The sequence below is a fragment of the Serratia sp. CY43202 genome (genome assembly GCF_052168755.1).
Taxonomy (GTDB): domain Bacteria; phylum Pseudomonadota; class Gammaproteobacteria; order Enterobacterales; family Enterobacteriaceae; genus Serratia; species Serratia bockelmannii.
Window position 1 is genome coordinate 225866 of sequence record NZ_JBJNMB010000005.1, and the last position, 56351, is coordinate 282216.

Annotated in this window: 54 protein-coding genes (1 of these 54 cut by a window edge); 34 read left to right on the forward strand and 20 right to left on the reverse strand. The window is 61.0% G+C overall.

Annotated features, from left to right (window positions below):
• Positions 1 to 569 carry the 3' portion of a fructosamine kinase family protein gene (locus tag ACJ8J5_RS12465; protein ID WP_033642864.1) on the forward strand. It extends 301 nt beyond the left edge of the window, so 569 of the gene's 870 nt are visible here — the last part of the coding sequence; its start codon lies off the left edge, out of view; it ends in the stop codon at positions 567 to 569.
• A gap of 35 nt (positions 570 to 604) precedes the next feature.
• On the opposite strand, the gene ACJ8J5_RS12470 is transcribed toward ACJ8J5_RS12465, so the two are convergent.
• The gene (locus ACJ8J5_RS12470) at positions 605 to 1165 is read right to left on the reverse strand and encodes a YniB family protein (RefSeq protein WP_025302601.1); all 561 of its coding nucleotides are present in this window, start codon (positions 1163 to 1165) and stop codon (positions 605 to 607) included.
• 185 nt (positions 1166 to 1350) lie between these two features.
• Here ACJ8J5_RS12470 and ACJ8J5_RS12475 point away from each other — a divergent pair, with 185 nt between their 5' ends.
• The 4 genes from ACJ8J5_RS12475 to ACJ8J5_RS12490 all read left to right on the forward strand — a co-directional run bounded on the left by ACJ8J5_RS12475 (position 1351) and on the right by ACJ8J5_RS12490 (position 5906).
• Complete coding sequence (locus tag ACJ8J5_RS12475; RefSeq protein WP_025302600.1) at positions 1351 to 2631, forward strand: HdeD family acid-resistance protein; 1281 nt, start codon at positions 1351 to 1353, stop codon at positions 2629 to 2631.
• 64 nt (positions 2632 to 2695) lie between these two features.
• Positions 2696 to 3361 carry a hexitol phosphatase HxpB gene (hxpB, locus tag ACJ8J5_RS12480; protein WP_147823418.1) on the forward strand — a complete coding sequence of 222 codons (666 nt, stop codon included), beginning with the start codon at positions 2696 to 2698 and terminating at the stop codon, positions 3359 to 3361.
• A 423-nt stretch (positions 3362 to 3784) separates the two neighbouring features.
• On the forward strand, positions 3785 to 4333 hold the full coding sequence (locus ACJ8J5_RS12485; RefSeq protein WP_004931456.1) for a metal-dependent hydrolase: 549 nt from the start codon (positions 3785 to 3787) through the stop codon (positions 4331 to 4333).
• 181 nt (positions 4334 to 4514) lie between these two features.
• Positions 4515 to 5906 (forward strand): L-cystine transporter, encoded by a 1392-nt coding sequence (locus ACJ8J5_RS12490; protein ID WP_025302598.1) that lies wholly within the window; start codon positions 4515 to 4517, stop codon positions 5904 to 5906.
• A 63-nt stretch (positions 5907 to 5969) separates the two neighbouring features.
• On the opposite strand, the gene phnX is transcribed toward ACJ8J5_RS12490, so the two are convergent.
• On the reverse strand, positions 5970 to 6779 hold the full coding sequence (gene phnX / locus ACJ8J5_RS12495) for a phosphonoacetaldehyde hydrolase (protein WP_414104673.1): 810 nt from the start codon (positions 6777 to 6779) through the stop codon (positions 5970 to 5972).
• A 9-nt stretch (positions 6780 to 6788) separates the two neighbouring features.
• A complete protein-coding gene (gene phnW, locus ACJ8J5_RS12500; RefSeq protein WP_414104674.1) occupies positions 6789 to 7892 on the reverse strand; it encodes a 2-aminoethylphosphonate--pyruvate transaminase in 1104 nt (367 codons plus the stop codon).
• Between the two features lie 155 nt (positions 7893 to 8047).
• Here phnW and phnR point away from each other — a divergent pair, with 155 nt between their 5' ends.
• The 5 genes from phnR (at position 8048) to ACJ8J5_RS12525 (ending at position 12756) form a co-directional block, all read left to right on the forward strand.
• Positions 8048 to 8767: a phosphonate utilization transcriptional regulator PhnR gene (gene phnR / locus ACJ8J5_RS12505; RefSeq protein WP_033633223.1), complete on the forward strand. Its 720-nt coding sequence runs from the start codon at positions 8048 to 8050 to the stop codon at positions 8765 to 8767.
• Between the two features lie 174 nt (positions 8768 to 8941).
• Positions 8942 to 9952, forward strand: a complete 1011-nt coding sequence (locus ACJ8J5_RS12510) for a 2-aminoethylphosphonate ABC transporter substrate-binding protein (RefSeq protein ID WP_049205185.1) — start codon at positions 8942 to 8944, stop codon at positions 9950 to 9952.
• A gap of 2 nt (positions 9953 to 9954) precedes the next feature.
• Positions 9955 to 11085: a 2-aminoethylphosphonate ABC transport system ATP-binding subunit PhnT gene (gene phnT, locus ACJ8J5_RS12515; RefSeq protein ID WP_376788308.1), complete on the forward strand. Its 1131-nt coding sequence runs from the start codon at positions 9955 to 9957 to the stop codon at positions 11083 to 11085.
• A gap of 1 nt (position 11086) precedes the next feature.
• Positions 11087 to 11950: a 2-aminoethylphosphonate ABC transporter permease subunit gene (gene phnU / locus ACJ8J5_RS12520; RefSeq protein WP_197780571.1), complete on the forward strand. Its 864-nt coding sequence runs from the start codon at positions 11087 to 11089 to the stop codon at positions 11948 to 11950.
• 2 nt (positions 11951 to 11952) lie between these two features.
• Positions 11953 to 12756: an ABC transporter permease gene (locus ACJ8J5_RS12525; protein ID WP_025302592.1), complete on the forward strand. Its 804-nt coding sequence runs from the start codon at positions 11953 to 11955 to the stop codon at positions 12754 to 12756.
• Positions 12757 to 12802: 46 nt separating this feature from the next.
• Here the strand turns inward: ACJ8J5_RS12525 and kdgR are convergent, their stop codons facing one another.
• Positions 12803 to 13594: a DNA-binding transcriptional regulator KdgR gene (kdgR, locus tag ACJ8J5_RS12530; protein WP_414104675.1), complete on the reverse strand. Its 792-nt coding sequence runs from the start codon at positions 13592 to 13594 to the stop codon at positions 12803 to 12805.
• A 230-nt stretch (positions 13595 to 13824) separates the two neighbouring features.
• Between kdgR and ACJ8J5_RS12535 the strand changes: the two genes are divergently transcribed.
• Positions 13825 to 15219 (forward strand): MFS transporter, encoded by a 1395-nt coding sequence (locus ACJ8J5_RS12535; protein WP_414104676.1) that lies wholly within the window; start codon positions 13825 to 13827, stop codon positions 15217 to 15219.
• A 114-nt stretch (positions 15220 to 15333) separates the two neighbouring features.
• Here ACJ8J5_RS12535 and ACJ8J5_RS12540 read toward each other — a convergent pair whose 3' ends face one another.
• From ACJ8J5_RS12540 to ACJ8J5_RS12560, 5 genes are all read right to left on the reverse strand, one after another.
• Positions 15334 to 16041, reverse strand: coding sequence for a hypothetical protein (locus ACJ8J5_RS12540; protein WP_060432938.1), 708 nt, complete (start codon positions 16039 to 16041; stop codon positions 15334 to 15336).
• 336 nt (positions 16042 to 16377) lie between these two features.
• The gene (gene htpX / locus ACJ8J5_RS12545) at positions 16378 to 17262 is read right to left on the reverse strand and encodes a protease HtpX (RefSeq protein WP_016927998.1); all 885 of its coding nucleotides are present in this window, start codon (positions 17260 to 17262) and stop codon (positions 16378 to 16380) included.
• Positions 17263 to 17571: 309 nt separating this feature from the next.
• Complete coding sequence (prc, locus tag ACJ8J5_RS12550; RefSeq protein WP_414104677.1) at positions 17572 to 19620, reverse strand: carboxy terminal-processing peptidase; 2049 nt, start codon at positions 19618 to 19620, stop codon at positions 17572 to 17574.
• A 19-nt stretch (positions 19621 to 19639) separates the two neighbouring features.
• Positions 19640 to 20350, reverse strand: coding sequence for an RNA chaperone ProQ (gene proQ, locus ACJ8J5_RS12555; protein ID WP_033638287.1), 711 nt, complete (start codon positions 20348 to 20350; stop codon positions 19640 to 19642).
• Positions 20351 to 20446: 96 nt separating this feature from the next.
• On the reverse strand, positions 20447 to 20944 hold the full coding sequence (locus ACJ8J5_RS12560; protein ID WP_025302587.1) for a GAF domain-containing protein: 498 nt from the start codon (positions 20942 to 20944) through the stop codon (positions 20447 to 20449).
• A 255-nt stretch (positions 20945 to 21199) separates the two neighbouring features.
• Here ACJ8J5_RS12560 and yebS point away from each other — a divergent pair, with 255 nt between their 5' ends.
• The 10 genes from yebS (at position 21200) to ACJ8J5_RS12610 (ending at position 33062) form a co-directional block, all read left to right on the forward strand.
• Positions 21200 to 22447, forward strand: a complete 1248-nt coding sequence (gene yebS / locus ACJ8J5_RS12565; protein WP_025302586.1) for a membrane integrity lipid transport subunit YebS — start codon at positions 21200 to 21202, stop codon at positions 22445 to 22447.
• On the forward strand, positions 22416 to 25046 hold the full coding sequence (locus tag ACJ8J5_RS12570; RefSeq protein ID WP_025302585.1) for a PqiB family protein: 2631 nt from the start codon (positions 22416 to 22418) through the stop codon (positions 25044 to 25046). Before yebS ends, ACJ8J5_RS12570 begins: the two co-directional genes overlap by 32 nt.
• A gap of 102 nt (positions 25047 to 25148) precedes the next feature.
• On the forward strand, positions 25149 to 26585 hold the full coding sequence (rsmF, locus tag ACJ8J5_RS12575) for a 16S rRNA (cytosine(1407)-C(5))-methyltransferase RsmF (RefSeq protein ID WP_414104678.1): 1437 nt from the start codon (positions 25149 to 25151) through the stop codon (positions 26583 to 26585).
• A 272-nt stretch (positions 26586 to 26857) separates the two neighbouring features.
• On the forward strand, positions 26858 to 27397 hold the full coding sequence (locus tag ACJ8J5_RS12580) for a Csu type fimbrial protein (RefSeq protein WP_060432935.1): 540 nt from the start codon (positions 26858 to 26860) through the stop codon (positions 27395 to 27397).
• Between the two features lie 2 nt (positions 27398 to 27399).
• Positions 27400 to 27903: a Csu type fimbrial protein gene (locus tag ACJ8J5_RS12585; protein WP_060432934.1), complete on the forward strand. Its 504-nt coding sequence runs from the start codon at positions 27400 to 27402 to the stop codon at positions 27901 to 27903.
• Positions 27904 to 27908: 5 nt separating this feature from the next.
• On the forward strand, positions 27909 to 28457 hold the full coding sequence (locus ACJ8J5_RS12590; protein WP_230201380.1) for a Csu type fimbrial protein: 549 nt from the start codon (positions 27909 to 27911) through the stop codon (positions 28455 to 28457).
• Positions 28458 to 28481: 24 nt separating this feature from the next.
• Positions 28482 to 29246, forward strand: a complete 765-nt coding sequence (locus ACJ8J5_RS12595; RefSeq protein WP_060432932.1) for a fimbrial biogenesis chaperone — start codon at positions 28482 to 28484, stop codon at positions 29244 to 29246.
• A 67-nt stretch (positions 29247 to 29313) separates the two neighbouring features.
• Positions 29314 to 31734, forward strand: a complete 2421-nt coding sequence (locus tag ACJ8J5_RS12600) for a fimbria/pilus outer membrane usher protein (protein ID WP_227255594.1) — start codon at positions 29314 to 29316, stop codon at positions 31732 to 31734.
• A 20-nt stretch (positions 31735 to 31754) separates the two neighbouring features.
• Complete coding sequence (locus ACJ8J5_RS12605; RefSeq protein WP_025302579.1) at positions 31755 to 32687, forward strand: Csu type fimbrial protein; 933 nt, start codon at positions 31755 to 31757, stop codon at positions 32685 to 32687.
• A gap of 135 nt (positions 32688 to 32822) precedes the next feature.
• Positions 32823 to 33062, forward strand: a complete 240-nt coding sequence (locus tag ACJ8J5_RS12610) for a DUF1480 family protein (RefSeq protein ID WP_025302578.1) — start codon at positions 32823 to 32825, stop codon at positions 33060 to 33062.
• A 55-nt stretch (positions 33063 to 33117) separates the two neighbouring features.
• On the opposite strand, the gene ACJ8J5_RS12615 is transcribed toward ACJ8J5_RS12610, so the two are convergent.
• Both ACJ8J5_RS12615 and ACJ8J5_RS12620 read right to left on the reverse strand, forming a co-directional pair.
• Positions 33118 to 33717, reverse strand: a complete 600-nt coding sequence (locus tag ACJ8J5_RS12615; RefSeq protein ID WP_025302577.1) for a C39 family peptidase — start codon at positions 33715 to 33717, stop codon at positions 33118 to 33120.
• Positions 33718 to 33721: 4 nt separating this feature from the next.
• Positions 33722 to 34114 (reverse strand): ASCH domain-containing protein, encoded by a 393-nt coding sequence (locus ACJ8J5_RS12620; protein WP_004931522.1) that lies wholly within the window; start codon positions 34112 to 34114, stop codon positions 33722 to 33724.
• 338 nt (positions 34115 to 34452) lie between these two features.
• On the opposite strand from ACJ8J5_RS12620, the gene yniD reads away from it, so the two are divergent.
• Entirely contained in the window at positions 34453 to 34545 is a 93-nt protein-coding gene (gene yniD / locus ACJ8J5_RS12625; protein ID WP_016928013.1) for a small membrane protein YniD, read from the forward strand.
• A 38-nt stretch (positions 34546 to 34583) separates the two neighbouring features.
• Here yniD and ACJ8J5_RS12630 read toward each other — a convergent pair whose 3' ends face one another.
• Positions 34584 to 34736, reverse strand: a complete 153-nt coding sequence (locus ACJ8J5_RS12630) for a hypothetical protein (RefSeq protein ID WP_173888701.1) — start codon at positions 34734 to 34736, stop codon at positions 34584 to 34586.
• Positions 34737 to 34895: 159 nt separating this feature from the next.
• Between ACJ8J5_RS12630 and ACJ8J5_RS12635 the strand changes: the two genes are divergently transcribed.
• Positions 34896 to 35105 (forward strand): hypothetical protein, encoded by a 210-nt coding sequence (locus tag ACJ8J5_RS12635; protein WP_004931526.1) that lies wholly within the window; start codon positions 34896 to 34898, stop codon positions 35103 to 35105.
• Positions 35106 to 35251: 146 nt separating this feature from the next.
• Here the strand turns inward: ACJ8J5_RS12635 and ACJ8J5_RS12640 are convergent, their stop codons facing one another.
• Positions 35252 to 36670 carry a serralysin family metalloprotease gene (locus ACJ8J5_RS12640; protein WP_193402487.1) on the reverse strand — a complete coding sequence of 473 codons (1419 nt, stop codon included), beginning with the start codon at positions 36668 to 36670 and terminating at the stop codon, positions 35252 to 35254.
• A 331-nt stretch (positions 36671 to 37001) separates the two neighbouring features.
• Positions 37002 to 38345, reverse strand: a complete 1344-nt coding sequence (locus ACJ8J5_RS12645; protein WP_049204063.1) for a 2-hydroxycarboxylate transporter family protein — start codon at positions 38343 to 38345, stop codon at positions 37002 to 37004.
• A 431-nt stretch (positions 38346 to 38776) separates the two neighbouring features.
• On the opposite strand from ACJ8J5_RS12645, the gene pckA reads away from it, so the two are divergent.
• Positions 38777 to 40396 carry a phosphoenolpyruvate carboxykinase (ATP) gene (pckA, locus tag ACJ8J5_RS12650; protein ID WP_350428410.1) on the forward strand — a complete coding sequence of 540 codons (1620 nt, stop codon included), beginning with the start codon at positions 38777 to 38779 and terminating at the stop codon, positions 40394 to 40396.
• Between the two features lie 56 nt (positions 40397 to 40452).
• Here the strand turns inward: pckA and ACJ8J5_RS12655 are convergent, their stop codons facing one another.
• Positions 40453 to 41097 (reverse strand): TetR/AcrR family transcriptional regulator, encoded by a 645-nt coding sequence (locus ACJ8J5_RS12655; protein ID WP_049204082.1) that lies wholly within the window; start codon positions 41095 to 41097, stop codon positions 40453 to 40455.
• A 93-nt stretch (positions 41098 to 41190) separates the two neighbouring features.
• On the opposite strand from ACJ8J5_RS12655, the gene ACJ8J5_RS12660 reads away from it, so the two are divergent.
• The 5 genes from ACJ8J5_RS12660 to ACJ8J5_RS12680 all read left to right on the forward strand — a co-directional run bounded on the left by ACJ8J5_RS12660 (position 41191) and on the right by ACJ8J5_RS12680 (position 46620).
• Entirely contained in the window at positions 41191 to 41889 is a 699-nt protein-coding gene (locus tag ACJ8J5_RS12660; protein ID WP_025302572.1) for a DAPG hydrolase family protein, read from the forward strand.
• An 82-nt stretch (positions 41890 to 41971) separates the two neighbouring features.
• Entirely contained in the window at positions 41972 to 42358 is a 387-nt protein-coding gene (locus tag ACJ8J5_RS12665; protein WP_049209154.1) for a GFA family protein, read from the forward strand.
• Positions 42359 to 42448: 90 nt separating this feature from the next.
• Positions 42449 to 43753, forward strand: coding sequence for an MFS transporter (locus ACJ8J5_RS12670; protein WP_414104679.1), 1305 nt, complete (start codon positions 42449 to 42451; stop codon positions 43751 to 43753).
• 168 nt (positions 43754 to 43921) lie between these two features.
• Complete coding sequence (locus ACJ8J5_RS12675) at positions 43922 to 45181, forward strand: MFS transporter (RefSeq protein WP_414104680.1); 1260 nt, start codon at positions 43922 to 43924, stop codon at positions 45179 to 45181.
• Positions 45178 to 46620 (forward strand): glycoside hydrolase family 32 protein, encoded by a 1443-nt coding sequence (locus ACJ8J5_RS12680; RefSeq protein ID WP_414104681.1) that lies wholly within the window; start codon positions 45178 to 45180, stop codon positions 46618 to 46620. Before ACJ8J5_RS12675 ends, ACJ8J5_RS12680 begins: the two co-directional genes overlap by 4 nt.
• A 41-nt stretch (positions 46621 to 46661) precedes the next feature.
• Here ACJ8J5_RS12680 and ACJ8J5_RS12685 read toward each other — a convergent pair whose 3' ends face one another.
• From ACJ8J5_RS12685 to ACJ8J5_RS12695, 3 genes are all read right to left on the reverse strand, one after another.
• On the reverse strand, positions 46662 to 47663 hold the full coding sequence (locus tag ACJ8J5_RS12685) for a LacI family DNA-binding transcriptional regulator (RefSeq protein WP_414104682.1): 1002 nt from the start codon (positions 47661 to 47663) through the stop codon (positions 46662 to 46664).
• Between the two features lie 69 nt (positions 47664 to 47732).
• A complete protein-coding gene (locus ACJ8J5_RS12690) occupies positions 47733 to 48290 on the reverse strand; it encodes a HutD/Ves family protein (RefSeq protein ID WP_025302566.1) in 558 nt (185 codons plus the stop codon).
• Positions 48290 to 49660 (reverse strand): formimidoylglutamate deiminase, encoded by a 1371-nt coding sequence (locus ACJ8J5_RS12695; RefSeq protein WP_173888683.1) that lies wholly within the window; start codon positions 49658 to 49660, stop codon positions 48290 to 48292. Before ACJ8J5_RS12695 ends, ACJ8J5_RS12690 begins: the two co-directional genes overlap by 1 nt.
• Before the next feature lie 180 nt (positions 49661 to 49840).
• On the opposite strand from ACJ8J5_RS12695, the gene hutC reads away from it, so the two are divergent.
• The 4 genes from hutC to ACJ8J5_RS12715 all read left to right on the forward strand — a co-directional run bounded on the left by hutC (position 49841) and on the right by ACJ8J5_RS12715 (position 54558).
• Complete coding sequence (gene hutC / locus ACJ8J5_RS12700; protein ID WP_025302564.1) at positions 49841 to 50596, forward strand: histidine utilization repressor; 756 nt, start codon at positions 49841 to 49843, stop codon at positions 50594 to 50596.
• 157 nt (positions 50597 to 50753) lie between these two features.
• Positions 50754 to 51977: an imidazolonepropionase gene (gene hutI / locus ACJ8J5_RS12705; RefSeq protein WP_038877714.1), complete on the forward strand. Its 1224-nt coding sequence runs from the start codon at positions 50754 to 50756 to the stop codon at positions 51975 to 51977.
• A complete protein-coding gene (gene hutG / locus ACJ8J5_RS12710) occupies positions 51974 to 52777 on the forward strand; it encodes an N-formylglutamate deformylase (protein ID WP_043141413.1) in 804 nt (267 codons plus the stop codon). Before hutI ends, hutG begins: the two co-directional genes overlap by 4 nt.
• Before the next feature lie 245 nt (positions 52778 to 53022).
• The gene (locus ACJ8J5_RS12715) at positions 53023 to 54558 is read left to right on the forward strand and encodes a serine hydrolase domain-containing protein (protein WP_414104683.1); all 1536 of its coding nucleotides are present in this window, start codon (positions 53023 to 53025) and stop codon (positions 54556 to 54558) included.
• Between the two features lie 3 nt (positions 54559 to 54561).
• Here the strand turns inward: ACJ8J5_RS12715 and ACJ8J5_RS12720 are convergent, their stop codons facing one another.
• Positions 54562 to 55092, reverse strand: coding sequence for a chorismate mutase (locus ACJ8J5_RS12720; protein ID WP_049204074.1), 531 nt, complete (start codon positions 55090 to 55092; stop codon positions 54562 to 54564).
• A 115-nt stretch (positions 55093 to 55207) separates the two neighbouring features.
• Complete coding sequence (locus ACJ8J5_RS12725; protein ID WP_025302560.1) at positions 55208 to 55693, reverse strand: anti-virulence regulator CigR family protein; 486 nt, start codon at positions 55691 to 55693, stop codon at positions 55208 to 55210.
• Between the two features lie 442 nt (positions 55694 to 56135).
• Between ACJ8J5_RS12725 and ACJ8J5_RS12730 the strand changes: the two genes are divergently transcribed.
• Positions 56136 to 56315 carry a hypothetical protein gene (locus tag ACJ8J5_RS12730; protein WP_025302559.1) on the forward strand — a complete coding sequence of 60 codons (180 nt, stop codon included), beginning with the start codon at positions 56136 to 56138 and terminating at the stop codon, positions 56313 to 56315.
• Positions 56316 to 56351: the final 36 nt, after the last annotated feature.

A 56351-nucleotide genomic window follows, 5' to 3' on the forward strand; every position in this document is an offset into this window, starting at 1 on the left:
ACGGCGCCTACTGCCTGGGGCAACAACTGGCGCATCTGCACCAGTGGAGCGAGCAACCGCAGTTCGGTCTCGACTTCGACAGCGATCTGACCACCACCCCGCAACCCAACGCCTGGCAACGCCGCTGGTCGGAATTCTTCGCCGAGCAGCGCATCGGCTGGCAGCTGCAGCTGGCGGCGGAAAAAGGCATGACCTTCGGCGACATCGACGACATCGTCGATCGGGTGTATCTGCGCTTGCAGCATCACCAGCCGCAGCCTTCCCTGCTGCACGGCAACCTGTGGCCGGGCAACTGCGCGATGACCGCCAACGGGCCGATCCTGTTCGATCCGGCCAGCTACTGGGGCGACAGAGAGTGCGATTTGGCGATGCTGCCGCTGTATCCGGAGCTGCCGCCGCAGATCTACGACGGCTATCAGAGCGTGTGGCCGCTGGGGGCCGGATTTATCGAACGCCAGCCGCTGTATCAGCTGTACTACCTGCTCAACCGCAGCAATCTGTTCGGCGGCCAGCATTTGGTGGCTGCCCAACGCGCGGTGGAGGCGCTGCTGCAGCCCGAGGCGTCGTAACGTACCGGGGCGCCGTGCGGCGCCCCGATCATGGTTCAGGCCGCGCCGGCCAACTGCCCCAACAGGCGGATCACGAACCAGGCGATCACCGCAATCACGATAGGCAGGATGTACAGCGGGAAGTATTGCAGGAAGATGGTGTGGTGCGGCAGCGTAATGCGCTCCTCAAGCTGTTGGCGCGTGTGCCCTTCGCTGCCCTTGGCCTGCTCCAGGATCATCTGGTCTTCTAACCCTTCGCGGATGAACTTGACCTGACGCGACATGCGCGCGCCGGAGGCCTGCAGCGCCAGCCCGACGAAAATCAGAATATAGATGATGATGAACATCAGATTGGCGCCGCTGAACAGGCTTTTATCCACGTCAGGCACCGGTGAGTTGTACCAGAAAAGGTTCAGGAACGGCGTGTTGAAACGCACCATGTCCACCATCACGTGGACAAAATCCAGCATCACTGCGTTGATGCCCTTGGTTTTTTCACTGTGCTGATAGATAAAACCCAGCACGGAAATCAGCGTCGACAGCAACGCCGGGATAAAAACCACCCATCCGAGAATGCGTTTCAAAATGGCGAGACGCCCGGCCTGTTGATACGTCATGTGTTCCCCTTGTTAGCGACGTAACCGAATCGGCTAAGTCTACCTGCTGTTGGCGAAACTCGCCCACCGTTTTCTTCACTCCCTCTGTGCTACAAGCTTAGCCGAATTCGTCGAAATCAAAAACTTAACGGCGCCGGCACACTATCATTGAAGGGGTAACGTTATCCATTCGGACAGAGGCCGCCATGATTCGACTGATTATCTTATTGCTGGGCGCGCAGGCGCTGCACGGCCAGCGCCGCCTGCTGGTGCTGTTCGGTTGGCTGTGGATAGCCGCAGGGGCGCTGATGTTGTTCGACATACTGCAGGATGGCCGGTCGGTGCTGGCGCTGGATGCGCTGGCGGTCATCCTGGCGCTGGAGGGGCTGGTGGCGATATCCGCTGCGCTGGTGATCGGCTCTTCGGCCAGCAGGCCGGTGTTGCTGAAGGGATTGGGTTTCGTGTTTATGGCCTTTTTAATGCTGGACGTGCCCGCAGACGATAACATCGTCGCCACCGTGGTGTTTGGCAGCGCGCTGCTGCTTGACGGCGCCGTGCGCATCGCCTCCTCCACGGTGATTCAACACAGTCGATGGAAAGGCGTGGCGCTAGCGGGCGGCGGCGAGATCCTGCTTTCGTTGATGATTTTTGTCGGCTGGCCGGCGCCGCATCGGATGACGGTGCCCTTTTGCCTCGGCGTGATGATGGTGCTTTCCGGCTGGGCCTTATTGCGTATCGCCCGGAGACTGACAAGCTTCTCTCTGAATCAGCACCCCGCGCGGCAGCCACCGCACCCGGAGGATGAGACTGCGCCACTCACGGTGTACGTCTGGACACCGATTGGTGCGGCTAAAGATCCGCGCCGGCGTTACATCGTCGACCGATACATCGCGGCGGTCGACGGCGGCGGCAATATATCCACCGGTCATGCCGCCCTGGCGCTCGCGCCGGATGTGTATATCAGTCACTACCCGCTCAACGACATCAGCCATTCCGTTCAGGATTTCCGCCAGTTGTTGCATGCCGGCGAGCAGAACAACGTCGACGGGCGTTTCCTGCCCGACCTGCCGGGTGAGATCGCCGCCTGGTGCCCACCGGACAAGAAAATTCAATTCTACCGCTATAACCCGGCGGCGCTGCGCGCATTCTGGCTGCGTTATCGGCAAGACGCCACCTACAATCTGACCCGACGCAACTGTTCCACCACGGTCATCGGCGCGCTCGACAGCGCGTTGGAAGGCGTACTGGGCGATAAACACCTGTGGCGCCGCTTTCTGTTGCTGGTGCTGGATCCCAATCTGTGGATGCTGGCGGTACTGCGCAGCCGCGGCGAAAGCATGACCTGGACGCCGGGTTTGGTGCTGGACTACGCACGCATGTTGCAACAGGTCACCGAGCGTCAACATCAGCGCTGGTGGCTAAAATTGCGCGAGGCGTGGAATATCCTGCGTTTTGGCAAAAGCCAAACGCGCAGGCAAAGGTTTTAGTCTCGTCACCGGCGATGATAAAGTGTCGGGCACATTCACCCGCGCCGGCAGGAGTTAACCGTTAATGGCTTATTCGCAACGCATTGAAACCGCAATTTTTGATATGGACGGCTTGTTGATCGACTCGGAACCGCTGTGGCTGCAGGCAGAGCTGGATATCTTCGGCGCGCTGGGTTTGGATCTGTCTGACCGTCACAAGCTGCCGGACACGCTGGGGTTGCGCATCGATCTGGTGGTGAAGATGTGGTACCAGGCGATGCCGTGGCAAGGGGTTTCGCTCGATGAGGTGTCGGCGCGGATTATCGAGCGCGCCATCGAGCTGGTGCACGAGACGCGCCCGCTGCTGCCGGGCGTTCAGCAGGCGCTGGAGCTGTGCCGCAGCCAGGGGCTGAACATTGGCCTCGCCTCCGCCTCGCCGCTGCACATGCAACAGCAGGTGCTGAAGATGTTCGATCTTGAAGGTTACTTCGATCAGCTGGTTTCCGCCGAATACCTGCCGTACAGCAAACCACACCCTGAGGTCTACCTGATCGCCGCCGAGCGCCTGGGCAGCGATCCGCTGCGCTGCATCACGCTGGAAGACTCCTTTAACGGCATGATCGCCACCAAGGCCGCACGCATGCGTTCCATCGTGATCCCGGCGGCCGAATACCGTCACGATCCGCGCTGGGCGCTGGCGGACCACAAGCTGGAGACCCTGGAACAGCTCACTCTCGCCCACTTTGCCTGACCTGCGGCGCCGGTCATCGGCGCCCTGGCTTTCCGCTCTGCGCCATAAAAGGGATCCGTGCCGCAAAACAAACGAAACATCGTTTCATTATTATTGAATCGGCATGCTGTTGTTATTATGCTGGGTGGCAGGGAAAGCGACGGCCCGCGGCGCGTTGTCACTGCCACGCAGCGTTCTTCGCGGCCGCCGCTTCCTCCCGCCGCCGCACGCTGAAACCGCCTTCGTTTCTCTCCGTTCCGCACCGCCCATTGCCCGTTTTTCGTTCCCCCCCGTCAAAATCGATGATTTGTTAGGCGCTGCCGTAACAAGCCGTTGTAAAACAGGGAAAAATAAACAATTGGTTACAGGGTAACTGCTTCCACTACTGGGAATTTTCCCATATACTGGATAAATTAACAGTTTACCAGCCGGAATCGCAACAGCATGACCGCGGAAGGACATCTCATTTTCTCTGTCGCTTGCGCGATCTTCGCCAAGAAGGCGGAAGTGACGCCAGAGCTGGCTACCGGCGACTGGTGGCACATCATACCCGCCGCGCTGCTCACCTCGCTGCTGCCGGACATCGATCACCCCAAGTCGGTACTGGGCCAGCGCCTGCGCTGGATCGCCCTGCCCATCGCCCGCGCCTTCGGCCACCGCGGTTTCACCCACAGCCTGCTGGCGATCGCCGGCGGCATGGCGCTGTTTCAGCTGGACGTGCCGCGTAGCTGGCCGATCCCGGCCGACGCGCTGCACGCCATGATCATCGGTTACTTCAGCCATCTGCTGGCCGACATGCTCACGCCCGCCGGCGTGCCGCTGCTGTGGCCGTGCCGCTGGCGTTTTCGCCTGCCCCTGCTCAACTCGCAAAAAGGCAACCAGCTGGAGCGCGTACTGTGTCTGTGCCTGGTGGCGTTTGCCATCTGCTGGCAAGGCGATTTCACCCTGCCGGTGCAATCCTATGTCGAGCAAATCAGAAATATCAGACTCTGATCACAAAAACCCACTCAACCCATCACCTTCATGTATATAAAACAAACAAAAACACACAAAAAGCTATATCAAATTCCATTTGGATATAAGTAGGCCACTCAGCAAACTGTTACGATATTTACATCGCGACATACGTGATGCGTAGTCGTTTTTATAAGAAAGATTATTGGAGACATTGGGGATGAATCTTCCGCTCGTGATTAACGTGCTGGTGTTTGTCGCGCTTCTTTTGCTGCTGGCGCAAACCCGCCACAAGCAATGGAGCCTGGCGAAAAAAGTGCTGGTCGGCCTGGTGGTCGGCGTAGTATTCGGTCTGGGCCTGCAGCTGGTGTACGGCGCCGACAACCCGGTACTGAAAGAATCCATCAGCTGGTTCAACATCGTCGGCAACGGCTATGTGCAACTGCTGCAAATGATCGTCATGCCGCTGGTGTTCGCCTCAATCCTGAGCGCGGTCGCCAAACTGCATAACGCCTCTTCTCTGGGCAAAATCAGCGTCCTGACTATCGGCACGCTGCTGTTCACTACGCTGATCTCGGCGCTGGTGGGCGTGCTGGTCACCAACCTGTTCGGCCTGACCGCCGAAGGCCTGGTGCAGGGCGCGCAGGAAAGCGCGCGCCTGACGGCGATCCAGACCAACTACGTGGGTAAACTGGCCGATCTGACCGTGCCGCAGATGGTGCTGTCGTTCATCCCGAAAAACCCGTTCGCCGATCTGACCGGCGCCAGCCCGACGTCGATCATTAGCGTGGTGATTTTCGCCACCTTCCTCGGCGTGGCGTCGCTGCAGCTGCTGAAAGACGACAAGCCGAAAGGCGAGCGCGTGCTGGTGGCTATCGACACCCTGCAGGCCTGGGTGATGAAGCTGGTGCGTCTGGTCATGAAGCTGACGCCGTACGGCGTGCTGGCGCTGATGACCAAAGTGGTCGCCGGTTCCAACATTCACGACATCGTCAAGCTCGGCAGCTTCGTGGTGGCCTCGTACATCGGCCTGGCCATCATGTTCGTGGTGCACGCTGTGCTGCTGGCCTTCACCGGCGTTAACCCGATGAAGTTCTTCCGCAAGGTGTGGCCGGTGATCACCTTCGCCTTCACCAGCCGCTCCAGCGCCGCCAGCATTCCATTGAACGTGGAAGCGCAGACCCGTCGTCTGGGCGTGCCGGAATCCATCGCCAGCTTCTCGGCGTCGTTCGGCGCCACCATCGGCCAGAACGGCTGTGCGGGCCTCTACCCGGCGATGCTGGCGGTGATGGTTGCGCCGACCGTCGGCATCAACCCGCTGGATCCGGTGTGGATCGCCACCCTGGTTGGCATCGTCACCCTCAGCTCCGCCGGTGTGGCGGGCGTGGGCGGTGGCGCCACCTTCGCCGCGCTGATCGTACTGCCGGCGATGGGCCTGCCGGTGACGCTGGTCGCGCTGCTGATCTCGGTCGAACCACTGATCGACATGGGCCGTACCGCGCTAAACGTCAACGGCTCCATGGCGGCAGGCACCATCACCAGCCAGCTGATGAAGCAAACCGACAAAGCCGTGATGGACAGCGAAGACGAAGTCGAATTGGCTCACAGCTAACGCCCTCTCAGATCGAAAAAACCGGGGATTATCCCCGGTTTTTTTATGCCCCGCGTTCGGTCGTTACGGCCGCTCGCCGTTCGCCAGCCGCCGGTTGATATCGGCGATCACATCCGGTAATTGCGCCAGCGTGTCTATCACATAATGCGCGCCCGCCGCGTACAGCTTATCGGCGGCCGCCGTGCGGCGCTGCTCTATTTCCCCTGCCGCCATTTGACGGTACTCCGACCAGGTAGCGCCGAACTCGTTGCCGGACAGCGCCAGCCCGACGCTCCACATCCCGGCGTTCAGCCCTTCGGCAATGCCCGGCACCGCGTCATCGACCTTCACGCAGTGCGTCACCGCATCGATGCCCAGCGCGATGGCGTTCTGCAACGCCATCCACGGCCCCGGTCGGCCGCCGGCCGCAAGATCGTCAGTGGCGACCCAGTAATCCGGCGCATAGCCGCGCTGCGCGGCGGCAGGCACCAGCACCTCCATCACCGCACGCGGATAGCCGGAGCAGGAACCGATTTTAATGCCCTGTTCACGCAGAGCGGCGATCGCCTGTGGCACGCCCTCGATGGGATCGGCGAAATCGATCACTTTGGCGATTTGCAGCGGCATAAACGCCTGATACAGCGCGTCGATATCCTGGTGGCTCATCGAGCGGCCCAGCTTCTGCCGCCAGCGCGCGTCGACCGCCGGCAGTTTGCCCAGCGCCTCGATGTGCTGCCATTTGCCGAGCCCCATTGGAATGCGCGCCTCCGCCAGGCTGATGTCGATATCGAAGGTTTGCTTGAACGCCTCGACGAAAATCTGCGTTGGCGCAAAGGAGCCGAAGTCCACCGTGGTGCCGGCCCAATCGAGGATCACTGCGTTGATCTGTTTCATGGTCAATCCTTATTGATTCCAGTACATCGCCTGCCCAATGGCCACCAGCAAACGTTCGATATCCTGCGGATAAATTTCCCCGATGTTGCCGATGCGGAAGCAGTCGCTTTGCGACACTTTGCCGGGATAGATCACGAAACCTTGCTGCTTCAGGCGCTGATAAAACTCGGCGAAGCGGTAAGTGTCGGCCTCAGGCGAATAGAACGCGGTGATGATCGGCGAGTGCAGCGCATCGTCCAGCAGGGTCTCAAAGCCCAGTTCACGCATGCCCGCCACCAGCCGACGCTGATTGGTCTGATAGCGGTGGTGGCGCGCGGCAATACCGCCCTCTTGTTCCAGCTCTTTCAGCGCCTGCGCGAAGGCCAGCACGGTGTGGGTCGGCGACGTAAAGCGCCATTTGCCGGCCTGGTCTTCCATACAGCGCCACTGGGCATACAGATCCAGCGACAGCGAGCGCGAACGGCCGGCGCATTTCTCCAGCTCGCTGCGGCGGGCGATGACGAAAGCGAAGCCCGGCACGCCCTGAATGCATTTGTTGGCGGAGCTGATCAGAAAATCGATGCCCAGCGCGTCCACATCCAACGGAATGCCGCCGAAGCTGCTCATGGCGTCAACGATAAAGGTTTTACCGTTGCGCGCCGCCAGACCGGCGACCTTCTGCAGCGGGTTGAGCATGCCGGTGGTGGTTTCACAGTGCACCATGGCGATATGGCTGATGCGCGCATCGCTTTTCAGCACCGCCTCCATCGCCGCCACGTCCGGCTCATTGACCTCGCCGCAGTCGAAAGCGTGGTGGTCAATATCCATTAGCCGCGCCATTTCGATCATTCGCGCCCCATAGGCGCCGTTGTTGACGATCAGCAGCTTGTCCTGCGGGCCGATGACCGTGCCCAACACGCCTTCCACCGCAAAACTGCCGCTGCCCTGCAGCAGCACCGCGGTGTAACCGGCGGACGGCGTCGCCAGCGCCACCAACCGTTGGCGGATGCGCTGCACCACGCCCAGGTTGTAATCTTCATCCCAGGTGCAGCTGTCATACAGCATCGCCTCTTTCACCGTTTTCGATGTGGTCAGCGGACCGGGGGTCAACAGCAGGTAGTTACGATCGGACATGTCATTCACCTATTTGGTCTATACCAGATTGCGGGCATTGTGGCGGCAAATTCCTTCCCCGGTCAAACGACAAAGCGCGGTGAAACAAAAAATTCATCTGGCTATGTATAATAAGCGCGTGCCGGAATGTCGGGCCGATGCCATAGCGAGATGAAATGAAAGAACATCAGGGCGATATGCCCCATTACCTGCAGATCAAGGATCAGCTTCAGGCGCGCATCACCCGCGGCGCGCTGCAGGCGGGCGACAAGCTGCCTTCGGAGCGCGAGCTGTGCGCCATCTTCTCTACCACCCGCGTTACCATTCGCGAGAGCCTGGCGCAGCTGGAAGCCACCGGCGCCATCTACCGCGCCGATCGCCGCGGCTGGTTCGTCACGCCGGAACGGCTGTGGCTGGATCCGACGCAGAACACCAACTTCCACCGCCTCTGCCAGGAGCAAGGGCGCACGCCGCGTACCGCGCTGCTGTCCGGCGAAAAAACCACGGTGCCGCTCGACGTGATGCAGCCGCTGGCGCTCGAGCCGTTCGATCAGGTGTATCTGCTGCGCCGCGTGCGCTATGCCGACGGCCGCGCCATCTGCTATTGCGAGAACCACTGCCTGCCGCAGCGGGTGCCGGAACTGCTCCGCCACGATCTCAACGGCAGCTTGACCGAGGTTTATCAGCAGCATTACGATTTGATTTACAGCAACATGCACCTGTCGTTCTACCCGACCGCCCTGCCTTACCGCGCCGCCAACGCGCTCGGCGCCATGGTCGGCCTGCCCGCCTTATTGCTGCGCCGCTTGAATTACGATCAGCACGGCCGCATTCTCGATTTCGATATCGAATACTGGCGCCACGACAGCCTGCGCATCGAGGTCGATACGCTTTAATCTCCTGAATATCGGGGCTGCGCCTGCCGCCCCCTTTTCTCTCCCACGCCCAATCCCCGTTGCCGGTAAATATATTTTTCCGCTTTCATTTGTTTGTCATATTCGCCGATTAGCTTGGCCGCACATCTGGTGTATACCAGTTTCGCATTAACCCGCAACAGTGAGGCTGAAGCTATGAAACTTTCTCGTCTGGTCGTGATGACCGCCATCGCACTCGGCTCCGCGCCGGCCTGGGCCGCCGATGCGGTGGTGACCGTCTACTCCGCCGATGGCCTGCACGACGGCGATCACAGCTGGTATCAAACCCAGTTTGACGCCTTCACTCAGGCAACCGGGGTCAAGGTGCAGTACGTCGAAGGCGGTTCCGGCGCCATCGTCGAGCGGCTGTCGAAAGAGCGCAGCAACCCGCAGGCCGACGTGCTGGTGACGCTGCCACCGTTCATCCAGCGCGCCGCCGCGGAAAAACTGCTGCAGGACTTCACCCCGCAGGATGCGGCGCAGATCGCCAACGCCCAGCCGCAGTTCGTGCCGCTGGTGAACAACTACCTGAGCTTCATCTATAACGCCAAACTGCTGCCGCAGGCGCCCGCCAGCTACCAACAGCTGCTGGACGCGCAGTTCCGCAACAAGCTGCAGTACTCCACGCCGGGCCAGGCGGGTGACGGTACCGCGGTGATGCTGCAGGCGTTCCACAGCTTCGGCAGCAAAGACGCCGGTTTCGACTACCTCGGCAAGCTGCAAAGCAACAACGTCGGCCCTTCGGCCTCCACCGGCAAGCTGACCGCGCTGGTCAATAAAGGGGAGCTGCTGGTGGCCAACGGCGATCTGCAGATGAACCTGGCGCAGATGCGCAGCAACCCGAACGTGAAGGTGTTCTGGCCGGCCGGGCCGGACGGCAAGCGCAGCACGCTGGTGCTGCCTTACTATGTCGGCCTGGTGCAAGGCGCGCCGCAAAGCGCCAACGGCAAAAAACTGATCGACTTCCTACTGAGCAAAGAAGCGCAGAGCAGCGTCAGCGCCATTTCCTACGGTATGCCGGTGCGTAAGGACGTCACCCCGACCGACGATAACTTCAAGCAGTCGCAGGCGGCGCTGAAAGGCGTGGACATCTGGGCGCCGGACTGGAATCAGGTGGTGAGCAGCCTGTCCGCCGATATCTCCCGCTGGCACCAGGTGACCGAATGACGCTGACGATGCCTTCTACCCTCTCTTCCCGCGCCGAGGCGCGGGATCGCAGCCAGGACATCGCCGGGCCGTCGGGCATTCAGCTCGACCGCGTCAGCGTGTCGTATCGCGGCACCGAGGTGCTGAAACCCCTGACGCTCACCATCGCCCCCGGCGAAGTGCTGGCGCTGATCGGCCCCTCAGGCTCGGGCAAAACCACCGTGCTGCGGGCCATTGCCGGATTCGTGCAGCCGTCCGCCGGGCGTATTGCCATCGGTGACGTCGATGTCACCGACGTGCCGCCTTATGAGCGCGGCCTGGGCATGGTGGTACAGAACTACGCGCTGTTTCCGCATATGCGCGTCGAAGACAATGTGGCGTTCGGCCTGCGCGCGCAAGGCAAGCCGCGCGGCCTCACCGCCGAGCGCGTCGAAGAAGCGCTGGCCATCGTCGGCATGTCCGCCTACGCCAAGCGCTATCCCAGCCAGCTTTCCGGCGGCCAGCAGCAGCGGGTGGCAATCGCTCGCGCCATCGCGGTGCGCCCCAAAGTGCTGTTACTGGATGAGCCGCTGTCGGCGTTGGACGCGCAAATTCGCCACAGCATGGTGGAAGAGATCGCCCGCCTGCACCGCGAGCTCCCAGAGCTGACCATCCTGTACGTCACCCACGATCAGGGCGAAGCGCTGACGCTGGCGGACAAGATCGGCATCATGCGCGACGGCCACCTGATCGCCCACGGCGAGACCCGCGCGCTTTACCATCATCCCACGAACCGCTTCGCCGCCGAGTTCCTCGGCCGCGCCAACCTGCTGCCGGCCACCGCGCTGGAGACCACTACCGGGCAAGGCATGACCACCGTCAGCTGCGCCGGCAAAGTGATCGGCTGCTTCACCTACGGCGCACAACGCGGCTTCGACAAACTGCTGTGTATTCGGCCGCAGCATATTGCGCTCGATGCCGACGCCCAGCGCAGCAACTGCCTCATCGGTACGCTGCGCGATATTCACTGGCAGGGGGAATTGACGCACCTGCAGTTCGACGCGCAAGGCCATCCGCTGCGCGTGGTCACCACCCACCGCAGCCGGATGCCGCAGATCGGCGAGCGCGTGCCGCTCTATTTCGCCCCCGACGACGCGGTACTGATCGAGGACTGACATGACCGACTCTACGCTTATTCGCCCGGCCCTGCGGCTGCGCTTGCCGCGCCGCCTGTGGATCCTGCTGCCGCTGCTGGTGCTGGCGACGCTGTTTTTCTATCCGCTGGCGCTGATCGTCAAACAGGCGTTTACCGACGAGCAGGGGCTGTTCAGCGCCGCCGCGCTGCAGCAGGTGTTCGAATCCCGACGCTTTGTCGGCGCCCTGCTCAACACGCTGCAGATTGCGCTACTGGCGACGCTGGGCTGCCTGGTGCTCGGCACCCTGCTGTCGCTGCTGCTGGTGTTCACGCCGTTCCCCGGCAGCCGACCGATCGCCCGGGTGATCGATACCTTTATCGCCATGCCGACCTTCCTGATCACGCTGGCCTTCACCTTTATCTACGGCTCCGCCGGCCTGCTGAACGGCACGCTGATGGCGACCTTCGGTTTTACCCTGCCGCCGGTGGACTTTCTTTACTCCATTTGGGGCGTGATCCTGGCGGAAATCACCGTGTTTACGCCGCTGGTGATGCGCCCGCTGATGGCGGCGCTGTCGCAGATCGATCGCAGCCAGCTCGAGGCCGCCAGCATCCTCGGCGCCCGGCCGGGGCGCGTGGTGCGCCAGGTGATTTTGCCCGCCGCGCTGCCGGCCTTGCTGGCCGGCGGCAGCCTGTGTTTGCTGTTGACCACCAATGAGTTCGGCATCGTGCTGTTTATCGGCGCCAAGGGCGTCACCACGCTGCCGATGATGGTCTACTCCAAAGCGATTCTGGAGTCGGATTACGCCGTCGCCTGCACGATCGCCGTCGTGAATATCGCGCTATCGCTCGGGCTGTTCTCCCTTTACCGCTACGCCGCGGCGCGCGCCGGGCTGAGGAACTGACAATGTTGATTTGGTCCCGCACCGGACGCACCCTGACCTGCACGTTGACGATCACGCTGTTCGCCCTGTTCTTCTGCCTGCCGCTGGCGGTGATCCTGATGTCCAGCCTCAGTGAGCAGTGGAACGGCGTGCTGCCGAGCGGTTTCACCCTCAACCACTTCCGCCAAGCGTTCAGCGGCGCCTCCTGGGACGCGCTGGTCGCCAGCCTGGCTATCGGTTTCAGCGCCAGCCTGTTCGCGCTGCTGTGCGGTACCTGGGCGGCGTTGGCGCTGCGCCACGTGCCTGAACGCGGCCGACAGCTGCTGGGCACGCTGTTTTTCATTCCCAGCGCGGTGCCTTCGGTCTCTATCGGTTTGGGGATGCTGGTGGCGTTCAGCCAGGGGCCGCTGCAGATGAACGGCACCTTCCTGATCGTGCCCGCCGCTCACTTCGTGCTGATTTCCGCCTTTACCTTCGGCAACGTGATGGCCGGGCTGACCCGGCTACCTGGCGACTACGAGAACGTCGCCGCCAGCCTGGGCGCGTCGCCGCTGTTTCGCCTGCGCCACGTCACCCTGCCGATGATCGCCCCCTATATGATCTCCGCCTTCGCGCTCAGCCTGTCGCTGTCGATGGGGGAGCTGGGCGCGACCATGATGATCTACCCGCCGAGTTGGGCGACGCTGCCGGTCACCATTTTTAGCCTGACCGATCGCGGCAGCATCGCCAACGGCGCGACGCTGACCATGATCCTGGTGGCGGCCACGCTGTTGCTGATGTTAGTACTGGAGCGGATTGCTCAGCGGCTGACGCCGGGCGCAAAATAGCAACAAGGCGCTGCCATGGCGGCGCCTTGTTCTTCGAAGCGAAGGGTCAGAACGGGTAGTCGTGATAGCCCTGCTGTTCGGAAATGCGTCGGGCGGCGACGTGCAGCAACGCCACATACTCCTCCCGCGCCGCTTCGGAAAAGCGCAGCGTCGGGAAAGAGATGCTCAGCCCGGCGATCGCTACCCCGAACCTGTCAAAGACCGGTACCGCGATGCAGCGGATCCCCGCTTCTTGCTCTTCGGCATCTTCGCCGTATCCCTGCGCTCGAACCCGATCCAGCACCGGCAACAGTTCGGCGGCGCTGGCCAACGTATGTTCGGTGCTGCGGGTAAACTCAATCTGCGACAGGATCTGCGCCACCTCATCCCGCTCGCGCCAGGCCAGCAGCACTTTACCGATGGCGGTGCTGTGCAGCGGGTTGCGGCGACCGATGCGCGAATACATACGCAGGTTATACATCGCGTCGATCTTGTGGATGTAGACGATGCCATCTTCGTCCAGAGCGCCGAGGTGGATGGTCTCGTGGGTAAGATTCGACAATTCGCGCATCTGCACGTCGGCGCTGCGGATCAGATCGACGTTCTGCAACGATTTGGCGCCCAGCTCGAACAGCTTGAGCGTCAGCGCATACTTTTCCGTCTCGCTCTCCTGTGAAACGTAGCCCAGCGCTTTCATGGTCTGCAGAAAACGGTAGACAGTGCTTTTAGACATCATCACCCGCTGGGACAGTTCGGTAATGCCAATCTCGCGCTCATCGCCGAGCGCCTGCAAAATGCCGAACACTTTCATCACGGATGAGACGGCATCCGGTTGCTTGTCTGAATCTGCGTTAGCCATGGTGCATACCCTACTTAACGGTTTTGTTTCAGGAAATTTAAACAAGGGTTTCAGTATAATCGGAACAGATCGCAGCGCGCAACGCAGCTGAGCGCTAAGCAATTGAAGCCAAATGAATAACCGCCTGCCGCTCAACGCCGTTTACAATTAAGCGGACAAGGGGCATGCAATCACAGGCGAATATGATTAGCATGATAATACTCCCCTGAATAAATACCGCTGAGACCAACATGCGTCCTTGTTCCGACGGCCTCCCCGTCCCGCAACGCTATGGGGCGATCCTCGCCATCGCCCTCGGCATTACCGTATCCGTGCTCGACGGCGCGATAGCCAACGTGGCGCTGCCCACCATCGCTCGCGATCTCAACGCCAGCCCGGCCAGTTCCATCTGGGTGGTCAACGCCTATCAGTTGGCGATCACCGTCTCTCTGCTGTCGCTGGCGTCGCTCGGCGATCTGGTCGGCTATCGCCGTATCTACCAGGCCGGGTTGCTGGTGTTCAGCATCACCTCACTGTTCTGCGCCCTGTCCGACTCGCTGCTCACGCTGACCATCGCCCGCGTGCTGCAAGGCTTTGGCGCCGCCGCTATCATGAGCGTCAACACCGCGCTGATCCGCATCATCTACCCGCAGCGTTTTCTCGGCCGCGGCATGGGCATCAACTCGCTGATCGTCGCCTGCTCCTCGGCGGCCGGGCCGACGGTGGCGGCGGCGATCCTGTCGGTCGCATCCTGGCAATGGCTATTCGCCATCAACCTGCCGATCGGCATCGTCGCGCTGCTGCTGGGGATGAAATTCCTGCCGGCCAACGGCCAAAAAAGCGATAACCGCCGTTTCGATCCCACCAGCGCCGTGCTGAACGCGCTGACCTTCGGCCTGCTGATCACCGCCATCAGCGGCTTCGCCCAGGGCCAGAGCCTGACGCTGATCTTCAGCGAGATCGCCGCGCTGCTGGCGATTGGCGCGGTGTTCGTGCGCCGTCAGTTACGCCAGGAATTCCCTCTGCTGCCCGTCGACCTGCTGCGCATCCCGATCTTCGCCCTGTCGATGGGCACCTCAATCTGTTCGTTCGCCGCGCAAATGCTGGCGATGGTGTCGTTGCCGTTCTTCCTGCAAAGTGCATTGGGCCGCGACGAGGTGGCGACCGGGCTACTGCTGACGCCGTGGCCGCTGGCGATCGTGGTGATGGCGCCGATCGCCGGCCGGCTGGTGGAGCGCGTGCACGCCGGCCTGCTGGGCTGCATTGGGCTGGCGGTGTTCGCGCTCGGGCTGTTCTCTCTGGCGCTGCTGCCGGCGGCGCCGTCGAATATGGACATCATCTGGCGCATGATACTGTGCGGCGCCGGTTTCGGCCTGTTCCAGTCGCCCAACAACCACACCATCATCTCCGCCGCGCCGCGCAACCGCAGCGGCGGCGCCAGCGGCATGCTTGGCACCGCGCGCCTGCTGGGGCAAACCTCGGGGGCTGCGCTGGTGGCGCTGATGTTCAACCTGTTCCCCACATCCGGCACCCACGCTTCACTGATCCTGGCGGGGGTGTTCGCCACCCTGGCGGCGGTCGTCAGCAGCCTGCGCATCACCCAATCGACGGCGCAAGCGGCGCAGCCGAGCCGCGAGGTGAAATAGCGGGCATAAACGAGCCGGGCTCCCATCGATTGTAAAACCGACGGGGCCAGCACTGACGGCCGGCCTGAGCCGGGCCGCGTCGGATGCAATGCCGTGAGCATTGCAGGCCAGGCGTCAGTCTCCGTGCCTCAAGGGGCTTCGGCCTTGTCGTAAACAGGCTAAATAGGCGTCGTCATCCGGATACCAGCCAACAATGTGTTGGCCGTCGTGATCCATCCCCTCGAAGGCTTTCAGTAGGCCGGGGGTGAACATGCGCTTTATCAGATCTTCGGACTGCGCGCTGTCGATTCGACAGTCACAGCGCGTCTCTCCGTCAACCTGAACGAAGTTCTGCAACGAAGCGAGACATCGCGCGTCGAGGTCGCCATGGACATGGATAAACTCCCCCGTTTCTACCAGGGTGAGCGCGGTCAGGTCTCCCCCTACCACGAACGCGCCGTCGTTTCCTGAGCTGCAATAGGCATGGCGTATGCGGACATCGTCACGCACGACCAGTCCGCCCCAGCAAATCAGCGTATCCGCCTGCAGCCGCCCCAGCACGACAATGCCGCCGTCCTCTCGCTGCGGTGACACCGCCAGGCATCCCTCCACGAGCACATCGCCGTCCACGATCAGGTAATCGTAATCGTGGCCGTCGTGCTCGTCGGGGAAAAACGCCGGCTGGCGCAGATCGCCTGAATGCCAGCGAATAGCCGGCGGTTCATCATCGTCATCATGCCGGTTCAACAATTCCGCAACCGCATCGGCGACACCGCCAGCCAATGCGGCCAGGCGCGCCGACACCTCATCACCGTTGAGTAAGGGAAGGTGGTTGATTTTCATAGGGCCTCAGGGACAAATGTCATTGTGCCAAAGCATATAACATGCGCTTCCAAAGCCAAACAGGCGGTCGTGACCGGGCCCGATGCGGCTTGCCCTCTCACCGGGTGATCTGGCACCGCGCCAGCCCAGGCTGAGAGGCCGAAAGACGCTGTTTGCAGGTGGGATTCAGGGACTTCGGGCGCTGCTGCAGGGCATTTACGCCCGCAAACTTTGGTAAAGCGCTTTACCCCATTCATCGCCGAATTTCATTGCTGAATCCGCCGCCGCTGAAAAAGCGGTTCAGGCATGCCATAAAAAAACCCCGGCAAGCCGGGGTTTTTCCTTTCATTCAGCCGATTACTTCAGGTACTGGCCGGAACGCAGCGCTTCGATACGCTTGTCGAGCGGCGGGTGCGACATGAACAGCTCGCTGAACGACTTGGATTTGCCGTTGATGCAGAACGCCATCATGCTGCCCGCTTCCTGCGGTTCGTAGCTGGTTTTCAGGCGCTGCAAGGCGGCGATCATCTTCTCGCGGCCTACCAGTTTGGCAGAGCCTGCGTCGGCATAGAACTCGCGGTGACGCGAGAACCACATGGTGATGATGCTCGCCAGGATGCCGAACACCAGTTCCAGCACCATCGACACGGCGAAGTAAATCATCGGGTTGCCGTTGCCTTCCCCTTCGCCATCACCGTCGCGGTTGCCGAGGAAACCGGCGGCGACCTGCGCGATCAGGCGTGAAATGAAGATGACAAAGGTGTTCACGATGCCCTGAATCAGGGTCATGGTCACCATATCGCCGTTGGCGACGTGGCTGATTTCGTGCGCGATGACCGCTTCCGCTTCGTCGCGGCTCATGCTCTGCAGCAGGCCGGTGCTGACGGCGACCAGCGAGGCGTCGCGGCGTGCGCCGGTAGCGAAGGCGTTGATGTCCGGCGCGTGGTAGATAGCGACCTGCGGCATGGCGATGCCCGCCTGCTGCGACTGACGGCGTACCGTTTCCAGCAGCCAGTTTTCTGTTTCGTTACGCGGTTGTTCAATCACTTCCCCGCCGACGGAGCGCAGCGCCATCCACTTGGACATCAGCAACGACACGAAAGCGCCGCCGAAGCCGAACAGACCGGCCATGATCATCAGGCCCTGAACGCTACTGGATTGGATTCCTGTCAGGCTGAGCACCAGCCCGAAAACCAACATCACCGCCAGGTTGGTGAGCAGGAACAGAGCTATACGCATCATAAATTGTTTACTTCCTCATAAATGTTAACAAAACGCTGTCTAAGATACCCTAGATCGTATGGGCATTCGTCACAGTTTCAAGAGTCGCGCGTCATTAACCTACTAAAAATACGAAACTTTACAAAAACGGCACGCGACCGGGATTTGGCAAATTGTAAACGATTGTTGCGTAAGGCGTAGGGTTTTTTACCCTAAATTTGTCAGGCGATGCATCAGCCCACCTCCCTTCACCCTGCTGGGAAGCCGGCTTTCGCGTCGCCATAAAAAAACGCACCCGAGGGTGCGTTTTTCATCCTGCCGTACGCGGCCTTATTTGGCCGGCGTTGGCTGCTGAGCGGGCTGATCTTTTTCCAGATGAGCCAGGTCCAGCGCGATATGCACGGATTCATCCAGGTACGGATCCGGCTCCTGGTAATCCTTAGGCAGATCGTCGAGCGATTTCAGCGGCTTCTTGCCCGCGCGTTCCAGACGCTCGTTGATGCGTTTCAGACGGGTCGCGTCGTCATCGTGGTTCTCTTTCTCGCGCACCGCCAGATTGAGGGACACGATGTTGCGTTTATCCTTCAGCGCCTTGTAATGCGCGATATCCTGCGCGATGTACTGGAACTCTGGATTTTGCGCAATGCGCTGCTGGTGATCTTTCAGCAGCTCCGGCTCGAACGGCGCCATATCGCCTGTCTTGCTGTAGGTCGCCGCGTTGATGCTGTCCCACGGCATAGCGTTGTCTTCAAACGCTTCGCCGGTTTCCGCCGGATCGACGCCGGTCGGCATCAGAATGTCCGGCGTCACGCCCTTGCGCTGGGTACTGCCGCCATTGACGCGGTAGAACTTCTGAATGGTGTACTGCACCGAGCCAAGCGCTGGCCACTCAGGGCGCAGCATCTGGTCGTAGATGCGGTTCAGCGAACGGTACTGCTGCACGGTGCCTTTACCGAAGGTCGGTTCGCCGACGATCAGCGCACGGCCGTAATCCTGCATTGCCGCCGCGAAGATCTCGGAGGCGGAGGCGCTGAAGCGATCGACCAGCACCACCAGCGGGCCTTTGTAGTAGGTCACGCCGTCGGTGTCGGCGTCTTCACGCACTTTGCCGTTGTTGTCGCGCACCTGCACCACCGGGCCGCTCGGAATGAACAGGCCGGACAGCGACACCGCTTCAGTCAGCGCGCCGCCGCCGTTGGTGCGCAGATCGATGATCACGCTCTTGACGTTCTGCTTGGCCATCTTCTGCAGCTGCACTTTCACGTCATCGGTCAGACCGACGTAGAAGCCAGGGATGTCGAACACCGCCACCTTCTCTTTGCCGACGGTCTTGATGGTCATTTTCACCGCGCGGTCTTCCAGGCGGATACGCTCGCGGGTCAAGGTGACCACGCGGGTTTTGGTGCCCTTGCCGGCCGGCAGGATCTCAAGGCGCACCTTGCTGCCCTTCGGCCCTTTGATCAACGACACCACGTCGTCCAGGCGCCAGCCGATCACGTCCACCATCGGTTTGCCGGCCTGGCCGACGCCGACGATGCGATCGCCTACGGTGATCGCCTTGCTCTTCGCCGCCGGTCCGCCCGGCACCATCGAGTTGATCAGGGTGTAGTCGTCATCCATCTGCAGCACCGCGCCGATGCCTTCCAGCGACAGGCTCATCTCGGTGTTGAACTGCTCGGTGTTGCGCGGAGACAGATAGTTGGTGTGCGGGTCGATTTCATGCGCAAAGGCATTCATCGCCAGCTGGAAGACGTCTTCACTGTTGCTTTGCGTCAGGCGCTTGATGGCGAACTGATAACGCTTGGTCAGCGTGTCGCGGATTTCTTTGTCGGTCTTGCCGGTCAGCTTGAGGTTCAGCTCGTCATACGTGACTTTCGCATCCCACAGGCTATCCAGCTCGGACTTGTCTTTCGGCCACGGCGCTTTGCTGCGGTCGAGATCGATAGTGCCGTTGCCGGTGAAGTTCATCGGCTTGTCCAGCAACGACAACGCATAGGTGTAACGCTCAAAGCGGCGTTTCTGCGCCAGATTGAACAGCGCGTAGAAGGTGTCCAGCTTGCCGGTTTTCAGCTCTTCGCCAACCTGATTGCGTTTGCCGGCGAACTGCGCCACGTCGGAGGCCAGCAACACGTTATGGTTGTAGTCCAGCATGTTCAGGTAGCGATCGAAGATCTTGCCTGAAAACTCCGCGTCGAGGGCGAACTGGCGGTAATGAGAGCGAGTGAAGCGCGAGGTCACGCGCTCACTCACCGTAGCGTGCTGGGGTTCCTGTTGCAGTTGGGGCAGTTGGCCGATGCGGATGTTGGCTGTTTCCGCGCCGTAACTGACACCCGCCCACAGCAGCCCTGCAATCGCTGTTAATCTGACGAATTTGTTCATGCCTTGGTTGGCCTCCGTATCAGAACTGCAAGTGTTCTGCGCGCACAATCATCGCCAGACCGGAAGAGAGCTGCACACGTACGCCATCTTTAGCGATTTCGAGTACGGTAGCATCCATCGCGCTCTTGCCTGCTCTGACTTTGATTTCCTGGCCAATTTGCAGTTTAGAGATATCCGTGACTGGCGCATAACGCGGCTGGTTTTCCTCTTTTGCTGCACGAGGTTGGCGAGCGGGCTGTGGGCGAGTTTGTGGGCGCGGCTTGCGGTTTTCCGGCGCGGCTCCGCCTTCGCGACGTGCAGCGGGCTTTTTACCGGCTGGACGCGGACGGCGCGGAGCGGCATCGGCGGATTCGCCGGCAGCTTCACGTTTTTTGGCGTTTTGTTCGGCACGCTGTGCCTGAACGCGCGCTTTGGCTTCTTCAAGCTGCTGGCGAGCATGATCGACATGCTGCTGCTCAAGTTCACCGCACGGATTGCCGTCCAGATCGACGCGCTGTGCGCCAACCTTGACACCGTACAGATAACGCCAGCTTGAGGTATATAGGCGCAGGGCAGAACGCAATTGCGTTTTGCTGAGATTTTCTTCCCCCTGCACGCGCTCTACCAAATCCTGAAAAATACCGATTTTCAGCGGACGAGCTTCGCCTTCGGCGCTAAAGCAGAGCGGAAAACGCTCGGCAAGAAAAGCAATGACTTCTTTACTAGAGTTCAACTTAGGTTGATTTTCCATGAAATTTCCTGATTACAACGGTATTGCCAACAAGCCACAGGCATGAACAGGCGTCATTATAATGACGCCATCGGTAATTGCCACGTTAACCGTCGATCAACTTGCCGCTACAGTCACATATTTCGCACTGTCACACTGTTCCAGTTGCTCACAAAGCCCCGCCACCACTGCTTTCAGGCCCACTTCATCCTGTTCGTCGAAGCGTTGATAAACCGTGCTGTCGATATCCAAAACGCCGATCGCTCGGCCGCCAACCGCCAGCGGCAGCACGATTTCCGCGTTGCTGGCCGCATCGCAGGCGATATGGCCCGGAAACGCATGCACGTCACCGACGCGCTGCACGCGATTTTCCGCCACCGCCGTGCCGCACACGCCTTTGCCCACCGGAATGCGCACGCAGGCAATCTTGCCCTGGAACGGCCCCAGCACCAGCTGGTCGCCCTCCATCAGATAGAAACCGACCCAGTTCACGTCATCCAGACGCTCGTTGAGCAACGCGCTGGCGTTGGACAGCGCCGCGATAAAGTTGGTTTCCCCGCCGAGCAACGCGCTCAGGTCACGTTTTAATTCCGCGTAGAATTGTTCTTTTGTCATGTGTTAACCATTGAAACAATGAAGATGGCCAGAAGCCCAAAGCTTAGGCCCTATAAAATAAGCATTAAATGCGTATAGCCACAAGGTTAATCATCTGTTGCTTCACAAAACCCCGTCGCTCGGGGTATGTTTGCCGCTCAGAATCCCGGTTTACCTCGTTTTACCGTCCGGCGCCCGATCGCCGGTGACGCGGCCGGTTTATTTTTCAGCTACGCTGACACTTCCGGCGGGCTCAAGGGCAGCTACTTGTCAAAAATGAAAATACACGCGATCACCGCTCCCCTTTCCAAAGCGCGTCACCAGCGCTGCTGCGAGTGCGACCTGCTGTTCGTGCTGCCGCCGCTCAGCGGCAATCAAGCCGCCTATTGCCCGCGCTGCAACGCCAAGGTGGTGAACGGCCGCGACTGGTCGATGACGCGTCTGACCGCCATGGCGATCGCCATGCTGCTGCTGATGCCGTTCGCCTTCACCGAACCGCTGATCAGCATTCGTCTGCTCGGCACGCGCATCGACGCCAGTTTGCTGGAGGGCATCTGGCAGATGAGCCGCCAGGGCGATCCGCTCACCGCCAGCATGGTGGCGTTTTGCACCCTCGGCGCCCCGCTGACGCTGGTGCTGTCGCTGCTGTACCTGCGCGTCGGCCATGCGCTCGGCATGAACCTGCGCCCGGTGCTGCTGATGCTGGAGCGGCTCAAAGAGTGGGTAATGCTGGACATTTATCTGATCGGCATGGCGGTGGCGGCGATCAAAGTGCAGGATTACGCCGACATCCAGCCCGGCAGCGCGCTGATCGCTTACCTGTCGCTCACGGTGCTGAGCATCCTGACGCTGATCCACGTCAACCTGGAGCAGCTGTGGGAGCGCTACTATCCGCAGGAACAGCCGGAAGGCCCGCCGACGGCGCTGCACATTTGTCTGTCCTGCCACTATACCGGCTATCCCGACGCGCGCGGCCGCTGCCCGCGTTGCCATGTGCCGATGTGCCATCGCCAGCCCTACAGCCTGCAGAAAACCTGGGCGGCGCTGATCGCCGCGATGATCCTGCTGATACCGGCCAACCTGCTGCCGATTTCCATCATTTACGCCAACGGCACGCGGCTGGAAGACACCATTTTCTCCGGCGTGGTCTCATTGGCCACCTCCGGCAACGTGCCGATCGCCGCTATCGTGTTCATCGCCAGCGTGCTAGTGCCCTTCACCAAGGTGATCGTGCTGATCATGCTGTTGCTGAGCATCCACTTCAAAACCTCGCACAGCCTGAAAACGCGCATTCGTCTGCTGCGCCTGGTCACCTGGATCGGCCGTTGGTCGATGCTCGATCTGTTCGTTATCGCCTTGATGATGTCGCTGGTAAATCGCGATCAACTGTTATCTTTTACTATGGGACCGGCCGCGTTTTACTTTGGCTCGGCGGTCATTTTGACTATTCTTGCCGTTGAATGGCTCGATAGCCGATTGATTTGGGATGCACATGCAACAGGAAACGCCGACTACACCGACTGAAGCGCGGGTCAAGAACAAACGCCGCATTTCACCGTTCTGGTTACTGCCGTTCATCGCCCTGCTGATCGCCGGGTGGCTGGTCTATAACAATTTCCAGGAGCGCGGCACCACCGTCACCATCGATTTCCAATCAGCGGCAGGCATCGTCGCCGGCCGCACGCCGGTGCGCTACCAGGGCGTTGAGGTCGGCACGGTGCAAAAAATCAGCCTGAGCAAAGATTTACGCAGCATCGTGGTGGAAGCCAGCATCAAAAGCGATCTGGAAGACTCGCTGCGCGAAGGCACCCAGTTCTGGCTAGTGACGCCCAAGGCCTCGCTGGCCGGGGTATCCGGGCTCGATGCGCTGGTCGGCGGTAACTATATCGGCATGATGCCCGGCAGCGGCAAGGAGCAAACCCACTTCACCGCGCTCGATACCCAGCCGAAGTACCGCCTGAACACCGGCGAACTGATGATTCACCTGCATGCCGACGACCTGGGTTCGCTCAACAGCGGCTCGCTGGTCTATTACCGTAAAATCCCGGTCGGCAAGGTGTATGACTACACCATCAGCGAAGGCAACAAGGGCGTGACCATCGACGTGCTGATCGACCGCCGCTTCGCCAACCTGGTGAAGAGCAACAGCCGCTTCTGGAATGTCTCCGGCTTCAAGGGCGATTTCAGCCTGTCCGGCGCCACGGTGCAAATGGAGAGCCTGGCGGCGCTGGTCAACGGCGCCATCGCCTTCGATTCGCCGGCCGATGGCCAGCAGGCCAAGGGCGATCAAAGCTATACCCTGTATCCGGATCTGGCCCACAGCCAGCGCGGCGTCAATATTTTGCTGGATCTGCCGAGCGGCAACAGCCTGAGTGAAAACCGCACGCCACTGATGTACCAGGGACTGCAGGTCGGCACCCTGACCAAGCTGACGTTGCAACAGGACAGCAAAGTCATCGGTGAACTGACCATCGATCCTTCGGTGGTCGATCTGATGCGCAGCGGCACCCGTATCGTGATGCGCAGCCCGCGCATCAGCCTCAACGACGCCAAGCTCAGCCAACTGCTGACCGGCACCACGCTGGAACTGGTGCCGGGTGAAGGCGAACCGCAGCAGCGCTTCAACGTGCTGGACAGCAGCGAAACGCTGTTGCAACAGCCGGGTGTGCTGACCGTCACGCTGAATGCGCCGCAAAGCTACGGCATCGACGTCGGGCAGCCGCTGGTGGTGCACGGCGTGAAAGTCGGCCAAATCCTGAGCCGCACCTTGACCGCCGGCGGCGTAGTGTTCACCGCCGCCATCGACGCGCAGTACCGCGGCCTGCTGCATAAAGACAGCAAATTCGTGGTCAACAGCCGTCTCGACGTCAAGCTGGGCATTGACGGTATGGAAGTGCTCGGCGCCAGCGCCCAGGAATGGGTAGACGGCGGCGTGCGCATTATCCCCGGCAGCAAAGGGGAACCAGGCGGCCAGTACCCGCTATACGCCAACAGCGAAAAAGCCGAGGAAGGCATCGTCGGCAACGCCCCTTCTACCACCCTGACCCTCAGCGCCACCAGCCTGCCGGACGTGCAGGCCGGCTCGGTGGTGCTGTACCGCAAATTCCAGGTGGGCGAGATCGTCAACGTCCGGCCGAAGGCCAACGAGTTTGAGGTGGACGTCTACATCAGCCCGGAATACCGCAAGTTGCTGACTCGCGAAAGCATCTTCTGGGCCGAAGGCGGCGCCAAAGTGCAGCTCAACGGCAGCGGCCTGACGGTGCAGGCCTCCCCGCTCAACCGCGCGCTGAAAGGCGCCATCAGCTTCGACAACCTGCAGGGCGTGACGCTGAACAAAGGCGCCAACCGCGTGCTCTACGCCAGCGAAACCGCCGCTCGCGCGGTGGGCAGCCAAATCACGCTGAAAACCTACGACGCCAGCAAGCTGTCGGCGGGCATGCCGCTGCGTTACCTCGGCATCGACGTCGGCCAGGTGGAGTCGCTGCAGCTGGCGCCGGAGCGCAACGAAGTGTTGGCTAAAGCGGTGCTGTATCCGGAATACGTGCAGACCTTCGCGCGCCTCGGCAGCCGCTTCTCGATCGTGTCGCCGGAGATCTCCGCCGCCGGCGTCAGCAACCTCGATACCCTGCTCCAGCCTTATATCAACGTGGAGCCGGGGCGCGGCCGCGAGCTGCGCACTTTCGAACTGCAGCAGGCCAGCATCACCGACTCGCGCTATCTCGACGGCCTGAGCGTCGTGCTCGACGCCGCCGAAACCGGCTCGCTGCAGATCGGCACGCCGGTGCTGTTCCGCGGCGTAGAGGTCGGCACCATCACCGGTTTCTACCTCGGCGCCATGTCAGACCGGGTGCACGTCGCGCTGCGCATCAGCAAGAAGTACCAGCATCTGGTGCGCAACAACAGCGTGTTCTGGTTGGCGTCGGGTTACAACCTGCAGTTCGGCCTGACCGGCGGCGTGATCAAGAGCGGCACCTTCCAGCAGTTCATCCGCGGCGGCATTGCCTTCGCCACCCCGCCGACTATTCCGCTGGCGCCGAAAGCCACGCCGAACAAGCACTTCCTGCTGAACCCGGAAGAGCCGAAGGACTGGAAAACCTGGGGCACCGCCATTCCGCGCGATTAACTTTCGCGTTTTCCTCAGGGCCCGGCAATGCCGGGCCCTGTTTTTTTCCGCGTTGTGATAAACTCTCGCCCTTGTCTTTATTGCACCCTGAGAGTTTGCCCCGTGGCCAAATCCACCGCCGTTTTTCTGCCCCCCGCTTTCCTCGACGCCACCCGCGCCATCATGCCCGCCGAGCTGGCGATGGACGATTTTATCGCCGCTTGCCAGCGCCCCCTGCGCCGCAGTCTGCGCGTCAACACGCTGAAAATCAGCGTCGCCGACTTCCTGGCGCTGGTGCAGGATTACGACTGGCGATTGGAGCCCATTCCCTGGTGCGCGGAAGGGTTCTGGATCGAGCGCGACGATGAAGAGCTGCGATTAGGCAGCGCCGCCGAACACCTGAGCGGTCTGTTCTATATTCAGGAGGCCAGCTCGATGTTGCCGGTCAGCGCGCTGTTCTCGGGCGACGCGGCGCCTACTCGAGTGCTGGACGTGGCGGCGGCGCCGGGCTCCAAAACCACCCAGATCGCCGCGTTGATGGGCAACCAGGGCGGCATCGTCGCCAACGAATACTCCGCCAGCCGGGTGAAAGTGCTGCACGCCAATATCAGCCGCTGCGGCGTGAAGAACACCGCGCTGACCCATTTCGATGGCCGGGTGTTCGGCGCTGCACTGCCGGAGAGTTTCGACGCCATTCTGCTCGACGCCCCCTGTTCCGGTGAAGGTGTGGTGCGCAAGGATCCGGACGCCATGAGCAACTGGTCGCCGGACAGCGTCGCCGAGATCGCCGCCACCCAGCGCGAGCTGATCGACAGCGCGTTTCATGCGCTGGCACCGGGCGGCGTGATGGTTTATTCCACCTGCACGCTCAATGCGCAGGAAAATCAGCAGGTGGTGCGCTGGCTGCTGGATACCTATGGCGACGCAGTCAGCGTCGAGCCGCTGGGTGAGCTGTTCCCCGGCGCCGACAAGGCGTTGACCGCCGAAGGCTTCCTGCACGTCTTCCCGCAGATTTACGACAGCGAAGGGTTTTTCGTCGCCCGCCTGCGTAAAAAACACGCCGTGGCGCCGTTGGCGAAGCCGACCTATAAAGTCGGTAAATTCCCGTTCAGCCCGCTATCCGGCAAAGAGGCGGCGCTGGTCGCCCAAGCCGCCGCCGCATCCGGCTTAACCTGGGGCGCTGACAGCCGGCTGTGGGAGCGCGATAAGGAAATCTGGCTGTTCCCGGCCGAGCTGGAGCCGCTGTTCGGCAAGGTGCGCTTCTCGCGCATCGGTCTCAAGCTGGCGGAGCGTTTTCCAAAAGGTTTCCGTTGGCAGCATGAGGCGGCGATCGCCCTCGCGGGCGCCGACGGCAAACCGCATTTCGAGCTGGACCCCGCGCTGGCGCAGGAGTGGTATCACGGCCGCGATCTCTACCCTGAGCAGCCGCCGGCGGGCGACGAGTGCATCGTCACCTATCAGGGGCAACCTCTGGGCATCGCCAAACGCATCGGCAGCCGTATCAAGAATAACCTGCCACGCGAGCTGGTGCGTGACGGCGTGCTGGATTTCCACCTGTAACGATAGCGCGCCGGGGAATGAAATTCCCCGGCAATAAAATAACGCTAATAATATTCCCATCGCTTTTCGTTATTATTCTAATCATTTCACTTTATCGGTATACCTCGCCCACAAGCCCCGCCAGCCGGGGAGTGAGAATAAAAAGTTTCTCGTTTTCATCAAGACAATTCCTGATTCTTATTCTATTAATTAAAGTGCAGCTAAATGAATACGTTCAACTCACCTCTGGGTGGCGTCTTTGCGGGCTTTCTCTCATACGGCAAGGAATTAAGATGAAAAAAACTCTGATGGCATTGACCTCGGTAGCAACCCTGCTGTGCGCCAACGGCGCGGCTAACGCAGCAGGCACCATTCAAGGCACGTTAGGCGTGACGCTGACCATCGGCGCCGGTTGCGTCGTGGGGGGCGGCAACAGCAGCGGTTCCGTCAACGACTTCGGCTCTATCAGCTTCGGTACTTACTCTTCACTGGCCAACATCATCGACGCCAGCGCCACCGGCGCAGGGGGAGCCGGTACGCTGTCATTGACCTGCACCACCGGCACAGACTACACGGTGGCGCTGGACAACGGGCTCCATGTCACTTCAGGCACCCAACGCCGCATGGCCAGCACGGCAGGCGCATTCATCAGCTATAACCTGTACCAGGATGCCGCACGCGCCACCGCCTGGGGCAGCGGCGCCAACGCGCTGACCGGCACCGGCACCGGCGCCGCCGTTCCGCTGATCGTGTATGGCCGCGTACCGGCGGCCGGTTCTACCCCGGCGGCGGACACCTATAACGACACCGTCACGATGACGGTCACCTGGTAACGGTGCGGCGCGCGCTTTGCTGCTGCGGATTATGGGCGTGCAGCCTGTTGGCGCAGGCCGACAGTAAGACCGCGACCCTCGGCGTCAGCGCGACCTTGCTCAGCGCCTGTGAGGCCGGCAGCAGCTCAGGCGGCAATGTCAGCTTCGGCACGCTGAATTTCGGTACGCTGTACTTTCTCAGCACCGCAACCAGCGTCGCCGGGCAGCAAAACGCCGGCGCCATTCGGGTGAAATGCACCAACGGCACCAGCTACAGCGTTCTGCTTGGCGGCGGGCAAAGCGGCAATACCGCTGCCCGCTACCTGCAAAGCGCGGCCGGCCAACGGGTGAATTACAACCTGTATACCAACGCCGCCCACAGCGCCATTTGGGATAATCTGACGGGCGTGTCACAAACCGCCAACGGTTCGGACAACTGGCTGCCGGTCTATGGCATGATTCCGGCGCAGTCCACACCCCCGACAGGCAGCTACACCGACACGGTACAGGTCACGATCAATTGGTAATGACGATGCGCGCTTCAATTTGCGGTTTGCTGCTCTGCCTGCCGCTTTCCCCGGCCCAAAGCGACACCGGCGTCAACGACTTGACCAAAAGCCAGCCGTTCACCGTCAATGCAACCGTGGTTAAAGGCTGCGTATTGGGCAGCGGCGTCAGTGACGTGACCACCTTCGGCACCCTGAACTTCGGCCAGTTGTCCTCGCTGAGCAATGCAGTCAGCGTCGTCTCCAGCAGCGGCGCCGGTTCGGTGCTGTTTCGCTGCAACCCGGGACTGAGCGTCACGCTGGCCCTCGGCGTCGGCAATCATGTGACCGGCTCCATCGCCGGCGGCAGAAAATTACAAAACGCCGTCACGTCGGAAACGCTGCTGTATCAACTTTATCAAGACAGCAACTACGCCACCCTTTGGGGAGATGGCGCTAACGGCGGCGCGGCGCAGACCGTCGCCGCCACCGGCAGCACGCAAGAAATCAAGGTTTACGCCCGTCTGTTTTCGACCAGTACCCTGCCCACCAGTGGCGTTTACAGCGATACGGTCTTGTTGACGGTCACTTATTAAGTTTTTTGCAATAAGGATTGAGTTATGCGCATACCCTTCCGTCTGCCGTTAACGGCAGCCTTGCTCCTGGCAAGCCAACAGCACGCCCTGGCCGCGGCTTCCATTCTCATTTGGCCGATCGATCCGGTGATTGAAGATCAACAGCAGGCTACCGCGCTGTGGCTGGAAAATCGCGACAGCAAACCGGTCTATATGCAAATTCGCGTGTTGGGTTGGAAGCAAACCGCCGGCAAAGACGATTACAGCAACCAAAGCGATGTGATCGCCAGCCCCCCGGTGGCGTCGATCGCGCCAGGCAAACGCCAGCTGATACGCCTGATCAAACAGTCGGCGCCGGCGGCGGGACAGGAGCGCGCCTATCGCATTTTGGTCGATGAAGTGCCGGTGAAAGAACAAGCGCAGGACGCCGCCCCCGGCGGTGCGGAGATGGGACTGAAATTCCAGATGCGCTACTCGGTGCCGTTGTTCGTCAGCGGCAAGGGTATTTGGACCAAACAGGACAGCGAAAAACCGCGCGATTACGCGACCGCCAGCCAACCCCAGCTCAGCTATCGTCTACAGCAGCAAAGCAGCGAACGCTGGTTGGAGGTGCGAAATCAAGGCGCAGTGCATGCCCGAATCTCGAAAGTGACGCTGCAAGGGCGCAGCCTAAATCCCGGCCTGATGGGATACGTGCTGCCCGGTTCACAGATGCGCTTCGCTTTGCCGCCCGCCGGCGGTTTCAGCAGCGGCAAGCTGATGGCCACGGTCAATGACAACAAACAGCCCGTAGCCATTCCGTCTTATTGAGGCCCAGGTGCAGCCGACAGGGAGGCTATCGACGCGGCGTTTCAACCTCAAGCCGCTGGCGTTTGCCATGCTGAGCATGGCGGCCGGCGGCTGGCTGCCGTTTGCGTTCGGCGACGATCTGCCCCCACCGCCCAGTGCCGTCAGCATGCCGGACACCACGCTGTATCTGGAGCCGGTCGTCAACGGGCGCCAAACCGGCAACGTCGTGCCAGTCAACTACCGCGGCGGCCATTACTACATGACGCCCCAGCAACTGCTCGACGCCGGGCTGCCGGTAGCGGATAAACAGGCGAAAGACATCGCCGTCGATCGGCTGGAGAAGGTGGATGTCAGCTACAGCGGCGAGAGCCAGCAGTTGCTGATCAACGTGCCCAACGACTGGTTGCCGCAGCAAACCATCGGCGCCCATTCACCGCTGCAACGCTTGCCGGCGCAAAGCAGCCTGGGTTTGCTGTTTAACTACGACATCTATGCCAGCCAAAGCAACGGCAATGGCCGACCAGGCTACCTGTCGGCGTGGAGCGAACAGCGGCTGTTCGACGGTTTCGGCGTCATCGCCAACACCGGCATCTACCGCAGCGGGTTTAACGGCGGGCCAAACGACGATGGCGGCCGCTATATTCGATACGACAGCTACTGGCGCTTCAACGATGACCAGCGGATGCTGAGTGTGATCGCCGGTGACTTAACCACCGGCTCGCTCCCCTGGAGCAGCGCCGTGCGCATCGGCGGCTTGCAATTGGCGCGCAATTTCGCGGTACGCCCGGATCTTATCACCTATCCGCTACCGCAGTTTTCCGGCCAGGCGGCATTGCCCAGCAGCGTCGATTTATACATCAACAGCTATAAAAACAGCACCACCAACATCAATCCCGGGCCGTTTACCCTCAACAGCGTGCCCTACATTAACGGCGCGGGTCAGGCCACGGTCGTCACCACCGACGCCCTCGGCCGTCAGGTCAGCACCACGGTGCCGTTCTACGTGGCCAGCAACCTGCTGCAGACCGGCATGAGCGATTTCAGCGTTTCCACCGGTTTGCTGCGGCGCAACTACGGGTTGAATTCTGCCGATTACGGGCAATGGGTAGGCAGCGCCAGTTTACGTTACGGCGTCACTGATTGGTTAACCCTGGAAGGACGCGCCGAAGGCGCAGCCGAATTGGCGGTCGGCGGCGGCGGCGCCGACATTCGCGTCGGACAATGGGGGGTTTTCAACGCGTCCTACAGCGTCAGCCAGGCCGGCGACGAAGCGTTTAACGGTGGCCGGCCGATACAATCCCCCACGTATTATGACCCGCTGACCGGCAGGCCGTTGCAACAGCCGGATCCCCAGCCCGTCTATCGCTACACCGGCAACCACGGCGATCAGAGCAGTTTTGGCTACACCTACAGCAACTCACGCTTCAGCCTCAACGCGCAACGTATCCTGCGCAGCGCCGATTTTGGCGACATTTCCGTGTATAAAAGCGACTACCGTCTGAGCCGCCGCACCGATCAATTGACCGGCAGCGTCAGCCTGGGCCGGCTCGGCAGCCTCGGCGCCGGTTATTTTGACGTACGCGACGCCATCGCCCAACGAACTCGCCTGATGAACCTGTCCTACAGTGTGTCACTTTGGCGCAACAGCAGCCTGTACGCCTCGCTGAACCGGGAAATCGGCAGCAGCGGTTACAGTGCCCAACTGCAGCTCTCCATTCCATTCGACAGTTGGGGTACCGCCAGCTTCAGCGCCGCGCGCGACAACAACAACCGCTGGAGCGAACGCGTCAGCTACAGCCGCGCCGCGCCGACTGATGGCGGTTTCGGTTGGAATCTGGCCTACGCCAATAACCCGAGCGGCGGCGATTACCGCCAGGCGGATCTGACCTGGCGCACCCGCAGGCTCGAAGCCCGAGCGGGCGTATACGGTACCCGTGATGAAACCAACCACTGGGGAGAAATCAGCGGTTCGCTGGTGGCGATGAACGGCGGCGTGTACGCCACCAACACCATCAACGATGCCTTTGCGCTGGTGTCCACGCAAGGATACGCCGACATTCCGGTGAGCTATGAGAACCAGCCGATCGGCAAGACCGATGCCCAGGGCTATTTACTGGTGCCGACCGTCACCTCTTACTACCATGCGAAATTCCAGATTGATCCGCTCAGCCTGCCCGCCGACGTCGCGCTGCCGACGGTGGAAAAAACCGTCGCCATTCGCGATCACAGCGGTTTTCTGGTCGAGTTCCCCATCCAACCCATCTCCGCCGCCGACGTCGAACTGGTTGACGAGCAAGGCAAACCGCTGGCCAACGGCAGCCAGGTGGCGGTGGTTGGCGGCCATCAGCAAAGCTATGTCGGTTGGGATGGCATGACCTATATCGACCCGGTGCAACAACACAATCGCCTGAGCGTGATCCCGGCCGACGGCGGCCCGCCGTGCCAGGCGGAATTCAGTCTGGCGAAGCCTCAGGGCATCCAGCGCGTCGGCCCGGTTGTCTGCCGCTAATTCAACGACGGAGAGTCACTATGTTTCGGGGATTGAAAGCCTTATTGTTAACCCTTTCGCTGCTGCTCTGTCAGCGCGCATTCGCCGACTGCGCCACCACCAACGGCACCGTCACCTTACCGGGGAGCAGCTCTTTCGTGGTCTACAATGGGCAGATCAACGCCCAGGGCACCGCCGGCCTCAACTGCACCGGCCTCGGCCTCAATTTGCTCACGCAAAACACCGTCACGGTCAAGATCGCCTCCACCACCAACAATATGGCGGTTGCCAACACCGACGGTTCCGGCGATAAAATCGCTTATCTGATCTACCCCGACGCCAACTACCAATATCCTTACAGCATCGGCCAAACCATCGACTACAGCTCGCTAAACCTGCTGTCGCTGATCCTGATTTCCTCCAACGTCAACTTTCCGCTGTATATCAAAACCACCGCCGGCGCCAACGTGCGCGCAGGCACCTATACCGACAGCATCAACCTGATCTGGAATTACCATATTTGCGGCCTGGGCGTGCTCGGCCTGTGCGTTTGGTGGGACGGCGTCGACAAACCCAGCACGGTCAGCGTCAGCGTCACCATCACCAAAGACTGCCTGATCGGCACCGCGCCCAACGTCAACTTCGGCAGCATGGCGTTGGTCGGGCAGTTCAATCCTGTCAATCAGAGCATCACCCTGACCTGCACCAAAACCGAGGGATACAACACCTATTTCACCAACGGCAATAACCCGGTCTCCGGTTGGCGACGCATGAAAAGCGGTACCAGCAATTTCATGCAGTACCAGATTTACTTGCCTAATACGACGACCGTTTGGGATAGCACCAACAAACAGAGCGGCGCCGGCACCGGCCTGGCGCAAAGCATCCCGTATAAGGCGGCGGTCAATGCGGCGCAGACGGAAGTGGCGGTCGGCAGCTATCAGGACACGCTCAGTTTTGTGGTGGAGTACTAGGCGTTGTGTTTTGCCGGCGTGGAAATTGTTTCCAAAATGTAATTTTTATGTGGCATTTTTTGCTCATTTGGCTATGCTCTTACCAATGGCCGAACTGGTCTAACCTCCTACCACACCATTGAGCAAGGAGTTCCCATGAGCAAAACCGTCGTAAAAATTGGCAGCTTCGAGGTCGATGACGCGCATCTTCACGCCGGCGCCGACCGCACCGGCACCCTGAGCATTCCCTGCAAGTCCGATCCGGATCTGTGCATGCAGCTGGACGGCTGGGATGAACATACCAGCATCCCGGCCATCCTCGACGGCAAACAGTCGCTGCTGTACAAGCAACACTACGATCGGCAAGCGGACGCCTGGGTGATGCGGCTGGCATGAAAATGCATCAGAACTGCTGACGACGCGCTGTTTTCATCGGAAACAGCGCGTTTTTTTATGCGATGGCGATGCCGCGGCCGGCAAAGAAAGGGGCGAAGCGGCTGAGCGGCAGGTGCACCCGCTCGCGCGTCGCCGGGCTGTCGCCCGAAGGATTGTGGAAGATCACGCTTTGCGCATCGGCGGCGGTGATCAGCACCAGATGCCCGCCCCGCTGCGGCGGCGTACTCTCCGGCCGGCGAATGGAGGGATGCACCGAGGCGATAAAGTAGCGGCATTCATGAAGCAGCGCCGGCACCTCGGCGGCCTCTAGCCCCACCTTCACCTCCGCTTGCAGCGCGAACTGCTCGCGCACATACTCGACGAACGGCGCATAAATCAGCCCCTTTATCCGCTCACCTTCGCGTACATAGGCGCCGTAGGGCAGGCTGCGGCGCGCCAGCTCCAGCAGCGGCGGCGCTTCGCCGTCGCGGTGGCCCAGCACCATTTTCAGGCAGGCCATGCCGCACACGTGGTTGGCCCACTCGACGTACTCTGCCCGATCGCGGGCGCCGCTGCGCGCCCAATTTTCGTCTTGCGCCAGCGTCGCGCGGCCGGCGATCAGATCGGCGGCCAGCTCCGGGCTCGCCCACTGGCACTCGTAGGGAACGGCGCGCATAAGATTAAAATTTGTCGACGACTTTGAAATTCATCAGCACCAGCGTCATGTCCGGCGAGAACAGGTCATACTCTTCGAAGAAGCGCTGCAGCTCTTTGCGCCAGTGCGCCAGCGAGCGATCGCCCTCGCCTTCGGCAAAGGCGTGCGCTTCATCAACCTGATCGTAAGTTTTCATTTCCACCGCGGTCAACTCGACTGCGCAAACCGGCTCACCCTTGCCGTCCACCACCAGGAACAGATCGCCGGCCTGTGGGATCCCTTCGCCGTCCAGGTTAGAACAGGTGGCCGTTTTGGTGCCATTGAGGATCAATTGCACGACTTCATCGGCCTGCTGCTCGGTATCGCCGAACGCCCAGCGCTCAAGGTGCTCGTATTTCTGTGGAATTGCCGTCGCCATGATTATACCTTTAGGAAAAATGCATCAATGCAGACAGGATAGTACAACGTATTGCCGGCCGTCTGCATCCGTCGCAAGCGCGACTGCGCGTTTTGCCAGCGCCACTTTTACGCGTTTTTACCTTTCTTCGCTGTGCCTGCCGCGCTGCCGGGCGCATACTGTGAACATTATTCACCCAATGGCGACCGCCAGGCGGTAACATGCAGCAAAATGACATCGATGCTGACGATACCTTCAGCGATTTACTCAACGGCGTCGCGTTAGTGACGCTTGTCCTCATCACCCTCGCCGGCGGGTGGTATTTCAGCTAAAAGGGGCGCAACGTGGCAACAAAACGCATGGGCAACAAGCTCAGTAAAATGGTCGTGGTGCTGCTGCTGATCTGCCTGGCGTTGCTGCTGTTGCGTTGGGCGGCGATCGCCTTCGGTTAATGCCGCGAGACGACACCGGCCGAACGCCGGCGCCCTGTTCATCGCCGCAGTGGCGCGGTCGGCTCCAGCAACTCCTGCAAATAGGCCAAACGCGCCTCCCCCTGAAGCAACCAGCGGCGACACAGCCAATGCTGCGTTTCACCCGTGCGGCTCAGGCGGTAGTACTCCGCCAAGGTTTCGACCCAGTTCATGATGTTTTCTCCTGCTTTTCGACACCGTCAGTATTGAGCGTAAAAACCAGAAGAAATACTGATGGCTTGTTTTTTATGCTTCCTGTTTTAGGCGGCGGGTAGCGAAGCCGCAGTTCAGCTGTTACATTGGGCAAAAATCAACCCACCGAGGTGTAGACCATGACGTTCTCGGAACAGGAGATTAAACCCGTATGGGATGAGGTCGCACGCCTGATCGGCGACGGCGTGATGCAGCTGCGCCATCGCGGTGAAGCGCTGTCGGTGGAAACGCTGGAAAAACATCTGGCGCGGCAGTTGGCGGACAGCAACGATATCGAACGGCGCATCCTACTCGGCGCCGCCATCAACATGCTGAAAGGCGGAAAATGAATCGCCAACCGAAAAGGTTGGCGATTCGACAGAAGCCCGAGGTATGCAAGCCCGGCCTTCTGCGCGCTACTATGTCACGCTAATATGACGTAATTAATAGGAATTGTCGGGTTTTTGCCCAAAACGCCCTATTTTTGTTGCCTGCATTACGCCAACACGAAATCGCCGGCATCCAGCGGCTGCCCCACCACTTTCACCAGGAAGTCGTTGCCGTCAAAGGCGCCGCCCAGGTTGATCGCCACATCGCTGACGTGATTTTGCTCATCGTAGCTCAGCTTCGCCTCGCCCGCCTTGCCGCTGAACTGATCGACGAAGCGGATGCCGTCGGCGCTGCCGGTGTTGAACAACGTCAGATCGATCTTGTCCTCGCCGCGCACGAAGTCGCGGATCCAATCCGGCGCCGCCGCCGTCGACTCATCCGCCGCAAAGTAGACGAAGGTGTCCTTGCCGGCACCGCCCCACAGCTGATCCGCCCCTTTGCCGCCGTACAGCACGTCATCGCCCGCGCCGCCCTTGAGCACGTTATCGGCGGCGTTCCCGACCAGCACATCGTTACCCGACCCGCCGATGGCATTTTCAATCGTCACGCCTGCGGCGATAGACACATTGCCTTTCAGGCCACCAACGTCCGAGAACGCCTTTTCATTCAGGTTGATGCGCTGATTTTGACCGAAGCCGGAGAAGTCGAAGGTGTCGTTGCCGCCGGCATCCCAAGCGGTGAAAATTATCTTGTCCTGCGCGCCGGTGGCGGTGAGGAAGTCGCGATCGGTGTTGGAATTGAATCCGTAAACCGTATCGCCGGTGCGGGTGTCCATGTTGGCACCGTAGAAATGCTGGATCGCCGTGATGTCGTTGAGCAACGGCCCGGAAGAGTACGCGCCTTTAAAGTCCTGCCCGGTGTTACTTTCGCTGAAATAGCTCATCAGGCTGTGCGCGCGGCTGTCCTCAAAGTAGGTCGCGTCTTTAGCGTAGGTGATGCTGACGCCCGGCGCGGCGTTATAGTCGCCCGGGTGCTGCAACCCCAGCGCATGGCCGATTTCATGGGTGAAGGTCTGGCGACCGTACTCGTTCTCATGGATCTGGTTGTTGACGAAGGTATGGTTCTTGGCGTTATACCAGGTTTGCCCGGCGACCGAAGGCGAGGTGTCCGGGTTATACGCAAAGGCATAGGAGCCGCGCGAGCTGTAGTCGAACAGGCCGAATTTGATGTTGGCAGCGGCGGTGTTGCTGGTTTCGGTGAAGGTGATGTTAGCCACGTCTGACCATGACTGCAGCGACAGTTTAGCCTGCTCGCGCTGTTCGGCGTTAAAGCTGCTGAAGCCGCTGATGCCCATGCTCGACATGTTGCCCGGCGCCTTTTCCCAGAAGCTGTAGGTCAGAGAGACCGGCGTGTCGGTCACGCCCTTGTCGTGCCAACTGCGATCGCCGCGCACCAGCTCCAGGCCGGCGTTTTCGAACGTTTTCGACGGATGAAGCACGGTAATGGTGTCGTCTTCATCGGGTTTATAAGCGCCCAACAGGGCTAATACGCCTTCGGCCTTAACGGAAGCATTGCTTGATGACATAACCTTATCTCCATATTCGTCAATTCAATCGGGGGGATGCCCCAACTGGCGGATTGCCTGAACGGCAGCGGCCCGGTGTTGAATCAATACGGGGATATCGGTAATGCGGTGGCGCCTTCCCTCGGCACTCTGAATGAGAACGATAATCCCTTAAGAGAAAAGAATAGACACATTTTCGTCGAGTACAGAATTTTCTCAGATAAAGTCCGACTATGCATTTGCGCCATACGAATGATTTTCAAGATAATCATCAGCATTATCACGATGAGCGGAAAAAAGCATAAAAAAACCGGGGCAATCCAACCCCGGTTATCCATAAGAAACTCTGGACTCAGACTAACCAACCGAGCAACAGCGTCGCGCCAATGACCGTGGAAGCGCCGCCAATGCGCGTGGCGATTTGGGCGAATGGCATCAGCCCCATACGGTTCGACGCCGACAGGATCGCCACATCGCCGGTGCCGCCCAGGCCACTGTGACAACAGGTGACGATTGCCGCCTCCACCGGGAACATCTTCAGGTAAGGCGCAATCAGGAAACTGACCAGCCCCATCGACAGCACCACCGAGCCGCAGACCACCACATAACCGACCGAGAACACTGCCACCACGCTTTCCAGCGGCACGTACAGCATGCCCAGACCGATCATCAGCGGCCACACCAGCGCCGTGGAGACGAACTTGTAGAAACTGTGCGCGCCGGTTTCCATCGAGGCCGGGATCACCCGGCAGTACTTGCACAGCACCGCGAACAGGATCATCAGCACCGGGCCGGGAATATGCACGATGTGTTCGAACAGGCCGCCGACGATAAAGAAGGCGCAGATCACCAGCAGCCCGCCGCCCATCAGTTGGAAATCGACGTTGCCGCTTTGCTCCTTGATGGCGAACATCGCGTTCTCCTGCGCCGAACGGATCAGCATGCCGTCGCCGCTCAGCGTCTTGCGCTGCATGCCGATACGCGCCAACACCCCGGCGGTCACGATGGCGAAGATGTTACCCAGCACCGCCGCCGGCGCCAGCTGCGCGACGTAGACGTCCGGCGTCGAGCCCAGGATCGCCGAATAGGCCAGCGACAGCGGTAAAATCCCCTCGCCGATGCCGCCACCGATGATTGGCACGATGATGAAGAAGAAGGTGTGATAGAAGGTAAAGCCGAACAGCTTGCCCACCAGCAGCCCGGTGATCACCGCCGTGATCGTACCCACCACCAGCGGCACGAACATGCGAATCATCCCCTGGATCAGGATCACCCGGTTCATGCCGAGAATGCTGCCGACCACCAGACTGGCGATGACGAAATAAAGCAGGTTGGCGTCTTTCATCAGCAGATGGACGGTGCCCATAACGTTGGGCTGGAAGACATTGAAATAGACCAGCACCGAAGGCACCATCAAACACAGAATGGCCGGCCCGCCGATATCGCGCAGCACGGGAATGCTTTTTCCCAACTGAGCCAGCGCAAAGCCCAGCGTCATTATCACTGCCAGGCCGCCGATCATATTTTTCGGCAGGAAGTTGGCATAGGCGGAAATCGCCACGATGGCGCAAATCGTGATAAACAACGCGATCGGTACCGCGCCGATATCTATTTGACGAAGTTGATTAATTAATCCTGAGGATTCGGACGATGCCGTATTTTTATCACAGGCCAGTTCTGCATTTATCTGTTTCATTATTCACCCTGCTGACAAGCGTACAGTACGGTTAGATTCACCTGGCGCAACATCCCGCCATTGCCAAGCAAAAACAAATGATTACGAAAAATCCTATTGTGGATTTCGCTTTTTCTAATAAGAAATAAAACAGTAGACAGCCCTGAAGATATGATAAAAAATAAAAATGCAAAACTAAATTACACCGACGGAATTCAATATTGTGACCCTCCGCCAAGGTTGGTTTTAATTAATTATCGTCAGCATTTTGTAATTAAAGTAAGCAGGTTTAAATTCGCTGCTATGCTATAGGAGGGCGAAAAAGCCCCCTGATTTATTAATAAAGAACCGGAAACGCAGTAGCTGAATCCGGTCAGCTTGATCCGAACCTTAATCCTGCGCGCGGCACCGCTCGGGAAAGAGGCATAATATGACTCATAAGGAAGTAGAATATGTCTTCACGCGCTGTTACCCCACAAACTCTCGCTCGCTACGGCATCCATCAGGCCGCCGATATCGTCTATAACCCTAGCTATGAATTGCTGTTCGCCGAAGAAACCCGCGCCGACCTGCCGCCGCTGGAACGCGGCACCCTCACCCAACTGGGTGCGGTCAACGTCGCGACCGGTGAGTTCACCGGCCGTTCGCCGAAGGACAAATACATCGTGCGCGACGACACCACGCGCGATACCGTCTGGTGGTCGGACAACGGCACCGGCAAGAACGACAACCAGCCGCTCTCGCCGGAAGTCTGGCAGCATCTGAAGACGCTGGTGGGCAACCAGCTCTCCGGCAAGCGTTTGTTCGTGGTGGACGCGTTCTGCGGCGCCAACGCCGACACGCGCCTGAGAGTGCGCTTCATTACCGAGGTGGCCTGGCAGGCGCACTTCGTGAAAAACATGTTTATCCGCCCAAGCGACGCCGAACTGGCGGACTTCGAGCCGGACTTCGTGGTAATGAACGGCGCCAAATGCACCAACCCGGACTGGCAGCAGCAAGGGCTGCATTCGGAGAACTTCGTCGCCTTCAACCTGACGGAACGCATGCAGCTGATCGGCGGCACCTGGTACGGCGGCGAAATGAAAAAAGGCCTGTTCTCGATCATGAACTACCTGCTGCCGCTGAAGGGCATCGCCTCGATGCACTGCTCGGCCAACGTGGGCGAGAAAGGCGACGTGGCGGTGTTCTTCGGCCTGTCCGGTACCGGCAAGACCACCCTTTCCACCGATCCGAAACGCCAGCTTATCGGCGATGACGAGCACGGCTGGGACGACGACGGCGTGTTCAACTTCGAAGGCGGCTGCTACGCCAAGACCATCAAGCTGTCGCCGCAGGCGGAGCCGGAAATCTATCAGGCGATCCGCCGCGATGCGCTGCTGGAAAACGTCACCGTGCGGGCCGACGGCAGCATCGACTTCGACGACGCCAGCAAAACCGAGAACACCCGCGTCTCCTATCCGATTTATCATATCGAGAACATCGTCAAACCGGTGTCCAAAGCCGGCCATGCGCGCAAGATCATCTTCCTGACCGCCGACGCCTTCGGCGTACTGCCGCCGGTATCGCGCCTGACGCCTGAGCAAACCCAGTACCACTTCCTGTCCGGCTTCACCGCCAAGCTGGCCGGCACCGAGCGCGGCATCACCGCCCCGACGCCGACCTTCTCCGCCTGCTTCGGCGCCGCTTTCCTGACGCTGCACCCGACGCAGTACGCCGAAGTGCTGGTGAAACGCATGGAGGCCGCCGGCGCCCAGGCTTACCTGGTCAACACCGGCTGGAACGGCAGCGGCAAGCGTATCTCGATCAAAGATACGCGCGGCATCATCGACGCCATTTTGAATGGCGACATTGAACAGGCCGACACCTTCACGCTGCCGATCTTCGGGCTGGCAGTGCCGACAGCGCTGCCGGGCGTCGATCCGTCGATCCTCGATCCGCGCAAAACCTACGCCGACGAATCGCTGTGGCAGGAGAAAGCGCAGGATCTGGCGCAGCGCTTTATCGATAACTTCGCCAAATATACCGTCACCCCGGCGGGCGAAAAGCTGGTGAACGCTGGGCCGAAGCTGTAACGCAGACGTTTTGCATCCTGTTGTTCAAGGGCCGATTCGTCGGCCCTTTTTTGTATTCACGCTTCCGCCAGCAAACCCGGCATCACCAGCGCCACCGCCGCCGCGATGCGCTCGTCGATCGCGCTGCCCGGCGGCAACAGTCCCAGCGTCATCTGCCGTAGCGGTTCGGCGATGGTCATCGCCAACAGCAGGTCGCTGGTTTGCGCCCAGTCGCGCGCACGCAGCCAGCCGCACTGCTGCTGGCGCTGCAGCCAGTCCGCCACCGTAGCCCGGCCGCGCTGAATGCCGTTGCGCTGATAGCTGTCCAGCAGCGCCTCGCGCCCCGGAAACTCGCTTTGCAGCAGCCGAAACATCCCTACCGCCTCGGCGCTCAATACCTGCTGCGCGATGGCCTTCAGCCCCTTTTCCAACAGCGGCGCCACCGCCTCCCACCGCCCGGCATCCTGGGCGAAGGCCGGCTGAAACGCCTCGGTCCAGCCGCTCACCGCCTGCGCGACCAGTTCGTCGCGATTGGCCGCAAAGCGATACAGGGTTTTTTTAGCCACCCCGGCGCGTTTCGCCACCGCGTCCACCGTTGCTGCGGCATAGCCGCCGTCGAGCAGCAACGCCAGCGTCGCTTGCGCCAGCGCGGCGCGCAGCGCCGTTTCCGGCGTGGCCGGCCGGCCGCGAGCGCGCGGCGGTTCTTCATTCGGGTTCGCCATATTTATTCCTCACAAGCATTGACAGACTCAGCATACCGGCATAGTTTTATTTTGGAAACACAATTCGTTTCCAAAATAAAACAGGAACCCATTATGACACATCCTTCCCTGCTGGCGCCCTGGGGCGTTAACGATATCAACGAGTTGCTCAAGCCTGAACCACTGCGGCTGGAGATGGGGCTGAGCCGCAGCGCCGACGGCCTGCTTACCGTCGCGGTCCGTACCGATCTGCACGGCTGCAAGGGGCGCATGCTGGATTGGTGGTTCACCTTCTTTGAGAACACGCAGCACATCAACTGGTGGCACCCGCACGATCACGTCGAACATCGCGGCTGGGATCGCCATTGGAAAAAAGGGGAAAGCTACGTCGGCGCCAGCATCGAAGCGGTCGAATGGCTGGCGGAACTGCCGCCGGTCGCGGCACGCCTCAAGTTTCACGCCGCCGAGGACTTCTTCGCGCCGCAGCCGCTGCGCCAGGCGCGTGATGCGCAGGCGCTCTCCGCCGCCGTGTGCGCGCGCATCGGCTTCGGCGATCAGGTGGCGTTGGATGACAACGGCGATCCCTGCGACGGCGAGATGCTGCATCTGGCGCGCGATACGCCGTACGGGTGCGTGCTGCGCAGCCGTTTCCTGCTGGGTAAAGCCTGCGCCAACGCCCACGACGAACTCTCGGACGACATCGGGTTTAACCTGATGCGCCACTGCTACAACGAGTTCAGCTATCTGGCACAGTTCCTGCCGTCGCTGTACTACGCCGAAAACGGCCGCGAGCCGGCGCCGTTACTCTGGTAAGCCACCGGCGGGGCCTGTTATTTTTTCGCGATGCCGCTATAGTGATTTTCATCGCCATTCCCGCGTTTATGACGGAGAACTCATGGAAAATCCAGGCTATAGCGGCGGCTGCCTGTGCGGACATATTCGCTTTCAGGTGCACGGCCTGCCCGGTAACCCACACAGCTGTTCCTGCGAATTTTGCCGGCGCCACTCCGGTGCACCGACGCTCTGCTGGGTCGAATTTCCGCGTCAGGCCGTCGAGTGGAACGGCCCGGGCGGCATGCCCACGCTCTACCGCTCTTCCCCCTATTCCAGCCGCGCCTTTTGCCCGCGCTGCGGCAGCACGCTGGGAGCGATCGACGACGAGCCGACGGTGGCGTTGAGCACCGGCAGCTTCGATCGGGCCGATCTGCCGGAGCTGCGCCCGGCCTCGCACGCGTTCGCCGATGTTTGCCCCGAATGGTGGCATATCGACGGCATGCGCTGAGCACCTCACAGTTCCCGCTGAAATCAATTGATTGTTTTGTCGTATAAATTTAGAACTGACGAACAATAATTCAAATGTATGGGAACGGGGATGAATCAACAGACTCTCGACGCGCGCCGGTCGCGTCAGGCGTTGCTGGCCGGCTCGGTTGGCAACTTTATCGAATGGTATGAGTTCGGGGTGTACGGGTTCCTGGCTACCGTCATCGCCGCCAATTTTTTCACGCTACAGGGAGAAAATGAAGTCACCAGCCTGATCCTCACCTACGCCGCCTTCGCGCTGGCGTTTTTCTGCCGGCCGATCGGCGCGGTGATCTTCGGCCGCATCGGCGATCTCATCGGCCGTCGCCCGACGCTGATTGCGGTTCTGTTGTTGATGACGCTGGCCACCGCACTGATCGGCGTCATGCCGACCTATGCCTCGATCGGCGTCGCCGCCCCGCTGCTGCTGACGCTGCTGCGCATGTTTCAGGGGCTGTTCGCCGGCGGCGAATTCGGCGGCGCCGTATCACTGATGACCGAATTCGCCCCGAAGGGCAAACGCGGGCTGTTCGGCGCTTGGCAATCGTTGACCGTCGCGCTCGGCCTGCTGGCCGGCGCTGGGCTGGTGGCGCTGCTGGCCGCGCTGCTCAGCGTGCAGCAGCTGCATGACTGGGGCTGGCGCATTCCCTTCCTTCTGGCGCTGCCGATGGGCGCTGTGGCGCTATGGCTGCGGCTCAAGCTCGAAGAGACGCCCACGTTTACCCAGGCGCAACAGGCCGCGGAACACAGCGCCGCACCGCCGGAAGCGAGCTTGGGCGGCGTGGCGAAAACCATATTGATCGGCATCGGCCGCATGATGGGCTGGTCGGCCGCCGGCTACACCTTCCTGGTGGTGATGCCTTCCTATTTGCAAACCTCGTTGCACGCCACTTTCCAGCAGGCGCTGGTGGCGACGGTGCTGGCCAACGTCGGCTTCGCCCTGACCATTCTGCCGGCGGGCATCATCAGCGACAAACTGGGGCGTAAAACGGTGATGCTGACGGCGGTGGCGGCGGTGATCCTGTTCACCTTCCCGCTGCTGCACCTGTTGCAGGATGCGCAGAGTTCACTGTGGGTCAAAGGGCTGGCAGTGATGGTCGCCGGCGCCGTAGTCGGCCTGCTGGCCGGCCCCGGCCCGGCGATGCTGGCGGAGATGTTCCCGACCCGGGTGCGCTATACCGGTTTGGGGCTGGCTTACTCGCTGTCCAATGCGGTGTTTTCCGGCTCGGCCGGGCTGATTATCACCGGCCTCATCAAACAGACCGGTAATATCGACATTCCCGCCTACTACGTGGTCGCCACCTCGGTGGTCAGCCTGTTTGCGCTGATGACACTGCGCCGCGACGATCATCTGCGCTCGCTTAACGAACGTTAATCCTCCGGGAGCACATCGCCCCCTTGCCAACTCGTGACCTCGATCACAAGGCACAAATGTTAACGTTAACTTTTGTGATTAACATCTCATGCGTGATATCTGGCCGCTTCATCCCTTCGCGAGTTAACGTTAACAATAGAGCTAACTTCACTCACCGGGGCCCTACCCATGAACCGCGAAACTAAAAAATATTACGTGCTGCTCAGCGGCCTGCTGTTCTTCTTTTTCTTCACCTGGTCTTCCAGCTTTTCGCTGATCTCGCTGTGGCTGAATCAGAAGATCGGCCTGAAAGGCGCCGAGACCGGCCTGATCTTCTCCGCTATCTCGTTGGTGGCGCTGTGCGCCCAGCCGCTGTACGGGTTTATTCAGGATAAACTTGGGCTGCGCAAACACCTGCTGCAGTTTCTTGGCGTGATGCTGCTGCTGACCGGCCCGTTCTTTATCTACGTTTACGCCCCGCTGCTGGCGAGCAGCCTGCCGCTCGGCGCTTTGGTCGGCGGGGTGTTCATCGGCGCAACCTTCTTCGCCGGTATCGGCGCGCTGGAATCTTATACCGAGCGGGTCAGCCGCATCAGCGGTTTCGAATTCGGCCGCGCCCGCATGTGGGGCTCACTCGGCTGGGCCAGCGCCACCTTTGTGGCCGGTTTTATCTTCAATATCAATCCGAACATCAATTTCTGGCTGGCCTCCGCCGCCGCCGTGGTGTTCCTGGTGCTGCTCAGCCAGGTACGCGAGCTGAAGCCGAACGCCATGGCCGGCCTGGCGTTCGGCAAACCGGAAAACCTGCGGCTGCAGGACGCGCTGGCGCTGCTGCGCATGCCCGGCTTCTGGGCACTGGTGGTGTTTGTGCTGGGGATCAGCGTATACAACGTTTTCGATCAGCAATTTTCGGTCTACTTCGCTTCACAGTTCGTTTCTCGCGCACAGGGCAACGAGATGTACGGTTTTCTCAACTCGCTGCAGGTCTTCCTCGAGGCCGGCGGCATGTTCCTGGCGCCGCTGCTGGTGAACCGCATCGGCGCCAAACAGGGGCTGTTGCTGGCCGGTGGCGTGATGGCGCTGCGCATGTTCGGTTCCGGCTTAGTCAGCGGCGCCCTGATGATCTCCGCCATGAAACTGCTGCACGCCGTAGAATTGCCAATCCTGCTGATCGCTATCTTCAAATACATCTCGAGCCGCTTTGACAGCCGACTCTCCTCCACACTGTACCTGGTAGGCTTCCAGTTCATCACCCAGGTGATGGCCAGCTTCCTGTCGCCGCTGGCGGGCTACGGTTATGACCGCATCGGCTTTGCCGACACCTATCTGCTGATGGGCTGCGCGGTCGCCGCCACGACGCTTGTCTCCTGTTTCCTGCTGCGCGGCGAACGTTCCGCCAGCGTAGCCCCCTTTCAATCCGCCATTAAATCAAGTGAGTCTGTCCAATGAACACTGCCTTAGCTCAAGCCGACCATGCGGTCGAAGCCCTGCGTGCAGAGCGCCGAGACGATTACTACCCGCAGTTCCATCTCGCGCCGCCCGCCGGCTGGATCAACGATCCCAACGGCCTGATCTGTATTGACGGCGTCTATCATGCCTTCTTCCAGCATCACCCCTATAGCGAACACTGGGGCCCCATGCACTGGGGGCACGCGACCAGCCGCGACCTGATACGCTGGCAGCATCAGCCCATCGCCCTGGCACCCGATGCGCCCTATGACAAAGACGGTTGCTTTTCCGGCTGCGCCGTAGATGACAACGGTGTGCTGACGCTGATTTACACCGGCCACGTGTGGCTGGGTGAACCCGGTGACGACAGCCAGGTGCGGGAAGTGCAATGTCTGGCCACTAGCGAAGACGGCATATGCTTCATCAAACACGGGCCGGTACTGGCCCCGCCGGACGGCATTCAGCATTTTCGCGATCCGAAAGTCTGGCGCGAAAACGGCGAATGGTGGCTGGTGGTCGGCGCCAAAGAAAACGGCCTGGGCCAGGTGCGCCTGTACCGCTCTGCCGACCTGCGCGCCTGGCGCTTCGATCGGGTGCTGGCCGGCGCGCAAACGGCGCATCAGGGCTATATGTGGGAATGCCCGGATTTCTTCCCGCTGGGGGAACAACACCTGTTGCTGTTCTCGCCGCAAGGGCTGGTGGCGCAGGGCTACCGCTACCGCAATCGCTTCCAGAGCGGCTATCTGCTTGGCCACTGGCGGCCTGATAGCGACTTTACGGTGACCCAGCCCTTCTGCGAGCTGGATGCCGGCCACGATTTCTATGCGCCGCAGACCTTCACCGCCGCCGACGGCCGTCGGCTGCTGTTTGCCTGGATGGATATGTGGGAATCACCGATGCCCAGCAAAGCGCACCGCTGGGCCGGCGCCCTCACGCTGCCGCGCGAACTGACGCTGGCCGCCGACGGCAGCGTCCGCATGAGCCCGGCGCGTGAACTGACGGCGCTGCGCCGAGAGTCACACACGTTTTTGGCGCAGACGCTGACCAATCAGCATCTGCCGCTGGCGAACGATATGCAGGAGCTCATCCTGACATTGAGACCGGCCGACAGCGACGCTGAGCGGTACGGGCTGGCCATTGGGAGTGCGGCGCGGCTGTTCGTCGACAATCAGGCGCACCGGCTGGTGCTGGAACGTTTTCATGAAAACCGCGCCCTGTGCACCTGCCGCAGTGTGCCGCTGCCGGGGGGTGACATCCTGTCGCTGCGGATCTTTATTGACCGCTCATCGCTGGAGATCTTCGTTAATCAGGGACAGGCCTGCCTGACCAGCCGCATCTATCCGACGGCGGGCGATCGCCGTCTCCGCCTGTTCGCCGAAGGCGGCCGGGCGCTGTTCGAGCCCACCACGGGATGGCAGTTGGCAAGCATCTGGAAGTAATGGGAATGAGCACCGGGCGCGCAGCAACGCGCCCGGTGTGGCTACAGCGAACCACGCTCCAACAGCGGGCAAGGCACTTTCACCGTATCACGCTGTTCCCGCCGCTCAATCACATGCAGCGCCGCAAGGCGGCCCAACTCATAATGCGGCAGCTGCACCGTCGTCAATGCCGGCAGGAACAGCTCGCCGGTGCCGACCATATTGTCGTAGCCCAGCACCGCCACCTGTTGCGGTATCCGCCATCCTTGCGCCAGCAATACCTGATACACCAGAAACGCTATCCGATCGTTTCCGCACACCACGACATCGCAATCGCGCCGTTCTGCTGAGAAATGCCGCTCCAGCAACGCGACGCAGTCGCGATAGCTTTGATCGCCGGCGCTCAGATCGAGATGATACTGCCGCAGCTGTTCAACATCGCGCCCCGCTTCGCGCCAGGCGCGTTCCAGACCGCGGCGGCGCAGCCCCGCCGCCAGCGTATCCGCCGGTAAATGAATGCACAATGGCGCGCGATAGCCTTTGGCGATCAGCGTGCGCGTGGCGTCATACTGCCCTTGCTCATCATCAGGAATGTAGGTGGCGATCGCATGCGCCGGGCTGACGCAGTTGGCCAGCACCAGCTTTTTGTCCAGCAGTTTGGCCGGTAGCGTCACCTCACGCAGCCCCATCGTGGTGAATATCACCCCATCCGGTCGATGCGCCAACAGCAGATCGACGGTCTGTTCGGCGTTGTCGTCGGCAAACAGGTTGACGACGAAGCTGTTCCAGCCGCGCTCACGCGCGATTTTTTCAATCGACAGGATCATTTCCACCGAGAACGGCGTCGTGGCGGTGTCCAGCGCCAGCACGCCGAGCGTCTGCACGCGATTTCCGTCACCGCGAATACGCCGCGCCGACAGATCCGGCACGTAGTCTAACTGGTCGATCGCCTGTTTGACGCGGTGATAGGTTTCCGGCCGCAGCTTGCCGGGTTCATTGATGGCGCGGGACACCGTCATCAACGAGACTCCGGCAAGTTTTGCGACGTCTTTCAGCGAAGCCATGCGCCCTTCTTTATGATTAATGGGGAAAAGTGAATAATCCCATAACCGGGCGCAGGACTCTACTCTGCGTTAGCAGGCTGTGATGTTCGCCCACAGGATCGCGCCGTCGGCCGTCAGCGGCGCCACTTCGCCGCCCGCCGCCGTCCACCAGACACCCTCGCGCGCCCGCAGTTCTCCGCCCTCCGGCAGCGACCAAACACCGCTCAGCACATACAGCACGCCCGCCCGGTTGGGTGACAGGGTGACGGGCACCGTGCTGCGCAGCACCTCGGCCGCCTGCCGGCCGCGGCGTGTCATGATGTTGAAATCCTGACTGGCGCCGCCCAGCAGCGTCGCTTCCAGCGCCACGTCGCCGGAAAAGGCGAACGGCTCCCCGATACGCGCCAACTGATGGTCGATATGCCCGGCGCTGAACAGCCGCACGCCGTCGCCTTCCAGCAACGTTATCGAGCGATCGATGCCCGCAAAGGCGGAAAACGGCCCGTCCTGCGCGATGGTGGCGATACTGGCGCGCCAGTCGAAATCCGGCTCGCCCGGCGGCCAGCTGACGATTTCACGGGTTTCCCCACCGCCGTTGCGCCACGGGCTGACCGGCAGCGCGGCGAAGTTAAAACGGGTCAGGCTCATTATGCCTCCTGCTGAAAGGTTTTCAGCACCTGCAGGAACTCTGCGCTGCTCCGCTGTTGCAGCGCGTGCCGCCCCTGCTCGATCACCTGCCGGCCACCGACGAACACGTCGCGAATTTGCTCCTTGCCGCCGGCGAACAGCCAGCGATTGAGGATCGAGGCGTCCGGCGCCGCCGCCAGATATGGATCGTCGCCGTCCAGCACCAGCCAGTCGGCGCGATAGCCGCTCTGCAGCCGGCCGATCGGCGCGCCGCACGCCTGCGCGCCGCCCTGCAGCGCCTGCAGGTACAGCACATCGCCCACCGCCGACTGTTCCGGTGTCGTCAGGCGATTGCGACGCTGATCGCGCAGCCGCTGGCCGTATTCAAACCAGCGCAGCTCTTCCACCACGTTGAGCGAAACGTGGCTGTCGGAACCGATGCCCCAGCGCCCCTGCTGCTGCAGGTAAGCGTCGCCAGGGAAAATGCCGTCGCCGAGGTTGGCTTCGGTGGTCAGGCACAGGCCGGCCACCGCGCGGCTGCGCGCCAGCGCTTCCAGCTCGTCGCGATCCAGATGGGTGGCGTGCACCAGACACCAGCGCTGATCTACCGGCAGGTGGTCATACAGCCAGGCCACCGGGCGCTGTCCGCTCCACGCCAGACAGTCGTTCACCTCTTTTTGCTGCTCGGCGATATGAATATGCACCGGCAAGGTGCGATCCGACGCGGCCAAAATCTGCTGCATCTGGCCCAGCTCCACCGCGCGCAGCGAATGGAAACACAAACCGTGATTCTGCAACGGGCGATCCGCCAGCTGACGGGCAATCACCTGCTGCTGATGCAGATAGCTTTCGGCATCCTGGATAAACCGTTTCTGCCCCGGCTGGGCCGGCTGGGCGCCAAAACCGGCGTAGCTGTACAGCACCGGCAGCATAGTCATGCCGATGCCGGCCTGATGCGCGGCCTCGCTGAGGCGGCCGGTCATCTCACCGCGATCGGCGTAAGGCTTGCCGTCGGCGTCGTGATGCAGGTAGTGGAATTCGGCCACCTGGGTATATCCGCCCTTGAGCATTTCGATATACAGTTGACGGGCGACCACCTCCACCTGCTCCGGCGTCAGGCGCTGCACCAGCCGATACATCAGATCGCGCCAGGTCCAGAAGCTGTCCTGCGGGTTGCCCGCCACTTCCGCCAGCCCGGCCATCGCGCGCTGGAAAGCGTGGGAGTGCAGGTTCGGCATGCCCGGCACCGCGTCGCCGTGCAGCCGGATGCAGCCTTGCGGCTCAGCGTTGGCGGTAACTTGAGTCAGATAACCTTGCGCATCGACGTCCAGCCGGACGTTATGCGCCCAGCCCTCAGGGAGCAAAGCGCGTGGGGCAAAATAAGCAGGCATGGCAGTATTCCACGGTTGATGTAACGGCGAATGAGGCGCGGCGATGGCGCGCATTCAGGAATTTTTGGCGGTCGCCGGCAAGTTTCTGGCGCGACGGCCACTAGTTGTATATACATATACATACGCCGACATCAACAGTAAACTGGTGTTATTATTTTTTTATTTGACGAGGTTAACGTCGTGGCTGAACAACAGACCGTGTTACAACTGGCGGCTGCAATGAGCGATGCCCCCGCCCCGATCTACCAACGGGTCAAACAGGCGATCGTGAATCAAATTCGTGCGGGGCATTGGCAACCGCACCAGCGCGTGCCCTCCGAAAGTGAACTGGTGGCGGAACTGGGCGTCAGCCGCATGACCATCAACCGCGCGTTGCGCGAGCTGACCAGCGAAGGTTTTTTGATCCGCATGCAGGGCGTAGGCACCTTCGTCGCCGAAGCCAAGGCGCATACCGCGCTGCTGGAAGTGCACAACATCGCCGATGAGATCGCCGCGCGCGGTCATCGCCACAGCAGCAAGATCCTCGAGCTGAAGGCCCGCCCGGCCAGCGAGGAAGAGGCGACGGCGCTGGGCATTCAACCCGGCCAACGGCTGTTCTACTCGCAGATCGTGCATTACGAAAATGACGTGCCGGTGCAGGTGGAAGACCGCTGCGTCAACCCGCTGGTGGCGCCGGATTACCTGAAGCAGGATTTCGACCGCGTCACGCCTTACACCTATCTGACGCAGGCCGCGCCGCTGACCGCCGGCGAACACATCGTCGAAGCGGTGATCCCCACCCGGCGCGAAAGCGAGCTGCTGCAGCTGGAAGACCACGAACCCGGCCTGCTGATCCACCGCCGCACCTGGTCCGGCAAAACCGTGGTGACCTCGGCCCGGCTGCTGTACCCCGGCAGCCGTTATCAACTGTTCGGCCGCTTCACCAGCGAAGTCTGATCCCCGGCGGGCGCGCCCTGCGCCCGCATCTCCGTGGTCGATCACATCCTGATAACAAAATCTCTCCCGCCTCTTGTGACATCCCGGTGAATGCGTTAGGTTGTTTTTAATTGTATATACAACCATGTGGGAGCTGCGGCTCCGGCGGAGGAAAGCAATGACGTCTGAGATTCACTGTGACAGCCTGTGGCACGGCGCCGATATCGTCACCATGCGCGACGGCAACTATCACACCCTGACCGACGGCGCGATCGCCGTACGCGACGGCAAGATTGTCTGGATTGGCGAACATGCGGCGCTGCCGCCCGGCCTGATCGCGGACGAAACGGTGAAATTCGATGGCGGTATCATCACCCCTGGCTTTGTTGATTGCCACACACACCTGGTGTTCGGCGGCAACCGCAGCGGCGAGTTCGAACAGCGGCTGAACGGCGTGAGCTATGCCGACATCGCCGCGCAGGGCGGCGGCATTATCTCCACCGTGAAAGCCACCCGCGAGGCCGACGAAGCGCTGCTGCTGGAGCAGGCGCTGTTCCGCCTGCGTCCGCTGCTGGCGGAAGGCGTCACCTGCGTGGAGATCAAATCCGGCTATGGCCTCAGCCCGGAAAGCGAGCTGAAAATGCTGCGGGTGGCGCGCAAGTTGGGCGAGCTGCTGCCGGTCGAGGTGAAAACCACCTGTCTGGCGGCCCATGCGCTGCCGCCGGAATACGCAAACCGCGCCGACGACTACATCAATCTGGTCTGCGATACCATCATCCCTCAGGCCGCCGCCGCCGGCCTGGCGGATGCGGTTGACGCCTTCTGCGAACACCTGGCGTTCTCACCGGCGCAGGTGGAGCGAGTCTTCGCCGCCGCCGAAGCCGCCGGTTTGCCGGTCAAACTGCACGCCGAGCAACTCTCCGCCCTCGGCGGCAGCACGCTGGCGGCTCGCCATCACGCGCTCTCCGCCGACCATCTCGAATACGCCACCGAGCAAGATGCCCGCGCCATGGGCGACGCCGGCACCGTGGCGGTGCTGCTGCCGGGCGCCTACTACCTGCTGCGCGAAACCCAGTGCCCGCCGGTAGAGCTGTTCCGCAAGCACCACGTGGCGATGGCGATCGCCAGCGACGCCAACCCTGGCACGTCGCCGGCGCTGTCGCTGCGTCTGATGATCAACATGGCCTGCACGCTGTTCCGCCTGACGCCGGAAGAAGCGCTGGCGGGCGTTACCACCCACGCCGCCAAAGCGCTGGGGCTGCAACACAGCCACGGCACGCTGGAAACCGGCAAGGTGGCGGACTTTGTTCACTGGCCGCTGTCGCGGCCGGCGGAACTGGCTTATTGGTTGGGCGGCCAGCTGCCCTGTACGGTGATTTTCCGAGGAGAAGTACGTCAATGACCATTCGCGATCCTTTTAGCTTCCAGACCGGCAGCCTGCCGCTGCTGATCAGCATCCCACACGCCGGCACGCAACTGACGCCGGCGGTCGAGGCCGGGCTGACCGACGATGCCCGCCCGCTGCCCGATACCGACTGGCACATTCCACAGCTGTACGACTTCGCCCGGGCGATGGGCGCCAGCGTACTGGTCGGCAACTATTCACGCTTCGTCATCGATCTGAACCGCCCGGCGGACGACAAGCCGCTGTACACCACCGCCACCACCGGTCTGTATCCCAATGTGCTGTTCGACGGCCGCCCAAGCTTCCTGCCGGGCAAAGCGCCGACGGACGAAGAACGCGCCGGCTATCTGCAGCAAATTTGGCAACCTTATCATCAGCAGCTGCAGGACGAGTTGGCACGCCTCAAAGCGCGGCACGGCTATGCGCTGCTGTTCGACGCGCACTCCATCGCCTCGGTGATCCCGCGGCTGTTCGACGGCAAACTGCCGGATCTCAACCTCGGCACCAACGGCGGTGAAAGCTGCGCCCAGGCGCTGAGCGATCGGCTGGTCGCCTGCTGCGAGCAGCAACAGCAGTACACCCACGTGCTGAACGGCCGCTTCAAGGGCGGTTACATCACCCGCGCCTACGGCCAACCGCAGCAGCAACAGCATGCGATCCAGCTCGAGCTGGCGCAGGTCAACTACATGTCCGAACAGTATCCTTTCGCGTTCGAACCGCAGCGCGCCGCCTCGCTGCAGCGCCTGCTCAAGCAGATGATTGAAGGCCTGTTGGACAGCGCCGCCAGACTGAACTGATCCCCTTTACAGGCGCCGCCGGGCGCCTGTTCCTCTCCCTGTCCTTAACCGTAACGTCAGCCGCAATCTGCGCGCTATATCAAAGTTTCGCGTGATTCCCTACTGACTGGTCTAAACAGCGCACAAAACAGCGGCCGACGAAAAACGCGCTGCGCCACAATCAGCCGAAAAGCCCGCGCTCATCGTCAGCGCCGGGCGGCGTGTGGCCGAGCTGGCCCGTTTCGAACCATCACTCTGGAGGCCCTATGTCTGTAACACCGTTAAACTGGCGCGCTGCCGGCGCCCTCGCCGAACAATTGCTGGCCGGCTGGCAACGGCGTGGCGAACCCGGCGGCGCCATCACCCTGTTTGACGCCGAACAACTCCGCGCCACCGCCAGTGCCGGCTTGGCCGATCTGGCGCAGAATACCCCCTTCACCGCCGACAGCGTGGTGCGCTACGCCTCAGTGACCAAGCACATCTTCGCCGCGTTGGCGCTGAACGCCACCGATCGCGCCATTCGACTCGAACAACGCCTGGGCGAACTGCTGCCCGCCCTGCAGCCCGCGTTGGCGGACGTTACCGTCGGCCAGGCGCTGGACATGACCGGCGGTCTGCCTGACGTGCGCGAGACGCTCGGTCTGCTGGGCATATCGCTGCATGCCGTCAGCGAGGCGCAGCCGGTGATGCAGTTTGTCGAGGGGCTGGAAAGATTGAACTATGAAGCCGGCAGCGAGATCGCCTACAGCAATACCGGCTATCGGCTGCTGGAGGCCGCGCTGCGCAGCAAAGGGTATGATTTCGACCAACTGGTGCAACAGCACATCGCCCGGCCGCTGCAGGTGCAGATGCAAGCGCCGGAAAGCTGGTTCGACGTGGTGCCAGGGTTGGTGCCGGGTTACTGGCGTGCGGCGCAGGGCTGGCAACACGCCAGCGCCGGTCTGCACCTTTCCGCCTCCGGCAGCCTGACCGGCAGCCTCAACGCCCTCACCCGCTGGCTGCAAACGCTGCTGGCCGACCAGGGCCCCGGCCAGGGCGTGCTGGCGCAACTCGGCGCACCGCGCCGCCTCAATCAGGGTCAGCTCAGCGCCTATGGACTGGGGCTGGCGCAGACGCCGCTGGGCCGCCGCCGCTTGCTCGGCCACGGTGGTTCCCACGCCGGTTACAAAACCTATTTCCTGCTGGCGCCCGATCGCCAGGTCGGCGTTGCGCTGGTGGCCAACCGCGAAGACTGCGACAGTTTCGGGATAGCTTTGCAGGTGATGGCAGCGCTGCTGGGCGAACCTTTGCCGCAGCGCAGCACGGCGATCCCCGACGGTCTCTACGCCACGCTGGCGGAGCCGCACTGGCTGGAGGTCAAAGACGGCAACCTGGCCTATCTGGGCAGCGATGAACCGCTGTATCAGGGCGAAGACGGCTACGCGGTGTCGCTGTCCGCCCATATGCCAATCAAATTGAAGTGGACCGGCGAAGCGATCGAGGGTGAAGTCGGGCATGTGGCGCGCCGTTTCCTGCCGGTCACGGCCAACGGTGACTGCCTGAAGCATGTGCAGGGGTTGTGGTATCACCCGCACTATCGCACCGCCTTTGAAATTCGCGGCAATCGGGTGCATATTGGCGTCGGCCCGGCGGCGCAGACCGGCACGCTCAGCCCGCTCGGCCAGGGCCGCATGCTGGTGGAGTGCCAGGACGGCCCATGGTTGAAACGCTTTTGCCTCTATTTCCGCGGTTACAACGTGGATCTCATCGCCAACCGCAGCCGGATGCTGACCTTCCGCCGCAGCACCGTCGGCCGCGACTGACGCTCAGCGTGCGCTGCCGGTTCTGACCGCCAGCAGCGCATCCGCCAGCCGCCGCTTGTCGGCGGCGCTGAGATTCACCTGATCCACAGACGCCATAAACGCCGCCTGATCCGCCTCGCCGAGCGGGCCGGTACGCAGTCGCTCCGCCAGCCGTTGCAATATCTGGCTGCTCAGCTGCGCGATCTGTGGGCGCACCTGCGCCAACGGGCGTGGCTGCCAGCCGGGCTCCGGGCTCGCCAGCCAGTCGGCGCGATAGCGGTACTGAATCGCCTTGGCGGCGTCCATCTGCGCGGCGATAAAAGGCCGCACCGACGCCGGCTCCAGCCCCAAACGCCCCGCCTCCGCCTGCGCGCTGGCCAACACCTTCGCCTCCTGCGCCAGGTCTTCGATCGGCAAATGCTGCTGCGCCTTGTAACCGGCAACGTCTTTCATCAACGACAGCCGTTGGTTCACCAGTTCGCCGATGGCGGCAGCGCCGTCTGCCAACGCTGGAAAACTGGTCAAACAGCAGGCTATCAATAACGCCCTGAACATGGCGCCTCCCTTATGATGCAGTGAAAAGGTCAGGCGCCAAGTTCACCACGTCAGCCCTGCGCCGGCAAATAAAAAAGGCCCCGCCGCAGCGAGGCCCGATGAGACCCAACCGGCGTTAGTCGAACACGCCGTTGATGACGGAGGCCACAATCGCGGTGCTGAGTGCGACCAGCACCAGATCGTCGCCGGCGATACGCCACTCATAACCCGGGTACTGCGGCAACTCACGCAGCATCGAGTAAGGCACCACTTTTTTGGCGATGCCCGGCGGCAGCGGTTTACCACGCGCCAGATTCTTGGCGATGCCCGGTGGCAGCGAGCTATAGCCGGTCAGGCCGTAGTTGTGCGCCAGCGAACGGGCGCGGTCGCGCGAAAGGCTGACGGAGACCAGATTATCGTCGTTCCTATAGCCGCCTTTATCTTTATTGCCTTTGTTGCCGTGATTACCGTTGTTGCCATGGTTACCGTTATTGCCGCTGTTGCCATGGCCGTTCCCGTTGCCGTTACCATTGCCGCCTTTGTCGGCCAAGGCCGGGGCGGATGACAACCCCAGCGATGCAATCAGCGCTAACACCGTGAGAGTCGTACGACGTTTGTTCATGTTGTGTATTCCTGCGTGCGTGACTCTGTTGACTATAGCTAGCCTTTTCCAGACAAAGTATAAGGAAAACTCCGAGATAACGGCGCGCTTTTACGGCATTCGCTTTCAAACCTTGTCTCAACGCAAAACGCCTCGAAAATGCCGATGCTTGTCTCAGATTTTTCTTGAAGAAAAATAAGCCTTACGCTAGCGTGGGAAGGTAACAAAAAAGAGTTAGCGTGCTCTTTTTCGTCGCACCTCAAATCTTATTCTTATCATCCATAATGATAATAGCGAACACTTCCCGCCTCTCCGTGCGGGATTCTTTTTTCCGCCGCCGTCGCCCCAATCTGGTGCTTTATGTTGAGATTTAGTTGCCGATAATTTACATTCGCTGTCTGAGAAACCTCAACCTCCCGCGGTGGCCAGGCTGGCAACGGGTGGGCGTTCAGGAGCAAAAGACGTGCAAATGACCCTCATGGAATACATCACTCGACACTTTAACGGCGATCTTCATCGTTACGCGCAGTCGGAAGGCGTCAGCCGTGAACAAATCATTAGTTGGATAAATAATGAATGTCACGTGATCAAAGGCAGGCTGTTTATGCCGGTGAAGCATCTCCCGGCTGAACAAGCACAGTGATGACAAAAAAACCCCGCCAGGCGGGGTTTTCTGTTT

Bases quoted from the DNA above. Each gene is read 5' to 3' on its own strand.
- ACJ8J5_RS12470 (WP_025302601.1), bottom strand. From the start codon at position 1,165: ATGACGTATCAACAGGCCGGGCGTCTCGCCATTTTGAAACGCATTCTC.
- ACJ8J5_RS12475 (WP_025302600.1), top strand. From the start codon at position 1,351: ATGATTCGACTGATTATCTTATTGCTGGGCGCGCAGGCGCTGCACGGC.
- hxpB (WP_147823418.1), top strand. From the start codon at position 2,696: ATGGCTTATTCGCAACGCATTGAAACCGCAATTTTTGATATGGACGGC.
- ACJ8J5_RS12485 (WP_004931456.1), top strand. From the start codon at position 3,785: ATGACCGCGGAAGGACATCTCATTTTCTCTGTCGCTTGCGCGATCTTC.
- ACJ8J5_RS12490 (WP_025302598.1), top strand. From the start codon at position 4,515: ATGAATCTTCCGCTCGTGATTAACGTGCTGGTGTTTGTCGCGCTTCTT.
- phnX (WP_414104673.1), bottom strand. From the start codon at position 6,779: ATGAAACAGATCAACGCAGTGATCCTCGATTGGGCCGGCACCACGGTG.
- phnW (WP_414104674.1), bottom strand. From the start codon at position 7,892: ATGTCCGATCGTAACTACCTGCTGTTGACCCCCGGTCCGCTGACCACA.
- phnR (WP_033633223.1), top strand. From the start codon at position 8,048: ATGAAAGAACATCAGGGCGATATGCCCCATTACCTGCAGATCAAGGAT.
- ACJ8J5_RS12510 (WP_049205185.1), top strand. From the start codon at position 8,942: ATGAAACTTTCTCGTCTGGTCGTGATGACCGCCATCGCACTCGGCTCC.
- phnU (WP_197780571.1), top strand. From the start codon at position 11,087: ATGACCGACTCTACGCTTATTCGCCCGGCCCTGCGGCTGCGCTTGCCG.
- ACJ8J5_RS12525 (WP_025302592.1), top strand. From the start codon at position 11,953: ATGTTGATTTGGTCCCGCACCGGACGCACCCTGACCTGCACGTTGACG.
- kdgR (WP_414104675.1), bottom strand. From the start codon at position 13,594: ATGGCTAACGCAGATTCAGACAAGCAACCGGATGCCGTCTCATCCGTG.
- ACJ8J5_RS12535 (WP_414104676.1), top strand. From the start codon at position 13,825: ATGCGTCCTTGTTCCGACGGCCTCCCCGTCCCGCAACGCTATGGGGCG.
- ACJ8J5_RS12540 (WP_060432938.1), bottom strand. From the start codon at position 16,041: ATGAAAATCAACCACCTTCCCTTACTCAACGGTGATGAGGTGTCGGCG.
- htpX (WP_016927998.1), bottom strand. From the start codon at position 17,262: ATGATGCGTATAGCTCTGTTCCTGCTCACCAACCTGGCGGTGATGTTG.
- prc (WP_414104677.1), bottom strand. From the start codon at position 19,620: ATGAACAAATTCGTCAGATTAACAGCGATTGCAGGGCTGCTGTGGGCG.
- proQ (WP_033638287.1), bottom strand. From the start codon at position 20,350: ATGGAAAATCAACCTAAGTTGAACTCTAGTAAAGAAGTCATTGCTTTT.
- ACJ8J5_RS12560 (WP_025302587.1), bottom strand. From the start codon at position 20,944: ATGACAAAAGAACAATTCTACGCGGAATTAAAACGTGACCTGAGCGCG.
- yebS (WP_025302586.1), top strand. From the start codon at position 21,200: ATGAAAATACACGCGATCACCGCTCCCCTTTCCAAAGCGCGTCACCAG.
- ACJ8J5_RS12570 (WP_025302585.1), top strand. From the start codon at position 22,416: ATGCAACAGGAAACGCCGACTACACCGACTGAAGCGCGGGTCAAGAAC.
- ACJ8J5_RS12580 (WP_060432935.1), top strand. From the start codon at position 26,858: ATGAAAAAAACTCTGATGGCATTGACCTCGGTAGCAACCCTGCTGTGC.
- ACJ8J5_RS12590 (WP_230201380.1), top strand. From the start codon at position 27,909: ATGCGCGCTTCAATTTGCGGTTTGCTGCTCTGCCTGCCGCTTTCCCCG.
- ACJ8J5_RS12595 (WP_060432932.1), top strand. From the start codon at position 28,482: ATGCGCATACCCTTCCGTCTGCCGTTAACGGCAGCCTTGCTCCTGGCA.
- ACJ8J5_RS12600 (WP_227255594.1), top strand. From the start codon at position 29,314: ATGCTGAGCATGGCGGCCGGCGGCTGGCTGCCGTTTGCGTTCGGCGAC.
- ACJ8J5_RS12605 (WP_025302579.1), top strand. From the start codon at position 31,755: ATGTTTCGGGGATTGAAAGCCTTATTGTTAACCCTTTCGCTGCTGCTC.
- ACJ8J5_RS12610 (WP_025302578.1), top strand. From the start codon at position 32,823: ATGAGCAAAACCGTCGTAAAAATTGGCAGCTTCGAGGTCGATGACGCG.
- ACJ8J5_RS12615 (WP_025302577.1), bottom strand. From the start codon at position 33,717: ATGCGCGCCGTTCCCTACGAGTGCCAGTGGGCGAGCCCGGAGCTGGCC.
- ACJ8J5_RS12620 (WP_004931522.1), bottom strand. From the start codon at position 34,114: ATGGCGACGGCAATTCCACAGAAATACGAGCACCTTGAGCGCTGGGCG.
- yniD (WP_016928013.1), top strand. From the start codon at position 34,453: ATGGGCAACAAGCTCAGTAAAATGGTCGTGGTGCTGCTGCTGATCTGC.
- ACJ8J5_RS12630 (WP_173888701.1), bottom strand. From the start codon at position 34,736: ATGAACTGGGTCGAAACCTTGGCGGAGTACTACCGCCTGAGCCGCACG.
- ACJ8J5_RS12635 (WP_004931526.1), top strand. From the start codon at position 34,896: ATGACGTTCTCGGAACAGGAGATTAAACCCGTATGGGATGAGGTCGCA.
- ACJ8J5_RS12640 (WP_193402487.1), bottom strand. From the start codon at position 36,670: ATGTCATCAAGCAATGCTTCCGTTAAGGCCGAAGGCGTATTAGCCCTG.
- ACJ8J5_RS12645 (WP_049204063.1), bottom strand. From the start codon at position 38,345: ATGAAACAGATAAATGCAGAACTGGCCTGTGATAAAAATACGGCATCG.
- pckA (WP_350428410.1), top strand. From the start codon at position 38,777: ATGTCTTCACGCGCTGTTACCCCACAAACTCTCGCTCGCTACGGCATC.
- ACJ8J5_RS12655 (WP_049204082.1), bottom strand. From the start codon at position 41,097: ATGGCGAACCCGAATGAAGAACCGCCGCGCGCTCGCGGCCGGCCGGCC.
- ACJ8J5_RS12660 (WP_025302572.1), top strand. From the start codon at position 41,191: ATGACACATCCTTCCCTGCTGGCGCCCTGGGGCGTTAACGATATCAAC.
- ACJ8J5_RS12665 (WP_049209154.1), top strand. From the start codon at position 41,972: ATGGAAAATCCAGGCTATAGCGGCGGCTGCCTGTGCGGACATATTCGC.
- ACJ8J5_RS12670 (WP_414104679.1), top strand. From the start codon at position 42,449: ATGAATCAACAGACTCTCGACGCGCGCCGGTCGCGTCAGGCGTTGCTG.
- ACJ8J5_RS12675 (WP_414104680.1), top strand. From the start codon at position 43,922: ATGAACCGCGAAACTAAAAAATATTACGTGCTGCTCAGCGGCCTGCTG.
- ACJ8J5_RS12680 (WP_414104681.1), top strand. From the start codon at position 45,178: ATGAACACTGCCTTAGCTCAAGCCGACCATGCGGTCGAAGCCCTGCGT.
- ACJ8J5_RS12685 (WP_414104682.1), bottom strand. From the start codon at position 47,663: ATGGCTTCGCTGAAAGACGTCGCAAAACTTGCCGGAGTCTCGTTGATG.
- ACJ8J5_RS12690 (WP_025302566.1), bottom strand. From the start codon at position 48,290: ATGAGCCTGACCCGTTTTAACTTCGCCGCGCTGCCGGTCAGCCCGTGG.
- ACJ8J5_RS12695 (WP_173888683.1), bottom strand. From the start codon at position 49,660: ATGCCTGCTTATTTTGCCCCACGCGCTTTGCTCCCTGAGGGCTGGGCG.
- hutI (WP_038877714.1), top strand. From the start codon at position 50,754: ATGACGTCTGAGATTCACTGTGACAGCCTGTGGCACGGCGCCGATATC.
- hutG (WP_043141413.1), top strand. From the start codon at position 51,974: ATGACCATTCGCGATCCTTTTAGCTTCCAGACCGGCAGCCTGCCGCTG.
- ACJ8J5_RS12715 (WP_414104683.1), top strand. From the start codon at position 53,023: ATGTCTGTAACACCGTTAAACTGGCGCGCTGCCGGCGCCCTCGCCGAA.
- ACJ8J5_RS12720 (WP_049204074.1), bottom strand. From the start codon at position 55,092: ATGTTCAGGGCGTTATTGATAGCCTGCTGTTTGACCAGTTTTCCAGCG.
- ACJ8J5_RS12725 (WP_025302560.1), bottom strand. From the start codon at position 55,693: ATGAACAAACGTCGTACGACTCTCACGGTGTTAGCGCTGATTGCATCG.